The following is a 50,047-nucleotide window of genomic DNA, read 5'->3' on the forward strand; positions in this document are numbered from 1 at the left end:
CGCCCCCGGCCCGCCCCCCCCCCCCCCCCCGCCGGGGGGGGGGGCGGGGGGGGGGGGGGCGGGCCCGCGGGGGGGGGGGGGCCCCCCCCCCCGGCGCCCCCCCCCCCCCCCCCGCCGTGTTCCGCGGTACGCCCGGCGCCGCGCTACCGGGCCAGCAGCGCCGTGAGCGCACCGAGCAGCAGGAACGGGCCCACCGGGACGTCGAGTCCGCGCACCGGGCGCCGGCGGACCAGGGCGGCGGCGGCCCGCAGCACCGCCCACAGGCCGGCCAGCATCGCCGCGGCGAACAGTCCGCCGAACGCCACCGACCAGCCGTACCAGCCGAGCAACCCGCCCAGGGCGAGCCCGAGCGGGGAGTCCCCGGGCCCCAACGCCCTGACCCAGACGGCCAGTTCGAGCACCGCGCCGACCGCGAGCGCCACCAGCAGGCAGCGCAGCAGGGCGTCGGGCCTCCCCTCCGCCAGCGCCGCCACCACCAGCAGCGCGGCCACCCCGCCGAGCAGCGGCAGGGTCAGCCGGTACGGCAGCCGGCGCACCCGGGCGTCGACGAAGCCGAGTGCCACCCCGAACGCGGCGGCCCAGGCCAGCGCCGCGGTCACCGGCCCGTCCGCCGCGTACGCCACCGCGACGGCCACCGCCGCCGCGACCGTCTCGACCGACCACGCGCCCGCGCCCAGCCGCTCCCGGCAGCCCGGGCAGCGTCCGGTCGGCGGCAGCACGCGCACCTCGCGCGCGCACGACGGGCAGGCCCCGCACCACGGCTCGCCCTCCGGCACGGCGAACCGGGCGACCAGCCCGCGCAGCGGCGGAGCCGCCAGGAGACCGACCAGCACCGCCGCGACCACGACCGGCACCACCGGCGCACCCCCTCCTCGATCGACGAACCGGCCACATCCTCCCGCGCCGGGCCGGGCGCTGTCCGGCGTCCGACGACCGGCGGACGCGCCCCCGGGCGCGGCGCCCGATGTGCCGTCCGTCTCGTTCCGCGCCGCACCCCGCCCGCACCCCTCGCATACGGGACCATTCCGGACAGTGCGCCCCCTCTTCGGAAGGTCCGCCGTTGCCCCCGCCTGCCGATCCAAGGAGGCCCCTCCGGGCCCTCCGGAGCACCTTCCCGGAGGACCACCGCCGGGGTCGTCCGTACCCCTAAAGTAGGCAGACATGCAGGTCATCCAGTCCAGCAAGCTCGCCAACGTCTGCTACGACATCCGCGGCCCGGTGCTCGACGAGGCGATGCGGCTGGAGGAACAGGGCCACCGCATCCTCAAGCTCAACACCGGCAACCCGGCCACGTTCGGCTTCGAGGCACCCCCGGAGATCCTCCAGGACATCCTGCGCAACCTCTCGAACGCGCACGGGTACGGCGACTCCAAGGGCCTGCTCTCCGCCCGCCGCGCGGTGGTCATGCACTACGAGGACCGCGGGCTGCACGGCCTCTCGGTCGACGACGTCTTCCTCGGCAACGGCGTCTCCGAGCTGATCCAGCTGGCCATGACCGCCCTGCTGGACGACGGCGACGAGGTGCTCGTCCCGGCGCCGGACTACCCGCTGTGGACCGCCTCGGTCTCGCTGGCCGGCGGCACCGCGGTGCACTACCGCTGCGACGAGCAGTCCGAGTGGTACCCGGACCTCGCCGACATCGAGGCCAAGGTCACCGACCGGACCAGGGCCATCGTGGTGATCAACCCGAACAACCCGACCGGCGCGGTCTACCCCCGCGAGGTGCTGGAGGGCATCGTCGAGATCGCCCGCCGGCACGACCTGGTGGTCTACGCGGACGAGATCTACGACAAGATCCTCTACGACGACGCCGAGCACGTCCCGCTCGCCACCCTGGCCCCGGACCTCTTCTGCGTCACCTTCAACGGCCTGTCCAAGGCGTACCGCGTCGCGGGCTTCCGCTCCGGCTGGATGGTGCTCTCCGGCGACCGGACCCGGGCCCGCAGCTACATCGAGGGCCTCACCGTGCTCGCCTCGATGCGGTTGTGCGCCAACATGCCCGCCCAGCACGCGGTGGCCGCCGCGCTCGGCGGCCGGCAGTCCATCCGCGACCTGGTGCTCCCCGGCGGGCGCCTGCTCGCTTCGCGCGACGCCGCGTACGAGCTGCTGAACCAGATCCCCGGGGTCAGCTGCGTCAAGCCCAAGGGCGCCCTGTACGCGTTCCCGCGGCTGGACCCGAAGGTCCACAAGATCAAGGACGACGCCCGGATGGTCCTCGACCTGCTGCGCTCCCAGCGCATCCTGCTGGTCCAGGGCACCGGCTTCAACTGGCCCGAGCCGGACCACTTCCGGCTGGTCACGCTGCCGCGGGCGGAGGAGATCACCGACGCGGTGACCCGGATCGGCGACTTCCTCGGCGGCTATACCCAGCCTTGACCAATCCTTTGACCGAGGTTCACCGGCAGGGCCGTAGGATTCCCGCGCGTCGGCGGCCCGGGTTCCTCTCCGGGCCGTAGGGGGGACGAGCCGGTCGGCAGTGCGCCGCAGCTCGGGCCGACGCGGACACCGCGGCGCTCCACCGCCCGGACGGCTCCGCTCCCCTGCCCCCACTCCTCTGCAAGGGACCGGTCCGCCTTGACCATCCGCATTCCGCTCACCCGCGCCCGCGTCGCCGCGGCCGTCTCGGTCGCCGCCATCGCGCTGACCACCGCCCTGCCGGCCACGCCCGCCTCCGCCTCCACCGGCGGTTTCCGCATCCCGACGTCGAGCACCGTCGTGAACGCCAACTCCGGCAAGTGCCTGGAGATCGCCGACTGGAGCACCGACAACGGCGCCCCGGCCCGCCAGTGGGACTGCACCGGCGGCGCCAACCAGCGCTGGGACTACGTGCCCGACAGCGGCGGCTTCCGCCTGGTGAACCGCAACTCCGGCAAGTGCCTGGAGATCGCCGACTGGAGCCGCGACAACGGCGCCCCGGCCCGCCAGTGGGACTGCACCGGCGGCTGGAACCAGCACTGGAACTACGCCGGCTCCATCGGCTCGCGCAACGAGCTCGGCCTGGTCAACCTCAACTCCGCCTTCCTCCTGGAGATCGCCGACTGGCGCACCGACAACGGCGCCCCGGCCCGCCAGTGGCAGAGCTCCACGACGGGTGTCTGCCAGGGCAACCAGGCCTGGATCACCGCGATCACCCGCCTCTGACACCGCCCGCCCGCAGCACCCGGCACCGGGCGCTGCGGGCACCGCGGCGGTCACCGCGACGGTCACCGCGGCGGGCGGTGCCCGGGGCGCGGAAAAACACTACGGCCGGAGTCCCGGTCCGGACGATCTCCTTGGTCGGGGAAAGATCGTCCGGCGGAACTCCGGCCGTCCTGTCGCATCGGCGGGGCGCTCGGTTCGTGCCGCGCGACCGCCTCTCGCTCGGTTGAGGCTCAGGCTCAGCCGAGGCGCGCGACGAGGCTCCGGTACTCGTCCCACAGCTCCTTCGGGGTGTGGTCGCCGAAGGTCTCCAGGTGGGCCGGCACGAGCGCGGCCTCCTGGCGCCAGAGGTCGGCGTCCACGGTGAAGAGCAGGTCGAGGTCCTCCTGGGTCAGCTTCAGGTCACCGAGGTCGAAGCCCTCGACGGTCGGCAGCACGCCGATCGGGGTCTCGACGCCCTCGCCGGTGCCCTCCAGCCGCTCGACGATCCACTTGAGCACGCGGCTGTTCTCGCCGTAGCCGGGCCAGACGAACTTGCCCTCGGCGTTCTTGCGGAACCAGTTGACGTAGTAGATCTTCGGCAGCTTGCCGGCGTCCGCCTGGGCGCCGACCTTCAGCCAGTGGGCGAAGTAGTCGCCCATGTTGTAGCCGCAGAACGGCAGCATGGCGAACGGGTCGCGACGCAGCTCGCCGACGGTGCCCTCGGCGGCGGCGGTCTTCTCGGAGGCGATGTTGGCGCCGAGGAAGACGCCGTGCTGCCAGTCGAAGGACTCGGTCACCAGCGGGACGGCGGTGGCGCGGCGGCCGCCGAACAGGATCGCCGAGATCGGCACGCCCGCCGGGTCCTCCCACTCCGGGGCGATGGTCGGGCACTGCGCGGCCGGGACGGCGAAGCGGGCGTTCGGGTGGGCGGCCGGGGTGCCGGACTCGGGGGTCCAGTCGCTGCCGCGCCAGTCGGTCAGGTGCGCCGGGGGCTCCTCGGTGAGGCCCTCCCACCACACGTCGCCGTCGTCGGTGAGGGCGACGTTGGTGAAGACGGTGTTGCCCCAGAGGGTGTCGATGGCGTTGGCGTTGGTGTCCACGCCGGTGCCGGGGGCGACGCCGAAGAAGCCGGCCTCGGGGTTGATGGCGTACAGGCGGCCGTCGGCGCCGAAGCGCATCCAGGCGATGTCGTCGCCGATCGTCTCGACCTTCCAGCCCGGGACGGTCGGCTGGAGCATGGCCAGGTTGGTCTTGCCACAGGCCGAGGGGAAGGCGGCCGCGACGTACTTGGCCTCGCCGCTCGGCGGGGTGAGCTTCAGGATGAGCATGTGCTCGGCCAGCCAGCCCTCGTCGCGGGCCATGGTCGAGGCGATGCGCAGCGCGTAGCACTTCTTGCCGAGCAGGGCGTTGCCGCCGTAGCCCGAGCCGAAGGACCAGATCTCCTTGGTCTCCGGGAAGTGCGAGATGTACTTGGTGCTGTTGCACGGCCACGCCACGTCCGCCTCGCCCTCCGCGAGCGGGGCGCCGACGGTGTGCACGGCCTTGACGAAGTCGCCGTCCTCGCCCAGCTGGTCCAGCACGGCCCGGCCCATGCGGGTCATCACGCGCATCGACACGGCGACGTAGGCGGAGTCGGTGATCTCGACGCCGTACGCGGCCAGCGGGGAGCCGACCGGGCCCATCGAGAAGGGCACGACGTACATCGTGCGGCCCTTCATCGCGCCGCGGAAGAGGCCCTGCTCGCCCTGGAAGACCTCGCGCATCTCGGCGGGGGCCTTCCAGTTGTTGGTCGGTCCGGCGTCCTTCTCCTGCTCGGAGCAGATGTAGGTGCGGTCCTCCACGCGCGCCACGTCCGTCGGGTCCGAGGCGGCGTAGTAGGAGTTGGGGCGCTTGTCCTCGTCGAGCTTCTTGAAGGTGCCCTGAGCCACCAGCAGGTCCGCGAGGCGCTGGTACTCCTCGTCGGAGCCGTCGCACCACTCGATGCGGTCCGGCTGGGTGAGCTCGGCGATCTCGCTCACCCAAGCGAGCAGCTGCTTGTGGCGGGTGGGCGCGGATGCGCTGAGAGCAGAGATCTCGTACGACACGATCGCTCCGTTTCACGCCATCTCGGCGAAGAGACGGCGTTGCGGGGGTCTGAGGGTGCTTGCAGCGTAGCTCCGGGCTCAAGGCCTGAACGCCCCGTGGCGTCGAAATTGACGCATCTTTTACTACAGTAAGTATGATTACTCGCGGGTAACAGGTCGCTCACGTCCCGGACGGAGTGGGCGAGGCCACACTCCAAATACTCCAAAACGTCTAAGAGTGACGATCGCCACTTCCTACGCGCCAGTAACCTACGGATCCGTAGGTAGCCGGTAGCATGCTGCGCATGACTGCTGCTGCGCTCGCTGAGAGCCTCGCGGAGGGCCCCGTCGAGAACGGGGAGAGCAAGCCGAAGTGGCGCGGCTGGCTGCACGCCGCGATGTTCCCCGCCACGGTGGCCGCCGGGATCGTGCTGATCTGCCTGGCCGACTCCACGCCCGCCAAGATCGCGTGCGCGATCTACTCGGTCAGCGCCTGGCTGCTGTTCGGGGTCAGCGCGGTGTACCACCGCTTCGACTGGGGCCCGCGCGGCGACGCGGTGCTCCGCCGGCTGGACCACGCGAACATCTTCCTGATCATCGCGGGCACCTACACGCCGTTCACGATCCTGTTGCTCAAGGGCGCGAACCAGCAGCTGCTGCTCTGGGCGGTCTGGGGCGGCGCGCTCGCCGGGATCGCCTTCCGGGTGTTCTGGGTCGGCGCGCCGCGCTGGCTGTACACACCGGTGTACCTCGCACTGGGCTGGGCCGCCGCGTTCTTCCTGCCGGACTTCCTGCGCACCGGCGGAGTCGCCGTCCTGGTGCTGATGATCGTCGGCGGGGTGCTCTACAGCATCGGCGGCGTGGTGTACGGGCTCAAGCGGCCCAACCCCTCACCGCGCTGGTTCGGCTTCCACGAGGTGTTCCACGCCTTCACCCTCGGCGCGTTCATCGTGCAGTACGTCGGCGTCTCACTGGTGGCGTACAGCGCGGCCCGCTGAACCCGGCGCACCACGACGGGCGGTCGAACGGTCCACGGACCGGGCGGCCGCCCGTTCGGCCGTCCAGGGCCGCTCGTACGGCGCCCGGGCCTGCGGGCGGCGCAGGTACGGCAGGTGGTCGGCGGCGCCGGGCTCCGGCTGCGCGGCCGGCTCCGGGTGCTCGCGGTGTGCCCGGTCCTCGTGGTGTGCCTGGCCCTCGTGCTGCTCCGGGTGTTCGTGGTGGTCCGGGTGCTCGTGCTGCTCCTGGCCGGCCCGGCGCTCGTCGCGCTCGTGCTGCTCCCGGTCGGCCGGGCGCCCCGCGGAGGAGCGGGGCGCCGACGGCGCGGACGGCTCCGGGCGCACTGCGCGGGTGCGGGTGCGGGCCTGCCGGGCGTCCAGCGCCTCCCGGGCCCGGCGGCAGCGCTCGCAGTGCGCGGCGTCCGGGCTCCCGCGGCGCGGACGGTGCCCGGCCGGGGACGGACGGCTGTGCAGGGCGCGCCAGCGGCGGCCGACGTAGACCATGAGCAGCAGGGTCTCGACCCCGGCGACCGCGAGGACCAGCAGGGCGCCGTTGATCAGATAGGCCGTGACCACGGCCAGCGCGGAAGCCACCACCGCCGCCGCGCCCCACACCTGGGCACTCGCCTGCTTGTCATCCGTGTCGGCCACTTCGGCTCCCCTTTCCCCGGTGCCGGGCTTGTGGTCGGCTCCTGCCGCCCCACCCCTTCTCCGCTCTCGGCACGCGTCGGCCAGCACTGACCGATTGCCACATGGTATCTACCGACAGTCACTCCCCACTGCCCTCGGGCGGCGAACGACAGATCAACGTTGCGTCAATTCCTTGTGCGGAAGCAGCACTTCCAGGACACATCACGCAGCGTGATGAGCCTATGACAACACCACCATGTTGACGGTGACCATCTTTTGAGAGTTACTTTCATTTGAGAGAAACTTCCAGAAGAGGTTCCCGGAGGTCGCCGTGCCCGCCGCCCCGCCCACTCCCACCACCACCGCCCCGGCCGTCGCCACCGCCGACCCGCGTCGGTGGCTCGCCCTGGTCGCCGTCGCCCTGAGCGTCCTGGTGATCAGCTTCGACATGACGATCCTGAACGTCGCCCTGCCCACGCTCGCCTCACAGCTGCAGGCCACCACCGGTCAGCAGCAGTGGATCGTCGACGCCTACACCGTGGTCTTCGCCGCCGCGATGCTCCCGGCCGGGCTGTTCGGCGACCGCTTCGGCCGCCGCCGCACGCTCACCGTCGGCCTGGCGCTGTTCGGCCTCGCCTCCGCCGTCGGGATGCTCACCGACTCCCCGGCCACCCTGATCGCCGCCCGCGCCGGGATGGGCCTGGCCGGCGCCCTGGTCATGCCGATGTCCATGGCGGTGATCCCCGGCCTCTTCCCGCCCGCCGAACAGCGCCGGGCCACCGCGATCCTGGCCGCCGCACTCTCCGCCGGCGCCCCGCTCGGACCGCTGATCGGCGGCTTCCTGCTGCAGCACTTCTGGTGGGGGTCGGTCTTCGCCGTCAACGTCCCGCTGACCGCGGTCGGCGTCGTCGCCTGCGTCCTGCTGCTGCCCGAGAGCCGCAACCCCGCGGCGCCCCGGATCGACCTGCTCGCCACCGTGCTCGCCGCCGGCGGCCTGGCCGCGCTCACCTACGGCATCATCGAGGGCACCGAACGCGGCTGGACCGACCCGCTGGTGACCGGCACGCTGACCGGCTCCTTGCTCGCACTCGCCGCCCTGGTGCTGCGCAGCCGGCGGCAGCGCGAGCCGATGCTCGACCTCTCCCTGCTCGCCGACCGCACCTTCCGCTGGTCCTCCGTCGCGGCCACCCTGATCTCGTTCGTCCTGTTCGGCGCCTTCTTCGTGCTGCCCCTCTACTTCCAGAGCGTGCTCGGCACCGATGCCCTCGGCAGCGGGCTGCGGCTGATGCCGATGATGCTCGGGCTGATCGTGGCCGCCAAGCTCACCGACCCGCTGGTCGACCGCCTCGGCGCCCGTACGGTGATCGCCCTCGGCCTGGCGCTGCTCGCCGCCGCCCTGCTCTTCGGCAGCCGCACCGGCACCGCGGACGGCTACGGGCGGGCCGCGATCTGGCTCAGCGTGCTCGGGATCGGCATGGGCCTGTCGCTGATCACCGCCCAGGCGTCCGCCCTGGTCACGCTGCCGGCGGCGCGGGCCGGAGTCGGCTCCGGACTGCTGCAGACACTGCGCCAGGTCGGCGGCGCGCTCGGCATCGCCGTCCTCGGCAGCCTGCTGTCCGGGGCGTACCGGGGCGCGCTGGACACCGGCGGGCTGTCGGCCGCGGCGGCGCACCGGGCCGGGGAGTCGGTGGTCGCCGCCGACGCCGTCGCCCGCGCCGGCGGCGGTCCGGCGCTCAGTGCCTCCGCGCACGCGGCGTACGTGCACGGGATGGGGGTGGTGCTGCTGGTCGCCGGGCTGGTCGCGGTGGCCTCGGCGGTGCTGGTCGCGGCGCGGATGCCCGGCGGCGACCCGGCCCCGACCCCCGGTTCCGGCGACTCCGGCCGCGCGGACGCCCCTGCCGTCACCGGAGATCACGGATAATCGGACACATGACTCCCCAGCAGCCGACCGCGGCCCTCCCGGACGCCCCGACCGACCCGGTCCAGGCGATGCTGGAGGCGCCGCTGTCGCTGCGCGAGCGCAAGAAGCTCAAGACCCGTCAGACCATCCGCCGCGAGGCGTACCGGCTGATCGCCGAGCAGGGCTACGAGAACACCACGGTGGAGCAGATCGCCGCCGCCGCCGAAGTCTCGCCGTCCACCTTCTTCCGGTACTTCGCCACCAAGGAGGACCTGGTCCTCTCCGACGAGTACGACCCGGCGATGATCGCCGCCCTGCTGGCGCGGCCCGCCGACGAGCCCTTCCTCACCTCCTGCCGGGAGGCCATCCGCAGCCTGCTCCGCCAGCTCCTCCGGCACGATCGCGAGGAGCTGTACACCCGGATGCGGCTGGTCACCGAGGTCTCCGCGCTGCGCGCCGGTGTGGCGCGCAGCAGCAGCAACCCGCAGCGGCTGTTCCTCACCGCGCTCACCCGGCGGGCCGGCGTCGAGGAGCCCACGTACGAGATGCGCGTCACCGCCGCCGCCATCGCGGCCGCCACCACCGAAGCCCTCCTGCAGTGGGCCGCGGCCGACGGCCGGGAGGACATCGCGGACTTGATCGACCACACCTTCGCCCTGCTGGAGAGCGGCTTCGCCGGGGTGTGAGCCCGGCCGTCCGCCGTCCCGCCGCGCCGGGAGGCGCAGCAGGACAAGAAAGAGGGGACAGGCAGCGGGGCCCGGTCCGCTCGGCCCGGGCCCCGCTCCCCCTCACCCGCGGCGGACGCCCGTCCTCCGCCGCAGGACGGCGCCCGCGCCCACCAGCGCGGTGGCGCCCAGGGCCGCGGCCGCCGTCACGGCCGCCGGCATCGAACCACCGGCCGCCGCCGGCTCCGGCGCGGCCACGGGCTGCTCGGCGGCATCCGCCGGGTAGCCGCCGCCCCGGCCCGCCCGGTCGTACGCCGAGCCGGGCAGCTTGTCGCCGTACCGCCGGTGCACCAACTGCTGGTACGCGGTCAGCGTCACCCCGTCCGCGCCCACCGAACGCCGGGCCTCGTCGTCCAGCGGCAGCACCCGGCCGTCGCGCAGCACGTACCAGGCGTCGACCTGCGGCTCGCGGAAGGCGGTTCCACCGCCGCTGCCCGCCGCCTTCGCCGCGTAGTCGCTCTCGTCACCGCCCGAGGCGATGTTCACCACCCGCCAGGACTCGCCCTGCCGGACCGTCCAGACCGAAGCGGTCTGCCCGTCCGCGGCGACCACCTTGCTGGCGGTGAACTCGGCCTTCGCCACCGGCGCGCCCGGGGTGCCGGCCACGAAGCCGGCGTCCAGGACGTACACCGGCACGGTGTCGCCGGCCAGCCGCGGCGCGGACGCGCTCGCCGCCCGCGCCTCCTCGGCGGCACCGATGGTCAGCTGCCGGGTCGGCGGGACGCCCTGGCGGGCGAAGAAGTGGCCGACCCGGTCGAGGACGGCCGGGTCCTGGACCGCACCGCGGGCCTGGGCCAGCTCTGCGGCGGGCACCGGCGCGGGGGCCTCGGCCGCCGGTTCGGGGGCTGCGGCGTGCGCGGCCGGGGCGAACGCCGCCACGAGGACGGCGGTGAGCAGGGCGCCCGCGGCGGCCCGACGGAGGTCACGGTTCTCGGTCATGGCCGCCCTCACGCGCCGATCCGGTACAGGGAGTGGGTCCACGAGAACGTGCCGTTGTTCACGTAGTACCAGTAGTCCGCCCAGTTGTAGCGGTAGTCGGACGGCCACGGGTCGCCCCAGTAGACCCAGTTGTTCCCGGTGTCGTAGCCGTAGAGGACGTGCATGTGACCGCCGCCCGAGCTCCACTGGATGCGGGTCTCGACCGGCCGGTCGGCGTCCACCTCGGCCTGCACGGTGCTGTAGCGCAGGTAGCCGGTGACGTACGAGCCCGGGTTGATGCCCACCCGGTCCAGCCCGTTCTGCACGTCGCCCAGCGTGGCCTGGCTGTTGGGGCAGGCGGAGCCGGTCGCCCGGCCGAACGCGGCGTTGCAGAACTGGTTCTGGCTGTAGTCGTAGCCGAACCAGGTGGCGATGGTGTTCCCGCTCGCCGCCCAGCACCAGTTGGTCTGCTGTTGCTGCTGCATGGTGATGTTGAGCTTCTTGAACGTGCCGGCCTGGTCGGCCGTACTGCCCGGCGCGGCGGCCCGGCGGACCTGGTGCGGGGCCCGGTCCTGCCCGGGAGCGACGGCCGTGGGGGCGACCGCAGTGGGGGCGACGACCGTGGGGGCGGTGGTCGCGGGCGCGGCGATCGCGGGGGCGGCGACCGCGGCGGTGAACGCCGGGCCCAGCACGCCGAGGGCGATCAGCGAGACGGCACGGCGCAGCCGTATCCGTGGAACTGGCATGGGGGGATGCCTCCTTGCGCGAGTGGAGCGAGGTGCTGTGTGGGGGCGCGGTCCGGATCGCGCCCCGAGCATCGCGCCTGGCCACAGGCGGGTCAACGGCCCCGGGAGGCGCCCGGGCCGGGGTGTGAACGGCCGGGCGCGGGTGTGAACGCCGCCGGGGAAACCCCCGCGCAGCAGGCCCGGACCGGTGACAAACCGCCGTACCGATGTGAATATTCACGGTCAAAAGCCGGTCCGTCCGCACCTCAGGAGGCCGTCATCCACCGGAGCGACCCAGCCGATCTCGCCGCCGCCCTGCGCACCGGCCCGTTCCACCTCGCCCTGCGCACCGCCATCGCCGCCCGGGGCCTCGCGCTGCACCGGATCCGCCGCCGCCTCGCGCTGCGCGGCGTGAACATCGGTGTCACCAGCCTCAGTTACTGGCAGCAGGGCCGCCGTCGGCCCGAACGCCCGGAGTCGCTGCGCGCCGTCGCCGCCCTGGAGGACGTCCTCGACCTGCCCGAGCACTCCCTCACCCGGCTGCTCGGCCCCCGCCGCGCCGCCGGAACCGCGCCCGCCGGCCCGCCCGTACGGCCCTACCGCGACCTCATCTCCCCCGCCACCGCCGTCGACGACCTGCTCAGCACCCTCGCCGGGCCGCGCGACACCGGCCTGCACACCGTCACCCACATCGAGCGCATCCGGGTCGGCCCCGACCGCCAACTCGCGCGCCGCGACTCCCAGCACGCGCTGCGCGCCCACCGCGACGGCATCGACCGCTACCTCGCGATCTACCAGGGGGACCCGGGCAGCGACATCACCCGCGTCGGCGTCCGGGCCGAGGAGAACTGCCGCCCCGGCCGCGTCCGCCGCGACCGGACCCACCACCTGCTCGCCGCCGAACTGCTCCTCGACCGCCGGTTACGGGCCGGCGACACCCACCTGCTCGGCTACGGCTTCGACGACGCGCCCTCCCCGGAGCCGAGCTGCGAGTACGTCCGCGGCTTCAACTCCGGCGCCGGCCAGTACGTCCTGCAGGTCACCTTCCACCCCGCCGCCCTGCCCGTGCGCTGCCACCGCTTCGCCCTCCACTCCCCGGGCGAGGCCCCGTACGAGACCGAGGAGCTGACCCTCGACGGCCACCGCTGCGTCCACCTCTTCGCTACCGCGCTGCGGCCGTGCATCCTGGGGATCCGCTGGGACTGGGAGTGACGGGCGGCGGCGGCCGCCGGGGCATCGGCGGGCAACTCCCCTAGGCCGCCCGGAAGTCGAGGACCAGGCAGTCCTCCACCGGCAGGTACCCGATCTGCTGGTAGACGGAGTTGCTGGTCGGGTTCGCCAGGTCCGTGTACAGCAGCACCTCGGCGGCCCCGAGGGCCAGCACATGGGCCGAGGCGGCGGCCGTGACGGCGCTGCCGTAGCCGCGGCCGCGGTGCTCGACGGGCGTGTAGACCGGGCCGATGCGGGACATCCCGGCGAGCACCGGGCTGGTGCCGGCCAGCGCGACCGGCTCGCCGCCGTCCTCCCACAGGTGGAGGCCGCCGGCCGCGGTCCGGTCGTCCACCGCCCGCGGCACGTCCGGCAGATGGACCCCCGCCTCGGCCCCGAGCTCCTCGTACCAGCGGATCGCCAGCTCGCGGTCGGCCGGCCCGGCCGGCCGGTGCCGGCCCGCGGGCGGGCGCGGCGGACCGGTCAGCCGGCCGAGCCGGTAGAGCCGTTCCTCGACCCGGACGGACTGCTCGGTCCCGGTGACCGCCGTCCACGCCGCGGCGAAGGCGCGGGCCGCTCCGGCGCCCCCGGCGATCCCGTTCACTGTCGTGAACCCGCTCCCCACGGCGGCCAGTTCGACCGCCAGCTCGGCGGCCGCGGCCTCCGGCATGGCGGAGAGTCTGAGGTCGAACGGCGGCGTCTGCAGGAAGGCGCCCGCGACCGGGCCGCCGTCCTCGGCCCGCCACCAGCCGAAGACCGGTGGGCCGCCGAACACGTCCAGCCCGGACTCGGCCAGCCGGTGCGCGATGGTGAGCAGGACGGTGTTCTCGGCGGGGCTGGCCGCGAGGACGGCACCCGCCCGGGCCCGGAAGTCATCGAGGGAGGTGCTGAAGGTCCAGGTCATGGCCCATGTTCGCCCCGACCCGACCGATCCTGCCAACGATTATCCGGGCCCCTGCCGGACGGCCGCCGGCCCCCGCTAGTCGACCGTGGCGCCCAGTCGCTCCGCCAGCACCGCCGGATCGGTGGTCGGCGCGTCGCAGGCGAAGTGCCGGCAGACGTACGCCGCGGGCGCCCCGCCGACCAGCGGCCGGTCCGTCAGCAGCGGCACCTCGGTCTCCCCCGGCTCGCCCACCGCGACCACCGCGCCCGGCGCCGTCCCGAGCAGCGCCGCCCGCCGCAGCGCGGCCGTGGCCCCGTCCCCGGCCGGGCCGACCACCGCGACCTCGCGCGGCCCGTCCAGCAGCGCCTCCGCCACCGCCAGGCCCCAGCCGATGAACCGCGGCGCCCGGCCGGCGAGCGCGCCGACCACGCCGAGGGCGCGCTCGGCGGCCGTGCGGTGCCGGTCGGATCCGGTGTACGCGGCGTAGGTGAGCAGGGCGCCGGCGGCGGCCGTCCAGCCGGAGGGGGTGGCGTTGTCGGTGGGGTCCTGCGGGCGGCGGATCAGTTCCTCGGCGTCGTCGGCGGTGTCGTAGAGCGCGCCGGAGGCCTCGTCGGTGAAGTGCTTGAGGACGGTGTCGAGCAGACCGCCGGCCAGTTGCAGCCACTCCGCCTCGCCGGTGACGGCGTACAGCGCGAGGAAGCCCTCGGCGGTGTCCGCGTAGTCCTCCAGCACGCCCGCGTTGGCGCCGGGCCGGCCGTCCCGGGAGGTGCGCAGCAGCCGGCCGTCGGGGGTGAGGTGGACGGCGAGCAGCAGGTCGGCGGCGCGCTCGGCGGCCTCGACCAGGTCGGGCCGCTCCAGCAGTGCGCCGGTCTCGGCGAGCGCGGCGACGGCGAGGCCGTTCCAGGCGGCGACCACCTTGTCGTCCCGGGCCGGTGCGGGCCGGGCCGAACGCGCTTCGAGCATCCGGGCGCGGATCGCCTCGTACTCGGCGGAGTCCTCGGGCTCGGCGAGGAGTTGGAGGACGGAGGTGCCGTGCTCGAAGGTGCCGTCGGCGGTGACGGTGAACAGCCGGGCGGCGGTGGCCGCGTCGGCGGGGCCGAGCAGGTCGACCAACTGGCCGGGCTCCCACACGTAGTAGGCGCCCTCGGCGGACTGCCCGGTCTCCTCGTCCAGGCTGTCGGCGTCCAGCGCGGAGGCGAACGCGCCCTCGGGGGTGCGGAGTTCGCGCAGCAGGAAGTCCGCCGTGGTCAGCGCGGTCCGCCGCGCGAGCGCGGAGCCGGTGGCCCGCCACAGGTGCAGGTAGGCGCGCAGCAGCAGGGCGTTGTCGTAGAGCATCTTCTCGAAGTGCGGCACCACCCAGCCGGCGTCCACCGCGTACCGGGCGAAGCCGCCGCCGAGCTGGTCGTGGATTCCGCCGCGGGCCATCGCCTCGCCGGTGCGCACGGCCATCTCCAGCGCCGCCTCCGAGCCGGTGCGCGCGTGGTGGCGCAGCAGGAACTCGACGACCATGGCCGGCGGGAACTTGGGGGCGCCGCCGAAGCCGCCGCGCGCCTGGTCGAACTCCCGGCTGAGGGTCACCAGTGCCTGGTGCAGGTCCGCCTCGCCGGGCGGGTTGTGGGCGCCGGCCGAGTAGACGGCGGCCCGCTGGGCCAGGTCGGCCCGGATCCGTCCGGCGACCTCGCCGACCTCCTGCCGCCGGTCCCGCCAGGCGGCGTCCACGCCCTCCAGCACCTGCCGGAACGAGGGCATCCCGTGCCGGGGCTCCGGCGGGAAGTAGGTGCCGAAGTAGAACGGCTCCTTGTCGGGCGTGAGGAAGACCGTCATCGGCCAGCCGCCCTGCCCGGTCGCGGCCTGCACCGCCTCCATGTAGACGGCGTCGACGTCCGGGCGCTCCTCCCGGTCCACCTTGACCGCGACGAACCGCTCGTTCAGGTACCCGGCGAGCCCGGCGTCCTCGAAGCTCTCGTGCGCCATCACGTGGCACCAGTGACAGGCGGCGTACCCGACCGACAGCAGGACCGGCACCCCGCGCCGCGCCGCCTCCTCGAAGGCCCCGGGGGACCACTCCCACCAGTCGACCGGGTTCTCGGCATGCTGCTGCAGGTACGGCGAGGTCGCGTCCGCGAGACGGTTCGGCATGCCCCCATCCTTCCGCATCGGCGGCCGGCGGGGGCCGGGGACTCACTCCTTCGGAGCCTCCGGCTCCTCCGCGAAGTCGACCTTCTTGAACTGGCGGTTCATGGACTTGGCCAGGAACCAGGTCGCCACGCCGAGGGCGGCGAAGACGACGAAGCCGAGGAGGCCGGGGGTGACCTTGGCGTCGTCGACGGCGAGGTCAGCGGCGAGGTGGAGGAGGTTCACGGGGGCGCTCATATCTCTATGGTGGCCCGGCTCACGGGGAGCCGGGCCATCGGGGGGTGCTTCAGTCGCGCGTGTCGGCGGCCTCGGCCGCCAGGGTGGGGGTGCGCAGGCCGGCGAACAGGTCGTCCTCCGGCAGGTCCACGTCGACCAGGGTACGGGCGAGCTCGTAGTCCTCGGTGGGCCAGACCTCGCGCTGGACCTCCAGCGGGACGCGGAACCACGGGCCGTCCGGGTCGATCTGGGTGGCGTGCGCGATCAGCGCCCGGTCACGGGTCTCGAACCAGTCGTCGCAGCGGACCCGCGTGGTGATCTCGCGCTCCTTGCGGCCGCTCTTCTCCCAGCCCGCGATCCACTCGCCGTACGGCGAGTCGTGGCCGTGCTCGGTGAGGTACTGGTGCAGGGCGCGGATGCGGCCCATCGGGAAGCCGTGGTTGTAGTAGACCTTCAGCGGCTGCCAGGGCTCGCCGGCCTCGGGGTAGGCGTCCGGGTCGCCCGCGGCGTCGAAGGCCAGCATGGTGATCTTGTGGGTCATGATGTGGTCCGGGTGCGGGTACCCGCCGTTCTCGTCGTAGGTCGTGATGACCTGCGGCTTGAACTCGCGGATCAGCCGGACCAGCGGCTCGGCCGCCTCCTTGACGTCCTGCAGGGCGAAGCAGCCCTCGGGCAGCGGGGGCAGCGGGTCCCCCTCGGGCAGGCCGGAGTCCACGAAGCCCAGCCAGGCCTGCTTGACGCCGAGGATCGCCCGCGCCTCGTCCATCTCCTTGCGCCGCACCTCGTGGATGTTCTCCTCGATGTACGGGTCCCCCTGGAGCTTGGGGTTGAGAACCGACCCGCGCTCGCCCCCCGTGCAGGTGGCCACGAGTACGTCCACACCCTGCTCGACGTACATGGCCATGGTGGCCGCGCCCTTGCTGGACTCGTCGTCCGGGTGGGCGTGCACCGCCATCAGTCGCAACTGCTCAGTCAACGCCTTGCGTTCCTTCCACATCATCGGGCGTTCCGCGAAGTCCGGGTCTGCCCACCGTACGAACCGCTCACTCCGGGACCGCGTCGCCGCGGGGCCGGCCGCGGAAGTCGCCGACACGGCCGAGCCCTGCCCCCGCCGGACCGGCCGCGGGCGAGCCCCTCCTATAGTGACGGACTGGAGGAGCGTCGCATTCCCCCGCACCACCCGCGCGGCCCCTCCCCCAGGAGAGGACAGGGTCCGATGACTGCAGAGACCACCGCCGCCCGGCTGCCCGAGGGGCGCTACGGACGCGGCGGCGACCGCGAGGCGGACCGCCGCCTGAAGGTGGTCGGCGCGGTCTGCGGCGTGCTGGGCCTGGGTCTGATCGCCTGGCTGGGCGGCTCCTACCTGCTGCGCGAGACGAAGATCAACGGCTCGGTGCCGACCTTCCAGGTGGTCTCCGACTCCGAGGTCCAGCTGCACCTCACCGTGCGCAAGAGCGAGGGCCAGGCCGGCACCTGCACGGTCCGCTCCCAGGGCGACGACCACGGGGTGGTCGGGGTGGCCGACTTCCCGGTCCCGGCGGCCGGCGACAGCTACGACGCGGTGGTCACCCTGCGCACCACGGCCCGCGGCACCACCGCCGAACTGCTGGGCTGCACGCCCGCCAAGTAGGGCGCATATTCGATCCGGGGAGCGGGCATCCGTAAAAGGTCCCGCTCTCCGTCCTGTACACCGCGGCGTAACGCCACCGTCAATGCCGCGCCAACGCCTCTCCCGCTTGTCGGCAGGACTTGTTAGGCTCGTGGTTTCGCCCCTTCCGCACCGGATGGTACGGGAGCGGGCGTTGCTTTGTAGTTGAGACCGATATCACCACCAACCCCGGCTGACGACTCACACCCTCAGCACAGCCCCAGCACCTACGAGGAGCACCCGTGACCCAGACCAGCGAGAACGTGACCTGGCTCACTCAGGCCGGCTACGACCAGCTCAAGGCCGAGCTGGATCATCTGACCGGGCCCTGGCGCATCGAGATCGCCCAGAAGATCGAGGCGGCGCGCGAGGAGGGCGACCTCAAGGAGAACGCCGGTTACCACGCGGCGAAGGAGGAGCAGGGCAAGTACGAGCTGCGCATCCGCCAGCTGACCCAGCTCCTGGAGCGTGCCAAGGTCGGCGAGGCCCCGGCCGACTCGGGCGTGGTGGCCCCGGGCATGGTCGTCACGGTCGCCTTCGACGGCGACGAGGACGACCTCATGGAGTTCCTGCTCGCCTCCCGCGAGGTGGCCGGCTCCGACAACCTGGACGTCTACTCGCCGCAGTCGCCGCTGGGGCGCGCGATCGACGGCAAGCAGATCGGCGACGAGGCCACCTACGAGCTGCCGAACGGCAAGCCGGCCATGGTGAAGATCGTCAAGGTCGTGCCGCACGCCGGCTGATCCGGCCCGCGACAGCGCGAGGGCGGCCGTGGAGTCGGGGACTCCACGGCCGCCCTTTCCGTGTGCCGGGCGGCACCCGGGGCCCGGCGCGCCCGCTCAGGCGGTGGCCGAGCGGTACTTGCGCACCGACAGCCACGAGAACACCGCCGTGATCAGGACCGACCACATCACCGACACCAGGGCGGCGTGCTGCATCGGCCAGGCGCCGTCCACCGGCCCGACCTGGTTGCCGAACAGCTCCCGGCAGGCCTGCACGGTGGCGCTGAACGGGTTCCAGTACGCGATCTGCTGCAGCCAGTCCGGCATCGAGCTGACCGGCACGAAGGCGTTGGACACGAAGGTCAGCGGGAACAGCCAGATCAGCCCGGCCGAGGTGGCCGCCTCGGGGCTGCGCACCGACAGGCCGATCAGCGCGCCGATCCACGAGAAGGCGTAGCCGAACAGGAGCAGCAGGCCGAAGGCGGCGAGCGCGTTGAGCACGCCGTCGTGGATCCGCCAGCCGACCAGCAGCGCCACCAGGCCCAGCACGATCACGATGAAGCCGGTCTGGACGAGATCCGCCAGCGTGCGGCCGACCAGCACCGCCGAGCGGGCCATCGGCAGCGAGCGGAAGCGGTCCACCAGGCCCTTGGTCATGTCCTCCGCGATGCCGGCCGAGGCGCCGGCGGTGGCGAAGGTGACGGTCTGGGCGAAGATGCCGGCCATCAGGAACTGGATGTACGTGTGGGAGCTGGAATCCGTCCCGGGGATCTTGATCGCCCCGCCCATGACGTACGAGAACAGCAGGACGAACATCACCGGCTGCATCAGGCCGAAGACGACGATCTCCGGGATGCGGGTCATCCGGCGCAGGTTGCGCTTGGCGACCACCCAGGAGTCGTGCAGGGTGGCGGACAGCCCCCGGCGCTGTCTGGGCACGGCCGCGCCGATGGCGTGCTCGGTGGCGGTGCTCATCTCAGTGCTCCTTCCCGGCCGCGACGGCCTGCTTGTCCGGTCCCCGGTCCCCGCTGTCGGCCGCGTCGGCGGTTCTGCCCCTGCTCCGGCCGCCGCGGCCGCGCGCCTTGGGGTCGGCGCCGCCCTCCTCGGCCTCCTGCTCGGCGACGTGGCCGGTCAGGGTGAGGAAGACGTCGTCCAGGGTCGGGCGGCGCAGCCCGATGTCGTCGATCTCGATCCCGCGGGCGTCCAGTTCGCGGATGGCGTCGGCGAGCACCCGGGCACCGCCGCTGATCGGCAGGGTGATCCGGCGGGTGTTCCGCTCCACCGTCGGCTCGCTGAGCGCGTAGCCGGACAGCGCCGCGACCGCGTCGGCGACGACCCCGGGCTCGTGCACCACGACCTCGATCCGCTCGCCGCCGATCTGGGCCTTGAGCTGGTCGGCGGTGCCCCGGGCGATCACCCGGCCGCGGTCGACCACCGCGATGTCGTGGGCGAGCCGGTCCGCCTCCTCCAGGTACTGGGTGGTGAGCAGCAGCGTGGTGCCCTGCTCGACCAGGGTCTCGATGACCTCCCAGAGCGCGAGCCGGTTGCGCGGGTCGAGACCGGTGGTCGGCTCGTCCAGGAACATCACCGGCGGGCGGACGACCAGCGCGGCGGCGAGGTCCAGGCGGCGGCGCATACCGCCGGAGTAGGTCTTGGCGGTGCGGTCCTTGGCGTCGGTCAGGTTGAACCACTCCAGCAGCTCCAGCGCCCGGGCCTTCGCGTCGCGGACGCTCATCTGGTAGAGCTCGCCGACCATGGTGAGGTTCTCGAAGCCGGTCAGGTACTCGTCGACCGCCGCGTACTGACCGGACAGGCCGATCAGACTGCGCACCCGGTTGGGGTTCTTGAGCACGTCGACCCCGGCGACCACCGCGCGGCCGGAGTCGGGGCGGAGCAGGGTGGTGAGGACCCGCACGGTGGTGGTCTTCCCGGCGCCGTTCGGGCCGAGCAGCCCGAGCACCGTGCCCTCGGGGACGTCGAGGCTGACGCCGTCCAGGGCTCGTACGTCGCCGAAGGTCTTCACCAGGTTCTCGGCTTGGATGGCTGGCGCCATGGCCTGCCTCATCTCCTCGGACGTATGGGGCGATCTGTCCCACTCTGCCCCGCTTTCGGGCACGCGGTCGACTCGATTTTCGACATGCGGGACTCGAACACGATGTATCGCGAGTCTCCCAGTACGCGATATATCGCGTCAAGGGATACGGCTCCGCCATCGTTCCAGGGAGGAGCCGCGGCACACCGCAGCAACGACCGGCAATCGGGGCCCGAACCACCGGCAACTGGGAGCCCGATGGACGCTCCCGCCCCACCCGCCCCGCCGGAACGCCCGCCGGCTAGCTAGTCGGAGACGACGTACCCCGAGTCCCGCAGCTCGCCGACCACCGCCGCGCAGTGCTCCGGCCCCTTGGTCTCCAGGTGCATGTCCACCTCGACCTCCGCCAACCCCAGCCGCGGGTCGATCCGCACGTGCGCCACGTCCAGCACATTGGCGTCCAGCCTGGTCAGCACGCCCAGCAGGTCCGCCAGCGAGCCCGGCTTGTCCGCCAGCCGCACCCGCAGCGACAGGTAGCGCCCGGCCGCCGCCAGCCCGTGCCGCAGCACCCGCTGCATCAGCTGCGGGTCGATGTTGCCGCCGGACAGCACCGCCACCACCGGGCCCTCGAAGGAGTACGGCCGCTCCAGCAGCGCCGCGATCGGGGCCGCCCCGGCCGGCTCGACCACCAGCTTCAGCCGCTCCAGGCCGAGCAGCAGCGCCCGCGACAGCGAGTCCTCGGAGACCGTGTGGATGCCGTCCGCCAGCGTGTTGACCACCTCGAAGGGGATGTCCCCCGGGCGCCCGACCATGATCCCGTCGGCCATGGTGGCGAAGTGCTCCAGCGACACCGGCCGCCCGGCCGCCATCGAGGGCGGGTACGCGGCGGCGCCGGCCGCCTGCACCCCGACCACCCGGACGTCCGGCCGCAGCGGCTTGACCGCCGCCGCGATCCCCGCCAGCAGCCCGCCGCCGCCCACCCCGACCAGGATGGTGCGCACCTCGGGGCACTGCTCCAGGATCTCCAGCCCGACGGTCGCCTGGCCGGTGACCACGTCCCAGTGGTCGAAGGGGTGGATGAACACCGCGCCGGTCGCCTCCGAGTACCGCTGGGCGGCCCGCAGCGCCTCGTCCACGTTGGCGCCGTGCAGCCGCACGTCGGCGCCGTACTCGCGGGTGGCCGCGACCTTCGGCAGCGGCGCGGCGACCGGCATGAACACCGTCGACTGCACCCCCAGCAGCGCGGCCGCCAGCGCCACCCCCTGGGCGTGGTTCCCGGCGCTCGCCGCCACCACCCCGCCGGCCCGCTGCACCGGCGAGAGTCCCGCGATCCGCACGTACGCCCCGCGCAGTTTGAAGGAGCCGGTGCGCTGCAGGTTCTCGCACTTCAGGTGGACCGGCGCGCCGATCAGCCCGGAGAGGTGCCGGCTGCCCTCCATCGGGGTCACCCGGGCGATCCCGACGAGCATCTTCTGGGCGCCGCGGACGTCGTCGAGGGTGATCGGCCAGTTGTGCATGCTGCCAAGGTTAGAGGTCCGGACGACGGCAATCCGGGACGCCGGGCCTGTTCCCGGGCCCGCCGAGCCCGCGTACGCTGCTGGTTCTGAGCCTCCCTCACCGCACGACGATCGTGAGCCGCGATGACGACGACCTCGCCCCAGGCCACCGACCGCACCGACCCCGTGCACACCCAACTGCAGTACCAGCTCGCGGTGTTCGCACGCCGCATGGAACAGGTCCGCACCTCCAGCGGCGGGGTCGGAGCGCTGGACCGGGCCGCCTACCTACTGCTCGACCGGCTGGAGCGGCACGGCCCCGCCAACGTCAAGGCGCTGGCCGAATCGCTGGGCGTGGACTCCTCCACGGTGACCCGCCAGGTCGCCCCGCTGGTCGCGGCCGGGCTGGTCGGCCGGGTGCAGGACCCGGCCGACCGCCGCGCCGTACGGCTCGCGCTGACCTCCCGCGGCTCCGGCCGACTCGACGAAGTCCGGGACGGGCGGGCCGAGTTGACCCGCCGCCTGGTGGCCGACTGGCCGCCGGAGGAGCAGCACGCGTTCTGCGCCCTGCTGGCCCGCTTCAACCACGCGATGGAGTCGTACACGGCGGACCAGCAGGGGCAGTGAACCCCGGGGGCCTCAGCCGAGCGCCTGCTTGAGGTCGGCCAGCAGGTCGTCGATCGACTCGATGCCGACCGAGACGCGCACCAGGTCGGACGGCACCTCCAGCGCCGAGCCCACCACCGAGGCGTGGGTCATCCGGCCCGGGTGCTCGATCAGCGACTCGACGCCACCGAGGGACTCACCGAGGGTGAACAGCTGCGCGCGGTTGCAGACCTCGACGGCCGCCTCCTCGCCGCCCGCGACGCGGAACGAGACCATGCCGCCGAAGGCCTTCATCTGCTTGGCGGCGATGTCGTGGCCGGGGTGCTCGGGCAGGCCCGGGTAGAGCACCTGGCTGACCTTGGGGTGGCTCGCCAGCAGCTCGGCGACCTTCTCCGCGTTGGCGCTGTGCCGGTCCATCCGGACGCCCAGCGTCTTGATGCCGCGCAGCACCAGCCAGGCGTCGAACGGGCCGGAGACCGCGCCCATCGCGTTCTGGTGGTAGGCGACCTCCTCGCCGAGGGCCGCGTCGGCCAGCACCAGCGCACCGCCGACCACGTCCGAGTGGCCGCCCATGTACTTGGTGGTGGAGTGCACGACCGCGTCCGCGCCGAGCGCGATCGGCTGCTGCAGGTACGGGCTGGCGAAGGTGTTGTCGACCACCAGCAGCGCGCCGGCGCCGTGCGCGATCTCGGCGAGCGCGGCCAGGTCGGTGATGCCCAGCAGCGGGTTGGACGGGGTCTCCACCCACACCGCGCGGGTGTTGGGACGCATCGCGTCGCGGACGGTGGCCAGGTCCTGGGTGTTGGCCACGGAGAACTCGACGCCCCAGCGGGTCAGCACCTTGGCGAAGAGCCGGAAGGTGCCGCCGTAGGCGTCGTTGGGGATCACGATGTGGTCGCCCGGCTTGAGGATGGTGCGCAGCAGGGTGTCCTCGGCCGCCAGGCCGGAGGCGAAGGCGAGGCCGCGGGCGCCGCCCTCCAGCGCCGCGAGGCACTCCTCCAGCGCGGTGCGGGTCGGGTTGGCGCTGCGGCTGTACTCGTAGCCGCCCCGCAGGCCGCCCACCCCGTCCTGCTTGTAGGTGGACACCTGGTAGATCGGCGTGACGACGGCCCCGGTCTGGGGGTCTGCTTCCTGCCCCGCGTGGATGGCGCGGGTCTCGAAGCCCTGGGGAAGCTGGTGCTCGGTCATGACTCCGAGCCTAATGGCCGCACGTCGACGCGCTCGCCGGAACCCGGAGCACTGGCGGAAACCATCGCCACCGCGGGCCTCCGCCGTCCGGAAGCACCGCTCCCGGAATCCGGGGGCGGCCGTTCGCGTTGCAGAGTGAGCCACGTTTCCCGACCCGCTGGAGCAGGCCGTGTTGTTCAACCGCCACAAGACCTCGCTCGTCCCCGCCGACCAGGCGCTGCCCGGTCGGCCGACCGCGGCCTTCGAGCTGCGCGACCCGCACACCGTGCTCGGCCACCCGCTGACCGGTCCGTACCCGGAGGGCCTGGAGGTGGCCGACTTCGGGCTGGGCTGCTTCTGGGGCGCCGAGCGCACGTTCTGGCGCCTGCCCGGCGTCTGGACGACGCTGGTCGGCTACCAGGGCGGCTACACCCCCAACCCGACGTACGACGAGGTGTGCAGCGGTCTGACCGGGCACACCGAGGCGGTCCGGGTGGTGTACGACCCGGCCGTGGTCTCCTACGAGCGGCTGCTGAAGACGTTCTGGGAGGCGCACGACCCGACCCAGGGCAACCGCCAGGGCAACGACGTGGGCACCCAGTACCGCTCCGCGGTCTACACCCACTCCCCCGCCCAGGCCGAGGCCGCGGCGGCCTCCCGGGAGGCCTTCCAGCCGGCCCTCACCGCGCTCGGCTACGGGCCGATCACCACGGAGATCGCCCCGGCCGGTCCGTTCTTCCCGGCCGAGCCGTACCACCAGCAGTACCTGTCGGAGGCCAAGAACCCCAACGGCTACTGCGGCCTCGGCGGCACCGGCGCCTCCTGCCCGATCGGCGTGGCCCGCACCCGGGGCTGACCGGGCGTCGACGACTCCGCGTGTGCCCTTCCCGCTGTGACCCCCTCCCGTTCGGGGCGCAGACTGGAAGGGCCAGCAGGGGCCGCCCGGCCGCCCGTCGGCGGCCGGGCCCCCTCGTGGAGAGGAGTGGTGCGCCATGTCCGGTCTGGTCCGCAAGAGCTTCGACGATCCCGAGGAAGTCCGTCCCTTCGAGGAGGGCAAGGGCGAGCTGCGGCTGGTCAACCTGGATTCCGGCCCGGTCGGCAGGGCCGTGTTCGAGCCGGGGTGGCAGTGGTCCAAGCACGTGAAGCCGATCGCCAAGACCGACAGCTGCCAGGCGGCCCACATGGGGTACGTGATCTCCGGCCGGATGAAGATCGTCATGGACGACGGCCAGGAGGCCGAGTTCGGCCCCGGCGACTACATGATCTGCCCGCCCGGACACGACGCCTGGATCCTCGGCGACGAGCAGTGCGTCGTCGTCGACTGGCAGGGGTTCGCGGACTACGCCAAGCGCTGAGGCCGGGCGCGGCTCACAGCTCGCCGGGCGGCTGCTCGCCGCTGCCGTCCGGCCCGTGACCGGGCAAGCCGGTCGCGGGCCGGACGGGGCAGCCCGGCTGCGGGTGGATCAGACGGCGCTGCCGGCCTTCCAGTCGGCCCAGCCCATGTTCCAGCCGTTCAGGCCGTTGTCCGGGGCGACGGTCTTGTCGCCGGAGTTCACGACCTCGACCACGTCGCCGACCATCGAGGACTTGTAGAACTTGTAGCCGTCCGTGCCGGCGTCCTGCGCGCCCTTGGCGTCCTGCAGGCCGACGCAGCCGTGGCTGGTGTTCTGGCTGCCGAAGATCGACGTCGACGACCAGTAGTTGCCGTGGATGAAGGTGCCCGAGGTGGTGAGGCGCTGGGCGTGCGGCACGTCCGCGATGTCGTACTCGCTGCCCAGGTTGACGGTCTGCGAGTTCATCCGGGTCTGCGTGTACTGCTCGGAGATGACCATCTTGCCGCCCCAGGTGGTGTGCTCGGGCGAGCCGCCGGAGATCTTGTACACGGCGCTGACCTGGCCGTCGGTGGTGACGGTGAGCTTCTTGGTGGCGAGGTCGGCGACGCTGGTCTGGGCGCGGCCGACGGTGAAGCGGACGTCCTTGGACTGGGTGCCGTACACGCCCTTGGCGCCCTCGACGTCCTTGAGCCGGAGCTTGAGGGTGACCTGGGTGCCCTTGGCCCAGTACTCCTGCGGCCGGAAGTCGAGGCGGGTGCTGGAGAACCAGTGGCCGACGATCTCGACGCCCGGCTCGGCGGTCACGGTGATCGCCTGCTGGACGGCCTTCTTGTCGGTGATCGGCTTGCTGAAGTTGATCGAGACGGGCATGCCGACGCCGACCGTCGAGCCGTCCTCGGGGGTGAAGTAGCCGACGAAGGTGTTGGCCGGGGTCGCCGTGGTGAAGACGGCGTTGGAGTCCGCCTCCAGCTTGTCCTTGTCCTGGGCGACGGCGGCGACGGTGTACTTGGTACCGCTGGCCGGGGCGGCGGCCGAGGTCCAGCCGGCGTTGTCGGCGGAGAGCTGGCCGGCCAGTTCCTTGCCGGTGGAGTCCGTGACCTTGACGCTGGTCAGGGTGCCGTTGGTGACGGTGACCTTGACCGGCTCGCTGAAGCTGGCGGCGGTGGCCCCGTCGGCGGGGGTGACGGTGATCACGGCGGCCGAGGTCTTCGGGGCGCTGCTGCTGCCGCCGCCATTGCCCGGGGCGCCGCTCGCGCTGCCGCCGGAGCCGGAACCGCTGCCGGAACCGCTGCCGCTGTTACCGCTGTTGTCGTTGCAGGCCGCAAGGAGTAGGACCGGCGCCCCGATCAGTCCCGCGAGAACACCGCGTCGGCTCCAGCTTCCACCGGCCGCCCGCCCCTGACCGTCCCGTGCCGTCACGTCGCGTCTCCCTGCTGATCATCCCGGGCATTTACGGATACAGAAACGCAATCCGCCCGTTCACGGTTCCACCATCGAAGGGTAAGCGATCGTATGAGATGACCAAACTTGCCATCGAACAAGGACAAAACGCCCGGCCTGCCGTGGCAGACCGGGCGTTTCCGAGCGCGTGACGGCGCACCGCCACTACTCGGCGGACTCCTCCACCGCGTACTCGTCCCACTCCTCGCTGTCCGGGTCGAACTCGGTCTGCGCCGACTCCCAGGTCGCCGAGGCGAGCTCCACCCCGGGGACGTCGCCGAGCAGCGCGACGGGGTCGATGAAGTGGGCGAGCGAACCCGACGGGTCCACCTCGATGGCCTCGACGGACTGGGCGCGCTCCTCGTCGTCGAGGTACTCGTCCTCGGTCACCGCCTGCAGGGCCGCCGCCTTCAGCGCGCCCTCGTCGGTGATCTCCGCGATGAGCTCGATCTTGACCCGGACGTAGCGCGGGGCGTCCTGGTCGGTCGTTTCAGTGCTGGTCATGCGTGCGAGCGTACGGGAACGACGTGCCGCCCGGCGCACCGCGCACGGCCGCGACGGCGGACCGGGCCCGGACAGGCGGCGGGGCCGGCCCCTCGAAGAAGGACCGGCCCCACCGTCTCCCCCCTCGGCTCCCCCACCCGGGAGCCGCGGGGACGCGCCGTACGGCGCGGTGCGGCCGCGGAAGCCGCCACACCCTGTCGACCGGCCGGAGCCGGGCAGGGGCGGGACGACGGCGCCTCCCGCGGAGGTAGGACACAGCGGTCGGGTCAGGACCGTCCGTTGTGTCCGGAGTCGACCGCGGTCGCCGGGGAGCCGCTCCCGGACGCTTGCCGTCGCCTCGTTCGGCGTCGTGCCGTTGACCACAACGATGCCGGACCGTTGTTAACCCCGTGATGCGGGCAGATGACGCCGGTGTACCACTTCGCCCGTGGACGAATCCTCCGGATCCGCCCACGGGCGCTCGGTGGTGACCGCGCGTCAGTGCGCGGCGCGGCCGGTCAGGAAGCCCAGCAGGTCCTGGCGGCTGACGATGCCCTGCGGCTTGCCCTCGACCAGCACGACGGCCGCGTCGGCCTTCTCCAGCACGGTCATCAGGTTGGTGACGGTCTCGCCCGAGCCGACCACCGGCAGCGGCTTGGACATCACCTTGTCCAGCGTGTCGGTCAGCTCGATCTCCTTGGCGAAGATGCCCTCCAGCAGCAGCTTCTCCACCACCGAGCCGATCACCTCGCCGGCCATGATGTCCGGGTGCCCGGCACCGGGGGAGACCACCGGCATCTGCGAGACGCCGTACTCGCGCAGCACCCGGACCGCCTCGGCGACCGTCTCGTTGGGGTGCATGTGGACGAACTGCGGGACGCCGCCCTGCTCGATGGACTCCTTGCGGGCCAGCACCTCGCCGATGTGCGCCTCGTCGGTGGACGAGGGCAGGAAGCCGTAGTCGGCCATCCAGTCGTCGTTGAAGATCTTCGACAGGTAGCCGCGGCCGCCGTCCGGCAGCAGCACCACCACGACGTCGTCCGGCCCGAGCTTGCGGGCGACCTCCAGCGCGGCCACCACGGCCATGCCGCAGGAGCCGCCGACCAGCAGGCCCTCCTCCTTGGCCAGGCGGCGGGTCATCTGGAACGAGTCCTTGTCGGAGACGGCGACGATCTCGTCCGCGACGTTGCGGTCGTAGGCGGTCGGCCAGAAGTCCTCACCGACGCCCTCGACCAGGTACGGCCGGCCGGTGCCGCCCGAGTAGACCGAGCCCTCCGGGTCGGCGCCGATCACCTTGACCTTGCCGCCCGACGCCTCCTTCAGGTAGTTGCCGGTGCCGGAGATGGTGCCGCCGGTGCCGACGCCCGCCACGAAGTGGGTGATCTTCCCGTCGGTCTGCTCCCACAGCTCCGGGCCGGTGGAGTAGTAGTGCGAGGCCGGGTTGTCCGGGTTGGAGTACTGGTCCGGCTTCCAGGCGTTCGGGGTCTCCCGGACCAGGCGGTCGGAGACGTTGTAGTAGGAGTCCGGGTGCTCAGGGGCGACGGCGGTCGGACAGACGACCACCTCGGCGCCGTACGCACGGAGGGTGTTGATCTTGTCGGTCGAGACCTTGTCCGGGCAGACGAAGATGCACTTGTAGCCCTTCTGCTGGGCCACGATCGCCAGACCGACACCGGTGTTGCCGGAGGTCGGCTCGACGATGGTGCCGCCCGGCTTGAGGGCGCCCGAGGCCTCGGCGGCCTCGATCATGCGCATCGCGATGCGGTCCTTCACGGAGCCACCGGGGTTGAAGTACTCGACCTTCGCCAGCACTGTCGCGCTGATGCCCTCGGTGACCTTGTTCAGCTTGACCAGCGGCGTGTTGCCGACCAGGTCGATGATCGAGTTGTGGTACCGCACGGGGGTCCTCCCGGTCTATGGGCATGCGAGTGCTTTCGGTACTGCAAAGCCTAGGGCGTGGCACGCGCCCCAGCGCCCCCTCTCGTCCACGTCCTCCGGGGCCCGCCCCGGCAGCCCCGCGCGACGACCCGCCGCCCCTCCCCGACGGCCCGCCCCGCCCGGCGCTCCCGCGGCCGCGGCGCCGGCGCCTCCCCCAATGGCCCACCCGCACCGGTACTCCCGCCCCCGGCGCGGGTAGGAGGGGTGTACGACCCCGCTGGGGGCGGCACGAGGACGTGAAGGGGGTCCGGATGCCAGGCGCACACGACTCGCGGGCCCGGGTGGCCCGGCGGATCGCCACCGCGGCGGCGTACGGCGGCGGCGGGCTCGGACTGCTCGGGGTCGGCATGGTCGGCCTGCTGCTGACCGAGAGCAAGCTCGCCATCCAGGCCATCGGCGTCCTGGGGACCCTCCCGCCCAAGGCCGACGGCGTCTACGGCGAGGCCTTCGCCGACCGCTCCGCCGCCCCGCAGCCGCCGCTCGTGCTGGCCGTCCTCGGCGACTCCACCGGCGCCGGCCTCGGGGTGGCACGGGGCCGGGAGACCCCGGGCGCCCTGCTCGCCGCCGGGCTGGCCTCGGTGGCCGAACGCCCGGTCCGGCTGGTCAACGCGGCCCGCTCCGGCGGCCGCTCGGCCGACCTCTCCGGCCAGCTGGAGCAGGTGCTGCAGCACCACCCGGACGTCGCGGTGATCATGGTCGGCGCCAACGACGTGACCCGGCACAGTCCGGCCCAGCTCGCCGTCCGCCAGCTCGGCGAGGCCGTCGCCGCACTGCGCGCCAACGGCTGCGAGGTGGTCGTCGGGACCTGCCCGGACCTCGGCACGATCAAGCCGGTGCGCCCGCCGCTGCGCTGGGTGGCCCGACGGCTGAGCCGGCAGCTGGCCGCCGCACAGACCATCGCGGTGGTCGAGGCGGGCGGCCGGACGGTCTCGCTGGGCTCGCTGCTGGGCCCGGAGTTCGCCGCCCGCCCGGAGATGTTCGCCGCCGACCGCTACCACCCCTCGGCCCAGGGGTACGCGACGGCCGCGATGACCCTGCTGCCCTCGGTCTGCGCCGTGCTCGGCCTGTGGCCGGAGGAGGAGCGCCCGACCGCGCCGGTGCCGGGCGAGACGGTGCTGCCGGTCGCGGTGGCCGCCGCCGCGGCGGCCGGGCGGGCAGGCACCGAGGTGGCGGCCGTCGAGACGGAGGGCGCGGGCCACCGCTGGGCGCTGCTGCGCCGGCGCCTGCGGATCGGCCTGCCCGGGTCGGGCGTGGCGGCTCACCTGCACCCCGTCCAGGACGACCCGCCGGGCCCCGGGAATACGTCGGCCAGCTCACACGCTGGGGCGGGTGACGCCTGATCTACCAGGCGGTAACTTTCCTCCCGGACGTCAGGTCCGCAGTCACCCAGCGAGGAGCCCGTCATGCCCGAAGCCGTCATCGTCAGCGCCGCCCGTTCGCCGATCGGCCGGGCGTTCAAGGGCTCCCTGAAGGACGTCCGCCCGGACGACCTGACCGCGCACATCATCCAGGCCGCGCTGGCCAAGGTGCCGCAGCTCGACCCGCGCGAGATCGACGACCTGATGCTGGGCTGCGGCCTGCCCGGCGGCGAGCAGGGCCACAACCTGGCCCGCATCGTGGCCGTCCAGATGGGCATGGACTACCTGCCCGGCGCCACCATCACCCGCTACTGCTCCTCCTCGCTGCAGACGACCCGGATGGCGCTCCACGCGATCAAGGCCGGCGAGGGCGACGTCTTCATCTCGGCCGGTGTGGAGACCGTCTCGCGCAGCATCCACGGCACCTCGGACGGCATGCCGGGCACCATGAACCCGCTCTTCGACGAGGCGCAGGCCCGCACCGCCAAGCGGGCTGCAGAAGGCGGCGGCGAGTGGCACGACCCGCGCGCGGACGGGCTGGTGCCGGACGCCTACATCGCGATGGGTCAGACCGCCGAGAACCTCGCCGCGCTCAAGGGCATCACCCGCGCCGAGCAGGACGAGTTCGGCGTCCGCTCGCAGAACCTCGCCGAGGCTGCCATCAAGGCCGGCTTCTGGCAGCGCGAGATCACCCCGGTGACGCTCCCGGACGGCACCGTGGTCAGCACGGACGACGGCCCGCGCGCCGGCGTCACCGTGGAGGGCGTCTCGGGCCTGAAGCCGGTGTTCCGCCCCGACGGCACCGTGACCGCCGGTAACTGCTGCCCGCTGAACGACGGTGCGGCCGCGCTGGTCATCATGTCCGACACCAAGGCCCGCGAGCTCGGCATCACCCCGCTCGCCCGGGTGGTCTCCACCGGCGTCAGCGCACTCTCGCCCGAGATCATGGGCTACGGCCCGGTCGAGGCCTCCAAGCAGGCGCTCAAGCGGGCCGGCCTGAGCATCGGCGACATCGACCTGGTCGAGATGAACGAGGCCTTCGCGGCCCAGGTGATCCCGTCCTACCGCGACCTCGGCGTGGACCTGGACAGGCTGAACGTCAACGGCGGCGCCATCGCGGTCGGCCACCCCTTCGGCATGACCGGCGCCCGGATCACCACCACGCTGATCAACTCCCTGCAGTGGCACGACAAGCAGTTCGGTCTGGAGACCATGTGCGTCGGCGGCGGCCAGGGCATGGCGATGGTCATCGAGCGCCTCAGCTGACCCTCCCCCGTACGCTCCGAAGGGTCTGGACCACCCATTTGGAGTGACAGTGCGTAATTGAGGGCCGGATCACACCGCGAGGTCGATCCGGCCCTCTTTCCGTTCGTTTTCGGCTCGGAAATCGACACTGCGGAGCGGATCAACTGCACTGCGTAGAACGGTGTTACCTAACAATTTGGGGACAAGAGCGAAAGTCCGGGACGAATTAGACATTCGCCACTGCGGTAACACCCCCGGATGCGGCAGTGTGGACACGTAACCCCGTTCCGCTCCTCGCTAGGAGTACGTTCCGTGAGCGCCGTCTACACCATCCTGCTGCTGATCCTGATCACCGTGTCGACCGCCGTGCTGCTCCGTCTCCGCGGAATCTCCCGCCGACTGGACGCTCAGGCCGCCGCCCCGGCCGTGCCCGCACCGGTGGACGAGGCCGCGATACGCCGGGCCGTCACCGAGGCGCTCGCCGCCGACCGCGAGCGGGAGATCACCGAGGCCCGAGCGTTCTGGGCCGAGCAGGAGGCCCGCGCGGCCGAGGACGCGCCGCTGTTCGACTCCCCCTTCAACGGCGTGTTCTCCGGCACCGACGAGTGGCCGCTCTTCTTCCCCCGCCCCACCGGCCCGCAGGACGCCGCCGACAACGCCGGGACGATGGACCCGGAGTTCGGCGAGGCGCTGCGCTCCGCGCTGGAGGACCTGATCAACGACGGCGGCACCGGCACCGGCCCGGCCGAGCCCGGCACCGACGGCGGCGCGCCGCTGCGCCCCGGCCACCCGGTGGGCGAGACCGCGAAGGACGCCCGGGCCCGCCGCGAGGCCGACCTGCTGGCCACCGGCCTGGAGGCCGGGCTGCTGGACGCCGACCAGGCCGTCGAGGAGGCGCCGGTCGCCGCGCCCGACCCGCGCCGCCACCCCTCGCACCCCGACTTCGTGCCGAGCCAGGCGCCGTCCCGCGAGTGGACGGACACCCGGCTGGCCACCCTCGCCGAGGAGGCCGTCGCACTGATCGACGTCCGCCCGGGCCCGCTGGGCACCCTGGACGTGTACGCCTTCGCCGACGGCACCACGCTCTGCGTGGCCCCGGGCGACCGGGAGGCCGCGTACCGGCTGATCGACGCGGTCCGTGCCGGGGAGCACGTCCGACTGCTCGGCGGCTCGCGCTTCTCCGGCTCGTACTCGCTGACCTTCTCCACCGACGAGGAGGCCGTCTACGTGCTCGCCGACCGGGTGGTCGCCAGCATCTGACGCCCGCTCACGGGCCGGACTCCGCGCGCCCGCCCACGGGCTCGACGAGCTGCACGCCGAAGGCCGGCCGGGTCAAGGGGTTACCGACCCGGCCGGCCTTCGGCGTGTCCGGCCGCACCCGGCCTCAGGCGCAGAGCGCCGCCGTGCCGCGCACCGCCGCCACCGCCCCGGCCAGCACCTGGCCCACCGCGGCGGGCCCCTCCGGCAGCGTCACCCGCGCGTCCTCGGGCAGCGCCGCGAGCGCGGCCGCCAGGTCGTGCCCGGCGACGGCCAGTTGGTCCCCCACCGCGAAGGCCCCGGCGTCCGGGAAGTCCCGCTCGGGCCCGCCCTCCGCCGCCAGCGCCAGCGCGGCCAGCCGCCGGGCGAGGTCCAGCGCGGCCGCCGCCCGCGAGGCGTGCCCGGGCACGGCGCCCAGCAGCTTGCTCTGCGGCAGCGAGCGGAAACGATCCGCCAGGGACTCGACGGCTTCGACCAGGGGCCGTACGTCCAGGAGCTGTACGTCATGCATGGCAGCGAGCCTAGGCGAAAAGCCGCCGGGCCCCGGAGCGGGTGGCTCCGGGGCCCGGCGGCAGTGGTTCACGGCGACCGACGGTGTCAGTCGTCGCCGCGGAGGCTGGCGATCAGGCGCAGCATCTCGAAGTAGATCCAGACCAGCGAGAAGGTGAGCCCGAAGGCGGCCCGCCAGGACTCCTCCTGCCGGGCACCCCCGGCGATGGCCTGCTCGATCTCGGCGAAGTCCAGCGTCAGGTAGAACGCGCCGAGGGCGACGCCGATCAGGCCGATGCCGACGCCCAGCGGGCCGGACCAGGTGTTGAGACCGCCGCCGAAGGCCCACGCGATGCAGTTGATCAGCAGCAGGCCCGAGAAGCCCAGGCCGATCGCGATGCCGATGCGGGTGTACTTCGGGCTCACCCGGAGCCGACCGCTCTTGTAGACGTAGAGCGTCGCCCCGAAGACCGCCGCCGTGCCCAGCACCGCCTGGATGGCGATGCCCGGCCAGATGGTGTTGAGGACGTGGGTGACCGCGCCCAGAGCGAAGCCCTGGAACGCCGCGTAGGCCAGGACCAGCGGCGGGCTGATCTTCTGTCGGAACTGGACGACCAGGCCGACGATCATGGCGACCAGCGAGGCGCCGACGGCGAAGCCGAAGTTCTTGAACGGCAGCGTGAACCAGGACACCGCACCGGCGGCGACCACGGTCAGCAGCGTCATGGCCGTGCGGGCCAGCACGTCGTCGAGCGTCATCCGCCCGGTGGCCCCGGGGCCGGCGGACGGCCCGTTGTACATCTCGAAGAGCTGCTCGTCCGTCAGCGGTCCCTGCGCCGACGGCTGCTGGGCGTACTGGGTGCCCGCGTACGGGTTGTGGCCGTACGGGCTCCCGGCCTGCGCACTCGTTCCGAACCCCGCGTAACCGGAGTCGCGGGTGAAGGATCCCTCCCGCGAGAAGACCGGGTTGCTGCTTCTCATTGCTCATTCCCTCCGTGGCGGCACTGCACCGCCCACGCACAAGGGTAATGGCTTGGCAAAAATTCCGGGATACGCCGCGAGGAGGATCCGGTGAACGACGCCCGGCGGGGGCGCCGTCGGCGCCTCCGCCGGGTCGACCGACCTGTGCCCGGAGCCGGACTCGAACCGGCACGGCCTCGCGGCCAAGCAGTTTTAAGCTGCCCGTGTCTGCGTTCCACCATCCGGGCGTCCTGCGAAACCACCCCTGAGCCTAGTCGCCCGGCTCACCCTTTCGCATGTTCCCAGCCCCGGAAGTTGTCATGTTTCCTTGCCATCTGACGAACTGTTCGGAATTCGGCCACGAAGGATAGCGGTTCCGGCCACGAGCCGGACGTCGACCCTCCCTCAGGGTTCCCGTCATACCGCAGGAGGACGGGCCGCCCCTCCCGTACGCCCAGCGGTGGTCGGGCCAACCGTCCGGCGGAGCGACGCCAGACCATGATCACGTCGCGGAGCATGGAGGTACAAGCCCACGAGCACAAGGAGCCCCCCGTGACCACGTCGACCGCAACCGCCGTCCGCACCGGCCTGGCGGCCGCCCGCGCCACCGGCCTGAACAAGGTCTACGGGGAGGGGGAGACCCGCGTCGTCGCCCTCGACAACGTCAGCGTGACCTTCCCCCAGGGCGAGTTCACCGCCATCATGGGCCCCTCCGGCTCCGGCAAGTCCACCCTCATGCACTGCATGGCCGGCCTCGACACCGTCACCTCCGGCTCCTCCACCATCGGCGACACCGAACTCGTCGGCCTCAAGGACAAGCAGCTCACCCAACTGCGCCGCGACCACATCGGCTTCATCTTCCAGGCCTTCAACCTCCTCCCCACCCTGACCGCCCTGGAGAACATCACCCTGCCGATGGACATCGCCGGCCGCAAGGTCGACAAGGCCTGGCTCGACCGCGTCGTCGACACCGTCGGCCTCTCCGGCCGCCTCAGCCACCGACCCTCCCAGCTCTCCGGCGGCCAGCAGCAACGCGTCGCCTGCGCCCGCGCCCTCGCCGGCAAGCCCGACATCATCTTCGCCGACGAACCCACCGGCAACCTCGACTCCCGCTCCGGCGCCGAGATCCTCTCCTTCCTGCGCAACTCCGTCCGCGAACTCGGCCAGACCGTCGTCATGGTCACCCACGACCCCGTCGCCGCCGCCTACGCCGACCGCGTCGTCTTCCTCGCCGACGGCCGCATCGTCGACGAACTCCACCACCCCACCGCCGACACCGTCCTGGACCGCATGCGCCGCTTCGACGCCAAGGGCCGCACCAGCTAGAGCACACCCCCTCACGGCCCGCCGCCCCGCAGCCAGCCCACCGACCCTTCCCAGGACACCCCATGTATCGCACCGCACTGCGCAACGTGCTGGCCCACAAGGGCCGACTGCTCATGACGGCGCTGGCCGTCATGCTCGGCACCGCCTTCGTGGCGGGCACCATGGTCTTCTCCGACACCTTCGGCAAGGCCATGCGGGACAGCAACTCCAAGAGCTACTCGGACGTCTCGGTCCAGGTGGTCGACCAGGCGGCCGGCTCCGCCGCGAGCGCCAAGCAGAAGAGCGAGAGCGGCTCCGCCGCGCTCACCGACGCCACCCTCCAGCAGCTGGCCGCCCTGCCGGGCACCGCGAACGCGCGCGGCGTGGTGAGCGGCTTCACCGGCGTGGCCGACCACAAGGGCAACCTGATCGGCCAGTTCTGGGCCGCCAAGGGCGCCAACTTCGCCCCCGGCCAGGACGGCCGGGACCCGCGCTACCCGATGGCCGAGGGCCAGGGCCCGAAGAACGCCAAGGAGATCGCACTCGACCGCAAGACCGCCGACAAGGCGGGCTACAAGGTCGGCGACACGGTGCGGGTGGCCGCCAACGGCCCGGTGATCGAGGCGAAGCTCACCGGTGTCTTCACCACCGACGACCCGGTGGTGAACACCGGCGGCACGCTCACCCTGTTCGACAAGGCCACCGCCCAGCAGCTGCTGCTGGAGCCCGGCCGCTACAGCGGTGTCGTGCTCACCGCCAAGCCCGGCACCACCGAGGACGCGCTGCTCGCCCAGGTGCAACCCAAGGTGCCGTCCGGCAGCCAGTTCGACGTCGAGACCGGCGCCAAGCTCAAGGCCGACGAGCAGAGCATGATCACCAAGGGCACCGACAACATGCGCACGATGCTGCTGGTGTTCGCCGGCATCTCGCTCTTCGTCGGCATCTTCATCATCGCCAACACCTTCACCATGCTGGTCGCCCAGCGCACCAAGGAGCTCGCGCTGCTGCGGGCCATCGGCGCCAGCCGCAAGCAGGTCACCCGCTCGGTGCTGGTCGAGGCCCTGGTGATCGGCACCGTCTCGGCGCTGGCCGGTCTGGCCGCGGGCGTCGGGATCGGCGCGGGGATGCAGTCCCTGATCGTCGGTCTGAACGAGAACATGCCGAGCGGCGCCCTGGTGATCAAGCCGGTCACCGTCGCGGTGACCCTCGTGGTCGGCGTCGTGGTGACGGTGCTGTCCGCGCTGCTGCCGGCCCTGCGCGCCGCCCGGATCGCCCCGGTGGCCGCGATGAGCAGCGGCGACCAGCCGGCCTCCCAGAAGAGCCTGGTGGTCCGCAACACCATCGGCTCGCTGCTCGCCGCCGGCGGCCTGGCCCTGATCGGCTACGGCGCCTCCACCGGCAGCACCGACGGCCGGGTCCCGGTCGGCCTGGGCGCGTTCCTGGCCCTGATCGGCGTGTTCGTCCTGCTGCCGCTGCTCTCCCGCCCGGTGGTGGCCCTGCTCGGCCCGCTGCTGCGCGGCCTCGGCGGGACGCCCGGCAAGCTGGCCCAGCAGAACGCGGTGCGCAACCCGCGCCGGACGGCGGCGACGGCCGCGGCGCTCACCATCGGCCTGACCCTGGTCAGCGGCCTCACCGTGATCGGCGCCTCGGTGTCGGACGTGGTGGACCGGGCCGTCACCAGCTCGATGAAGGCCGACTACATCGTCTCGACCGCCAACGGCATGAACCTCTCCGAGCAGGTGCCCGCGCAGATCGCCAAGGCCCCCGGGGTGGCGGCCTCCTCGCCGATGACCACGGCGTACTGGGAGCTCGACGGCACCGGCAAGTCGATCTCCGGTCTGGACACGGCGACCTTCGACCAGCTGGTCGACATCGACCTGACCAGCGGGTCCGCCGCCGCGCTCGGCAAGGGCCAGCTGCTGGTGGACGAGGACGTCGCCAAGAAGTTCAACGTCACCACCGGCTCGACCATGACCGTCTCCTACCCGGACGACACCAAGGGGCAGCTCACCGTCGGCGGCGTGTACAGGACGGGCGGCATGCTCGGCCCGGCCCTGCTGGCCAACAGCGAGATCGCCAAGCACGACCCGAAGCCGTACGTCTCCGACGTCCTCGTCAAGGGCAAGGACGGCGCCACCGACACGCTCAAGCAGTCGCTCAAGGACGCCACCGGCGCCAACCCGGTGATCGAGGTGAAGTCCAAGCAGGACGTCCGCGACGGCTTCAGCCAGACCATCACCTTCGCGCTGAACCTGATGTACGGCCTGCTGGGCATGGCGGTCCTGATCGCGATCCTGGGCGTGATCAACACGCTGGCGATGTCGGTCTTCGAGCGCAAGCGCGAGATCGGGATGCTGCGGGCGATCGGCCTGGACCGCCGGGGCATCAAGCGGATGGTCCGTCTGGAGTCCGTGGTGATCTCGCTGTTCGGCGCCGGCATCGGCCTGGCCCTCGGGTGCTTCATCGCCTGGGCGATCAACGGCACCCTGAAGTCCAGCCTGGCCGGGCTGACCACCGTCCTGCCGTACGGCCAGCTGGCGCTGTTCCTGGCGCTCGCCGGAGTGGTGGGCCTGGTGGCCGCGATCTGGCCGGCCCGCCGGGCGGCCGGGCTGGACATCCTGTCGAGCATCAAGACCGACTGACCCGGGACGCGCGGAGAGCCCCTGCCGATCCCGGCAGGGGCTCTCCTACTGCTGTACTCCGCCCGGTCACAGGGCCGGCTGAGCACCACGGAGGTCGTGGTCCGGCAACGCTGCCGGGCGGAGGGCCTCCGACTCATACCCCGGTGCTCCCACACCGGGGTCTCAGTCGCTTACTTGCTCGCGAGTTCCTTGTCGGCGGCCGGCTTGGCGGCCTCGACGGGCTTGGTGGGCGGGGTGACCTCCTGGATCGGAAGCTGCGGCTTCTCCATCTGGGAGAGGCCGACCATCTCGCGCTTCAGGAACATCGCGAGGGTCCAGTCGGTGAAGACGCGGACCTTGCGGTTGAAGGTCGGCACCATCGCGCCGTGGTACAGGCGGTGGAACCACCAGGCCGGACGGCCCTTCAGCTTGTACTTGCCGAAGAGGATCGCGACGCCCTTGTGCAGGCCGAGACCGGCGACCGCACCGAGGTTCTTGTGCTTGTACTCCGCCTGCGGGAAGCCGCGCATGCCGGAGATCACGTTGTCGCCGAGGACGACGGCCTGACGGCAGGCGTGCTGCGCGTTCGGCGGGCACCAGGCGCCCTCGCCGGCGGCGAGGTCCGGGACCTGGGCGTTGTCGCCGGCGGCCCAGACGTAGTCGAAGCCCTGGACCTGGAGGGTCGGCGCGGTGTCGACGTGGCCGCGCGGGCCCAGCGGCAGACCGAACTCGGACAGCACCGGGTTCGGCTTCACGCCGGCCGTCCACACGATGGTGGAGGCGTCCATCTCCATGCCGTTCTTCAGCATGACGTGGCCGTCGACGCAGGAGTCCATCGAGGTCTCGATGTAGACCTCGATGTTGCGCTCTTCGAGCTTCTCCTTGGTCCACAGACCGAGGTCCGGGCCCATCTCGGGGAGGATGCGGTTGGCGGCCTCGACCACGACGAAGCGCATGTCGTCGCGGCTGACGGTCCGGTACAGCTTGGACGCGTCGCGCGCCATGTCCTCGATCTCGGCGATCGTCTCGATGCCGGCGAAGCCACCGCCGATGACGACGAAGGTCAGGGCCTTGCGGCGGACCTCCTCGTCCGTGGTGGACTCGGCCTTGTCGAGCTGGGCCATGACGTGGTTGCGGAGGCCGATGGCCTCCTCGACCGTCTTCATGCCGATGCCGTTCTCCGCCAGACCCGGGATCGGGAAGGTGCGGGAGACCGAGCCGGTCGCGACGACCAGGTACTCGAAGGGCAGCTCGTAGCTGTCGCCGGCCGCGGGCTGGACGGTGGCGACCTTGCGGGCGTGGTCGATGCCGGTGACGGACCCGGTCAGCACCTCCGCCTGCTTGAGGGCGCTGCGCAGCGGCGCGACGAGGTTGCGGGGCGCGACGTTGCCGCCGGCCGCCTCGGGGAGGAAGGGCAGGTACGTCATGTACGACCGCGGGTCCACGACCGTGACGGTCGCTTCGCCGTAGCGCATCTTCTTGAGGATGCGCATCGCGGCATACAGGCCGACGTAACCACCGCCGACAATGAGGATGCGAGGACGCTCCGTGGTGCTCATATCCGAAAGTATCCAGCACCGTCCGGAGCAGCCTTCGTGAGCCCGGTCACAAGCTCATGGACCCCCCGTGCTACACTGCGCGGCCACAAAACCGGCACGGGCGCGCAACCTCACGGCCCTTCACGCCCCCTCGTGAACATGCGCCGGAGCACCACCCTGCTGAGCAGCAACGATCCGTACAGGGCTCGGGTTCCCGCGCGTGGTTTTGATATTCAAACCCCGAACGAGCCCTGACCTGCGATCCAAGGGTCGTCACTACCGGGAGGCCTTCGGTCCCACAATTCGGACGTAGCGGGCGAGCCGGTGCGACGAATGGCCCGATCGTCATGTGAAGAAATTCACGAACCTTTTCGCACGGGCCCGGGCGCGTCCCGGCCCCGGCCCTCCGAAAGGGGTGCCGGGGCCGGTCGGGTAAGCCCTGCCGGGGGTCAGGAGGCGATACCCCAGGCGATCCCGTCCAGGATGTCGTGCTCGCTCACGACCACCTCGGCGGCGCCGGTGCGCTCCATGATCTCCAGCAGCTCCAGCGCGCCGGCCGCGATCACGTCCACCCGGCCCGGGTGCATCGACGGGATGGCCGCGCGCTCGGCGTGGGTCGCGGCCAGCAGCTCGCGGGCGATCTCGGCGACCCGCTCCCGGCCGATCCGCGAGTGGTGGATCGCGGCGGAGTCGTAGTCCGGCAGGCCCTGGGCGATCGCGGACACCGTGGTGACCGTCCCGGCCAGGCCCACCAGGGTGGCCGCGCCGGTCAGCGGGACGACCTCCTCGGCCTTGTCCAGCTCGGCCCGCACGTGCGCCCGGGCCTCGGCGACCTGCTCCGCGGAGGGCAGCTCGGCGCCGCCGAAGTGCCGCTCGGTGAGCCGCACGCAGCCGATGTCCACCGAGCGCGCCGCCTGCACGTCCTCCGCGCCGAGCACGAACTCGGTCGAGCCGCCGCCGAGGTCGAACACCAGGTAGGGGGCGGGGAACTGACCTCCGGTCAGCTCCTTGGTGGCGCCCAGGAAGGACAGTCGCGCCTCCTCCTCGCCGCTCACCACCTCGGGCTCGACGCCCAGGACGTCGCGCACGCCCTTGACGTACTCGTCGCTGTTCTCGGCGTCCCGGGAGGCGCTGGTGGCGACGAAGCGCACCCGCTCCGGGCCGACCCCGAAACCGGAGATGATCTCCTGGTACTCCCGGCAGGCCGCGAAGGTGCGGGCCAGCGCGTCCGGGTGCAGCCGGCCGGTCTGGTCCACGCCCTGGCCCAGCCGGTTGACGATCATCCGGCGGTCGAGGTCGGTGATCTCCCCGGTCTCCGGGTCCAGGTCGGCGACCAGCAGCCGGATCGAGTTGGTGCCGCAGTCGATCGCGGCGACTCGGGTCATGGTCACTGCGACTCCTGCTGCCCGCCGGTGTCCCCGGCCGACCCGCCCGGGGCCGCCGCGTCCTGCGCCGCGTCCTCGGCCGGCTCCTGCGCGGCACGCTTCTTGGCGGCGCGCTCGGCGGTCTTCTGCTGCTTGGCGGCGATCACGGCGTCGTGGTCCTGGTCCTTGGCGCGGTTGCGGGCGACCCGCTCACCGGCCGCCTGGACCTCGGCCGGGGAGACGCACGGGCCCTTCGCCCACCAATCCTCCAGCATGCCGATCGCCTCGTCGCCGAGCGGGTTGACGCCCTCGCCGGCCGCCAGCGAGTGGCCGACCAGCACGTGCAGGCACTTCACCCGGTCCGGCATGCCGCCGGCGCTCGGGAAGCCCTCCAGCACCTCGATGGCGTCGCGCCGGGCGATGTAGTCCTCGTGCGCCTCCTGGTAGGCGGCGGCCAGCTCCGGGTCCTCGGCGAGCCGGGCCGTCTGGTCCTTCATGACGCCTTCCGCCTCCAGGGTGCCGATCAGCGAGGCGGCCTTGGGGCAGGTCAGGTAGTAGAGCGTCGGGAACGGCGTGCCGTCGGGCAGGCGGGGAGCCGTCTCCACGACGTCCGGGTTGCCGCACGGGCAGCGGTGGGCCACGCCGCGCAGGCCGCGCGGCACCCGGCCGAGCTGGGCGGCGATGGCCGCGACGTCGGCGTCGGAGACGGCGGGGTGGTTCTCAGTGGTCATGGGGGGAGGTGTCTCCAACGGGGGACGGTGGGAGCGAAAGGGGGGTGCCGGGGGCCGGCGCGGCGGTGTCGGCGGCGTCGACCGAGTCCCAGATGCTGGTGTACCAGGGCTTGGCGGCCGTCGCCTGACCGGCGGCCACCCCGGCGGCGGGGGCGCCGGCGGCGGACGAGGAGGGCTTGGCGGAGGCCTGGCCGGCCGGATCCACCGCGATGTACGGGGTCTCCCCCGGCACCGCGTAGTGCAGCCGGGCGCGCGCCTGCGCCTTGACGTACTCCGGGTCCTGCCAGCGGGCCCGGTCCCGGCGCAGCTGCTCGACCTGCCGGCGCACCTGGTCGGCCTTCGCCCGCTGGGCGGAGATCTCGGCGCGCTGGGAGATGAACTGCCGCGTCGGGTAGGCGAGGATCGCCACCAGCGAGCACAGCACCAGGACGAGGACGGTCGCCCGGCTCGTGAACCGAGGCCGGGCCGCCAAGCCCGGGATCCTCCAGCCTGCCATCTCCCGTATCCCCTCCTGGTCGCGACGGTGCCCCGCCGTCCACCCTACGGGGTGAACGGCGGGGCACCGGTCAGGCTTGCGCTACCGGGAGCGCTCGGCCCTCGTGACCTCGCGGTCTCAGCCCTCGTGCTTGAAGCGCGGGAAGGCGCCGCGGCCGGCGTACTCGGCGGCGTCGTCGAGGATCTCCTCGATGCGCAGCAGCTGGTTGTACTTGGCGACGCGCTCGGAGCGGGCCGGGGCACCGGTCTTGATCTGGCCGCAGTTGGTGGCGACGGCCAGGTCGGCGATGGTGACGTCCTCGGTCTCGCCGGAGCGGTGCGACATCATGCAGCGGTAGCCGTTGCGCTGGGCCAGCTCGACGGCGTCCAGGGTCTCGGTCAGCGAGCCGATCTGGTTCACCTTCACCAGCAGCGCGTTGGCGGTGCCGGTCTCGATGCCCTTGCTCAGGCGGGCCGGGTTGGTGACGAACAGGTCGTCGCCGACCAGCTGGACCTTGTCGCCCAGCTTGACGGTCATGGCCTTCCAGCCGTCCCAGTCCGACTCGTCCAGCGGGTCCTCGATGGAGACCAGCGGGTAGGCGGCGACCAGCTCGGCGTAGTACTCGATGAGCTCGGCAGCCGAGAGGGCCTTGCCCTCGAACTGGTAGGCGCCGTCCTGGTAGAACTCGGAGGCGGCGACGTCCAGGGCCAGCGCGACGTCACGGCCGGGCACGTAGCCGGCCTTCTGGATGGCCTCGGTGATCAGGTCCAGGGCCTCGCGGTTGCTGTCCAGGTTCGGCGCGAAGCCGCCCTCGTCGCCCAGGCCGGTGGACAGCCCGCGCTCCTTCAGCACGCCCTTGAGGGTGTGGTAGACCTCGACGCCCCAGCGGACGGCCTCGGAGAAGGACTCCGCGCCGATCGGGGCGATCATGAACTCCTGGATGTCGACGTTGGAGTCCGCGTGCGAGCCGCCGTTGAGGATGTTCATCATCGGGACCGGCAGGACGTGCGCGTTCGGGCCGCCCAGGTAGCGGAACAGCGGCAGGTCGCTGGCCTCGGAGGCGGCGTGCGCGACAGCCAGCGAGACGCCCAGGATGGCGTTGGCGCCGAGCGAGGACTTGTCCGGGGTGGCGTCCAGGTCCAGCATGGCCTGGTCGATCAGGCGCTGCTCGGTGGCGTCGTAGCCGACCAGCTCCGGGCCGATCTGCTCGATGACGGCGAGGACGGCCTTCTCCACGCCCTTGCCGAAGTAGCGGTTCTTGTCGCCGTCGCGCAGCTCCAGGGCCTCGAAGGCACCGGTCGAGGCACCCGACGGGACAGCGGCACGACCCGTGCTGCCGTCGTCGAGGCCGACCTCGACCTCGACCGTGGGGTTGCCGCGGGAGTCGAGGATCTCACGGGCTACGACGACATCGATGGACGGCACGAGGCATCTCCTTGCGGAAGCAGGGTCCCACTGACGGTGGCGCTGTCGGCGGGACGATTGCGGAGTCGTTACGGACCAGAGCCTAACCGCCCGGGCTCTCCAGGCCACGTCGGCCTCGGTCCCGTCTCAGCGTGTGGCCCCGCTACCCACCGGTAGTTCACCTGCTTGTCCCAGCTTGTCCCACCGGAGCGGGCGAATGCGGACGAAGGGGGCCGGCCGGACCGACCCCCCGTCACGCGTGTCGCCGGTGCCGCCAGGGACACGTCGGCTCAGCCGAGGTGCAGCACCTGGCCGGGCAGGATCAGGTCCGGGTCGCCGCCGACGGTGGAGCGGTTCTGCTCGTACAGCGCGTGCCAGCCGCCGGACACGCCCTGGGTGGCGGCGATGGTCGACAGCGTGTCACCGGCGTGGACGGTGTAGTCGTGGCCGGTCTGCGCGGCCGGGGCCGGCTGCGCGGGGCGCGGGGCCGCGTGCTTGGGGACGTACTGCTGCGCCGACTGGTCGACGGGCTTCTCGGCCTGCACGGGGGCGGCGTGCTTCGGGGCCTGCTTCTGGACGGGCTTCGCGGCCGGCTTCTCGGCGGGCTTCTGGACCGGCTTCTCGGCCGGCTTCTGGGCCTGCCGCTTGGGCGTCTGCTGCTGCGGGGCCGACTGCGGCTTGGAGTCCGAGGAGGTGTCGACGGACGCCGGGGCACCGCCCTTGGTCAGGCCGGCCTTGACGGAGCAGACCGGCCAGGCGCCGGGGCCCTGCGAGGCGAGCACCTTCTCGGCGATCGAGATCTGCTGCGCCTTGCTGGCCTGGTTGGCCTGCGCCGCGTACGAGGTGCCGCCGTACGCCTTCCAGGTGCTGGAGGTGAACTGCAGGCCGCCGTAGTAGCCGTTGCCGGTGTTGATGCTCCAGTTGCCGCCGCTCTCGCACTGGGCGACGGCGTCCCAGGTGGAGACCGGGGCGGCGGAGGCGCCGGTCGCGGTGAGGAGCGGCATCGCGAGTCCGACGCCGGCCACACCGGCGACGGCGATGGCCTTCTCGGTCTGGGTGCGACGACGGTGACGGCCGGTTCCAACGAACAGCATGAAGAGGTCCCTCTCCGCACGCCTGCGAGGTGAGCTGTCGGGTTCGGACCGGGAGGTGGCCCGGCCGCCGTACGCGGAAACGATTCCGCTCGGGCGGCTTCACCCCAAGCCGTGGGGACGGCAACAAACCTGGTTCCCCCGCCCCTGCCCAGGGTTCTGGTCGGTTTCCCGTGACGCGGCGGGCAGGATTCGGCGTTCCGCGCACGAGGTCCGCAGCTGCGAACTCCAGGGAGAGTAGACAGATCTTCAGACCGATCACAAGCTCATATCCCGGACATCACACAGAAATTACGGCACGTGTCCGATCGCCTACCAACGGCGCCACTATGTCGGCATTGATGGGTTTTCACACCCCGCCGGGAGCCCGCCGGGCGACGTTCCATCAGCACGCCGCCCGGCGTTCCGCCACCTCGCGTCAGTTCGCCGGGGGCGCGGAAGGAGCGTGCGGCGGCGTATGCGGGGAGCGGCTCTCCGGAGTGAATTCGACCGGGAGTTCCCGCAGGCCACGCATGATCAGACCGCCCCGCCAGCGCAGATTCTCCGGGCTTTCCGCGAGCTGCAGATCGGGCAGCCGGGAAAGCAGCGTGGCCAGTGCGGCACGCCCCTCCAAACGGGCCAGCGGAGCACCGATGCAGTAGTGGATGCCGTGCCCGAACCCCAGGTGCGGATTGTCCGTCCGGGCCAGGTCCAGGGTGTTCTCGTCCGCGAACCGGGCCGGATCGCGGTCCGCGGCGGCCAGCACCACCAGCACCGGATCGCCGACCGGGATGTCCACCCCGCCGATGGTCACCGGACGCGTCGCGAACCGCCAGGTCGCCAGCTCCACCGGCCCGTCGTAGCGCAGGAGTTCCTCGATGCCCGTCTCCAGCAGCGCGCTCTCCCCGCGCGCCACCGACTCCTGCAGCAGCCGGCGCTGGCCCGGGTTGCGCAGCAGCGCGTACGTCCCGTTGCCGATCAGGTTCACGGTCGTCTCGAAACCCGCGAAGAGGAGGATGAAGGCCATCGCCGCGGCCTCGTTCTCGGTCAGGTGCTCACCGTGGTCGCTCGCGCGGATCAGGCCCGAGATCAGGTCGTCCCCGAGGTCCGCCCGCTTGCGGTGGATCAGCTCCAGCAGGTACGCCCGCATCCGCTTCACCGCCCGCCCCACGCCGCCGCGTTGGCCGCCGCCGTGCCGGATCATCATCCCGGCCCAGTCGCGGAAGTCGTCCTGGTCCTCGGCTGGCACGCCCAGCATGTCGCAGATCGCGTAGATGGGGAGCGGGAAGGCGAACTCGTGGATCAGGTCCGCCGAGCCGCGCTGCGCGAAGCCGTCGATCAGCCGGTCGGTGAGCTGCTGCACCCGCGGCTCGAACTCGGCCACCCGGCGCGGGGTGAACGCCTTCGACACCAGGCGGCGCAGCCGGGTGTGGTCCGGCGGGTCGATGTTCAGCAGGTGCGTCATCAGGTCCGCCTGCCGCTCCCCCGGAATGCCCACCCGGCCGGTGCGGTGCGCCTGCTCGCTGTGGTGCGCCGGGTTCTTCGACAGCCGGGCGTCCGCGAGCGCCTGCCGGGCGTCCGCGTACCTGGTCACCAGCCAGGCCTCGACACCGCTCGGCAGCTTGGTGCGGTGCACCGGGGCGTGCTCGCGCAGCCAGGCGTAGGCGGGGTACGGATCGGCGGCGAACTCCCAGGTGAACAGCTGCGGAGCGGCGGCGTCGGGCTGCGGCGCGGTGGCCTCGGGCTGCGGAACCTCGGCCTCGGGCTGCGGAGCGGCGGCGTCCGACGGGGTCGCTGCGGGCCGGGCGGGATCTGCGGGCGGGGTGGCGTCGGACGGGGTGGCTGCGGGCCGGGCGGGGTCGGGCTGAGCTGGCATGGGTCGACCGTATCCGCTGGGTGCGCTCCCCCCTCCGCCGACGGCTCGCGACCCCCGTGACAACGGCGTACGACGGGCGCCCCAACACTCCGTGGACGACCCGTGGACGGTCCGTGGACAGCTCTTGGACAGCTCTTGGCCGGACGGCGGGCGTGAGCCTGGTCACCTGAGGGGTAATCCCTGTTGCGGAGGGTCAGGTCGTGCCTACGATCCTCCGCAGTACGCGTGGGCGCCGGTGCGGTGTCGCCCACAGGGAGGAGCAGACCATGCGGGTCAGCGGGTCAGTCGTCGTCATCGCGGTACTCGACGGCGGGTCGGGCGCCGACCTCGCCCGCCGGTTCTCCGCGGCCGGCGCCGCCGGAATGCTGATCGCCGACCAGCACGTCGGCATCGCCGAGGACCTCGCCGCCGAACTCGACCGGCCGGGCTGCCCCGTCGTCGGCGTCTCCGGCGACATCCGCCGCCCCAGCGACGTCGCCGCCCTCGTCGACACCGCGGAGAAGCACCTCGGGCCGATCGACCTGTTCGCCGTCGCCGGCCCGGACGGCGAGCGGATCGTCTCCCTCGCCGAACTGCCCGACCACCTCGACCTGGAACGCCTCGCCGAACTCGTCGTCCTCGTCGGCGAAGCCATCGGCGAACTCGTCCCGCCGCAGCGGCGCCCGGTGGAGAGCACCGCCACGGCGGCCTGAGCGCCTACTCCCCGTCCGGCTTGAGGCCCTCGGCCGCGCGCACCGCTTCCCGGTAACCGCGCGCGGCCGAGCGCAGCGCCGCGTCCACGTCCACCCCTGCGTCGTGCGCCCGCTGCGCCACCGCGAGCAGCAGCCGGCCCGCCGACTCCGCGGTCAGCTCGGCCGGCAGCTCGTACGGCTCGTCCGGCACCCCGGAGAAGCCCGACCGGCGCACCCGCGACACCAGCTTCGCCGCGTACGCCAGCGAGGGCAGCCCGGCCGGCACGCCGTCCAGCACCGACTCGCGGTCCGCCTTCTCCGCGGCCTTCAGCTGCTCCCAGTTCGCCTCCACCTCGGCGGCGCCCCCGGCCTCGACGTCCCCGAACACGTGCGGGTGCCGGTACATCAGCTTCTCGACGATGTCCCCCGCCACGTCGTCGATCGAGAAGGCCCCGGTCGGGTGCTCCTCGGCGATCCGGGAGTGGAAGAACACCTGGAGCAGGACGTCCCCCAGCTCCTCGCGCAGCGTGTCGCGGTCCCCCTCCTCGATCGCCTCGACCAGCTCGTACGCCTCCTCGACCAGGTACTTCACCAGGCTCTCGTGCGTCTGCTCGGCGTCCCACGGACAGCCGCCCGGCGAGCGGAGCCGGTCCATCACCGTCACCAGGTCCAGCAGCCGCGCCCCCGGCAGGTCGTACGAACCCGGCAGCACCTCGATCTCCGGCACCTCACCGGCCCGCTCCACCGCGAGCCGCGCGAGCGCGTCCGTCAGCCCCGGATCCCCGTCCGGACTGCCCAGCCATACCGTCGCCCCGGCCCCGGCGGGCTGCTCGGTCAACAACCGCGCCAACGCGGGCGCCGAACCGGGCGCCACCACCTCCACCGCGACCCCGGCCTGCCGGACCGCCGCCACCTGCGGATGCCCCTCGTCCGCCACCAGCACCCGCCCCGCCGCCCGCAACGCCTCCCACGCCGGCCACGCCAGCAACCCGGGGGCCACCCGGTGGGTCGTGGTCAGCAGAATCAACTTGGCACCGGGAACATTCGTCGTCACACCCCGAACCTACCCGCCCACCGCGGCCACCTGCGGCCCTCGCCCCACCCACCCCACCCCTCCCGGCGACCCGGGTAGGCGCGGGGCGACACACCCCGCCCACCGGAGTCGACCAGCCCGACGGTCGAACGGCGGAGCCGGGCCCCCGTGCTCCCCCCTCCCTGGCAACGACACCCCGAGGCGGCCCCGCGCAGCCCGACAACGGAACCCAGCCCACCGGACTCCCACCCCCAGGCGTACCGCCGGAGCAGGCGCACGCAGCGCCCTACGGGACGCGGCACCCACCGGTCGGAACCGAGACCGCCGGCCACAAGGCGGGCTCGGGGTTGGCAAGGCGGGAGTCCGGACGACCCCGGTGGACACGATCGGCTCGTGGACGAGAGGTGCCCGGCGGGATGCGGGCACCGCCCACCCTCGCACGAGAAGTCGGCCCCGCCGACTTCCTGCGCACGGCCAATGGCGGCGAGCACCTGCCAGGACCGCACACCACACGCCGCCACGGACTCCGCCGGAAGTCGCCTCATCCCCCACGCAGCCTCGGCGGTCGTGAATGCGGGACGGTCGAAGCTGTCCGCAGCGAGAGGCCCCTGCGCCAGAGGTCAGCCCCGCCGACTTCCCCCTCCGGCCGGCCGGCGACGTGGAGCGGGATCGGCGGAGGCAGCACACGAGCGGGACAACGAAGTCCCCGCACCGCATCAGAGATCGGCCCAGCCGACTCCCACTTCCGATCAGCGACGCCAGGCGGCAGGAGAGCAGGGAAGAGGCCCATAGGAAGTCGGCCCCGCCGACTTCCCACTCCCCGCCCGCGGTCGCAGGCCAGGAGTGGGGTGAGGGTTGAGGGCGGAGAAGAATCACCCCACCGACCTCCTACGCCCCGCCCGCAGGGGCCATGGGGTGAGGCGGGGGGGGTCGAGAGGTGAACGGGATCGGCAGGGACAGCGATGAGGCCAGGACGCCGACCCCCATAGGGCCCCACCGGAAGTCGGCCCCGCCGACTTCCCACTCCCCGCCCGCGATCGGGCACCAGGGGATGAGGTGGGGGTGGAGAAGCGAGCGGTCCGCGAGGCCGCGAGGGCCAAGACTCCGAGCCCCATAGGGGCGCCACAGGAAGTCGGTCCCGCCGACTTCCCACTCCCGGCCTCGGTCGCAGGCCAAGGGATGCTCCGGTTGCGGTCGGGGGCCACGGGGTGAGGGTGGGGGAGTGTCATGAATCAGGTGGACACCCTGATCAAGGGAGACACTGATGAGCTCGCTGACGGATCACCAGATCGGGTCGGTTCCTGATGGAACGGTTTCGTCGGAGTCCGCAGACGCCGATGCCTTGGACATGGGTCCGAGGAAGAACACCGGCGGGTCGGATGTGGTGGCGTCGGTCGCCGAGCTGGCGGCCGAGCAGGCCAGAGCCGGCGGGATGCAGCTGCTCGGTGAGGGCGGGCTGCTGCAGCAACTGACCCGGCACCTGCTCCAGGAAGCCCTGGAAGCCGAGATGGGCGAGCACCTGGCCTCGACCGCGGAGCCGGGCCGCTCGGCCCGCAAGGGTGGCAACGCGCGCAACGGCTACCGGATGAAGACCGTGATGACCGAGGCCGGGCCGGTCACGCTCGAAGTGCCCAGGGACCGGGCCGGCACGTTCGAACCGAAGGTCGTGCCCCGGCACGCGCGCCGCACCGAGGGTCTGGACAACCTCGTGATCTCGTTGACCGCGAAGGGCCTGACGTCCGGGGAGATCGTCGCGCACCTGGCCGAGGTCTACGGCATGACGACCAGCAAGGAGACCGTCTCCACCATCACCGACCGGGTCCTGGAGGGCATGGCCGAGTGGCGCACGCGCCCCCTCGACGCGGTCTACCCGGTCCTGTTCGTGGACGCTGTGAACATCAAGGTCCGCGACGGCCAGGTCGCCAACCGGCCCGTCTACGTGGTCCTGGGCGTCACCGCCGACGGCTACCGCGACATCCTGGGCCTGTGGACCTCCAGCGGCGGCGAGGGCGCGAAGTACTGGCAGTCGGTCCTGACCGAGATCAAGAACCGCGGCGTGAAGGACTGCCTGATCCTCATCTGCGACGGCCTGGCGGGCCTGCCCGACGCGGTCGCCCAGATCTGGCCGCAGACCGTGGTCCAGACGTGCATCGTCCACCTGTTGCGCAACTCCTTCCGCTACACCTCCAAGCGGGACTGGGCGGCCGTGGCCCGGGATCTCAAGCCCGTCTACACCGCACCGAACGAGACCGCGGCACTTGAGC

43 protein-coding genes, 1 tRNA gene, 1 pseudogene and 1 riboswitch are annotated in these 50,047 nt (G+C 72.5%); of the genes and pseudogenes, 18 read left to right on the forward strand and 27 right to left on the reverse strand.

All coding sequences use genetic code 11. From position 1 onward, the window contains the following. Positions 1-143: 143 nt before the first annotated feature. Positions 144-857, reverse strand: coding sequence for a prepilin peptidase (locus ACIRST_RS39590; RefSeq protein WP_350522211.1), 714 nt, complete (start codon positions 855-857; stop codon positions 144-146). Positions 858-1,161: 304 nt separating this feature from the next. Between ACIRST_RS39590 and ACIRST_RS39595 the strand changes: the two genes are divergently transcribed. Continuing rightward, positions 1,162-2,376 carry a pyridoxal phosphate-dependent aminotransferase gene (locus ACIRST_RS39595; protein WP_350522212.1) on the forward strand — a complete coding sequence of 405 codons (1,215 nt, stop codon included), beginning with the start codon at positions 1,162-1,164 and terminating at the stop codon, positions 2,374-2,376. 198 nt (positions 2,377-2,574) lie between these two features. Beyond that, positions 2,575-3,141: an RICIN domain-containing protein gene (locus ACIRST_RS39600; RefSeq protein WP_350522213.1), complete on the forward strand. Its 567-nt coding sequence runs from the start codon at positions 2,575-2,577 to the stop codon at positions 3,139-3,141. A gap of 236 nt (positions 3,142-3,377) precedes the next feature. Here ACIRST_RS39600 and ACIRST_RS39605 read toward each other — a convergent pair whose 3' ends face one another. Beyond that, positions 3,378-5,204, reverse strand: a complete 1,827-nt coding sequence (locus ACIRST_RS39605) for a phosphoenolpyruvate carboxykinase (GTP) (RefSeq protein WP_402809108.1) — start codon at positions 5,202-5,204, stop codon at positions 3,378-3,380. A 284-nt stretch (positions 5,205-5,488) separates the two neighbouring features. Between ACIRST_RS39605 and ACIRST_RS39610 the strand changes: the two genes are divergently transcribed. Beyond that, the gene (locus tag ACIRST_RS39610) at positions 5,489-6,181 is read left to right on the forward strand and encodes a hemolysin III family protein (RefSeq protein WP_402809111.1); all 693 of its coding nucleotides are present in this window, start codon (positions 5,489-5,491) and stop codon (positions 6,179-6,181) included. Here the strand turns inward: ACIRST_RS39610 and ACIRST_RS39615 are convergent. Then, on the reverse strand, positions 6,152-6,829 hold the full coding sequence (locus ACIRST_RS39615; RefSeq protein WP_402809114.1) for a hypothetical protein: 678 nt from the start codon (positions 6,827-6,829) through the stop codon (positions 6,152-6,154). The two genes, ACIRST_RS39610 and ACIRST_RS39615, sit on opposite strands and share 30 nt — an antisense overlap. 310 nt (positions 6,830-7,139) lie before the next feature. Between ACIRST_RS39615 and ACIRST_RS39620 the strand changes: the two genes are divergently transcribed. Together ACIRST_RS39620 and ACIRST_RS39625 are read left to right on the forward strand one after the other, a co-directional pair. Next, a complete protein-coding gene (locus ACIRST_RS39620) occupies positions 7,140-8,729 on the forward strand; it encodes an MFS transporter (RefSeq protein ID WP_402809117.1) in 1,590 nt (529 codons plus the stop codon). Between the two features lie 8 nt (positions 8,730-8,737). Next, positions 8,738-9,394: a TetR family transcriptional regulator gene (locus ACIRST_RS39625; RefSeq protein ID WP_350522218.1), complete on the forward strand. Its 657-nt coding sequence runs from the start codon at positions 8,738-8,740 to the stop codon at positions 9,392-9,394. Between the two features lie 102 nt (positions 9,395-9,496). On the opposite strand, the gene ACIRST_RS39630 is transcribed toward ACIRST_RS39625, so the two are convergent. Continuing rightward, positions 9,497-10,372 (reverse strand): hypothetical protein, encoded by an 876-nt coding sequence (locus tag ACIRST_RS39630; RefSeq protein ID WP_396544683.1) that lies wholly within the window; start codon positions 10,370-10,372, stop codon positions 9,497-9,499. 8 nt (positions 10,373-10,380) lie between these two features. Further along, the gene (locus tag ACIRST_RS39635) at positions 10,381-11,097 is read right to left on the reverse strand and encodes a papain-like cysteine protease family protein (protein ID WP_402809120.1); all 717 of its coding nucleotides are present in this window, start codon (positions 11,095-11,097) and stop codon (positions 10,381-10,383) included. Positions 11,098-11,355: 258 nt separating this feature from the next. Here ACIRST_RS39635 and ACIRST_RS39640 point away from each other — a divergent pair, with 258 nt between their 5' ends. Then, on the forward strand, positions 11,356-12,288 hold the full coding sequence (locus tag ACIRST_RS39640; protein WP_402809159.1) for a hypothetical protein: 933 nt from the start codon (positions 11,356-11,358) through the stop codon (positions 12,286-12,288). 40 nt (positions 12,289-12,328) lie between these two features. Here ACIRST_RS39640 and ACIRST_RS39645 read toward each other — a convergent pair whose 3' ends face one another. The 4 genes from ACIRST_RS39645 to mca form a co-directional block, all read right to left on the reverse strand. Beyond that, positions 12,329-13,189 carry a GNAT family N-acetyltransferase gene (locus ACIRST_RS39645; protein ID WP_402809123.1) on the reverse strand — a complete coding sequence of 287 codons (861 nt, stop codon included), beginning with the start codon at positions 13,187-13,189 and terminating at the stop codon, positions 12,329-12,331. 75 nt (positions 13,190-13,264) lie between these two features. Next, complete coding sequence (locus tag ACIRST_RS39650) at positions 13,265-15,307, reverse strand: thioredoxin domain-containing protein (protein WP_402809126.1); 2,043 nt, start codon at positions 15,305-15,307, stop codon at positions 13,265-13,267. Between the two features lie 42 nt (positions 15,308-15,349). Continuing rightward, positions 15,350-15,541 carry a hypothetical protein gene (locus ACIRST_RS39655; RefSeq protein WP_350522223.1) on the reverse strand — a complete coding sequence of 64 codons (192 nt, stop codon included), beginning with the start codon at positions 15,539-15,541 and terminating at the stop codon, positions 15,350-15,352. A 49-nt stretch (positions 15,542-15,590) separates the two neighbouring features. Next, positions 15,591-16,496: a mycothiol conjugate amidase Mca gene (mca, locus tag ACIRST_RS39660; RefSeq protein ID WP_350522224.1), complete on the reverse strand. Its 906-nt coding sequence runs from the start codon at positions 16,494-16,496 to the stop codon at positions 15,591-15,593. Positions 16,497-16,736: 240 nt separating this feature from the next. On the opposite strand from mca, the gene ACIRST_RS39665 reads away from it, so the two are divergent. Together ACIRST_RS39665 and greA are read left to right on the forward strand one after the other, a co-directional pair. Continuing rightward, positions 16,737-17,150, forward strand: a complete 414-nt coding sequence (locus ACIRST_RS39665; protein WP_350522225.1) for a DUF4307 domain-containing protein — start codon at positions 16,737-16,739, stop codon at positions 17,148-17,150. A gap of 260 nt (positions 17,151-17,410) precedes the next feature. Continuing rightward, entirely contained in the window at positions 17,411-17,911 is a 501-nt protein-coding gene (greA, locus tag ACIRST_RS39670; protein ID WP_350522226.1) for a transcription elongation factor GreA, read from the forward strand. Positions 17,912-18,007: 96 nt separating this feature from the next. Here the strand turns inward: greA and ACIRST_RS39675 are convergent, their stop codons facing one another. The 3 genes from ACIRST_RS39675 to ilvA form a co-directional block, all read right to left on the reverse strand. Next, positions 18,008-18,865, reverse strand: a complete 858-nt coding sequence (locus ACIRST_RS39675) for an ABC transporter permease (protein ID WP_350522227.1) — start codon at positions 18,863-18,865, stop codon at positions 18,008-18,010. Position 18,866: 1 nt separating this feature from the next. After that, entirely contained in the window at positions 18,867-19,943 is a 1,077-nt protein-coding gene (locus tag ACIRST_RS39680; protein ID WP_350522228.1) for an ATP-binding cassette domain-containing protein, read from the reverse strand. Positions 19,944-20,227: 284 nt separating this feature from the next. Beyond that, positions 20,228-21,439, reverse strand: coding sequence for a threonine ammonia-lyase (ilvA, locus tag ACIRST_RS39685; protein WP_350522229.1), 1,212 nt, complete (start codon positions 21,437-21,439; stop codon positions 20,228-20,230). Between the two features lie 123 nt (positions 21,440-21,562). Here ilvA and ACIRST_RS39690 point away from each other — a divergent pair, with 123 nt between their 5' ends. Next, entirely contained in the window at positions 21,563-22,045 is a 483-nt protein-coding gene (locus ACIRST_RS39690) for a MarR family winged helix-turn-helix transcriptional regulator (RefSeq protein WP_402809131.1), read from the forward strand. A gap of 12 nt (positions 22,046-22,057) precedes the next feature. On the opposite strand, the gene ACIRST_RS39695 is transcribed toward ACIRST_RS39690, so the two are convergent. Continuing rightward, complete coding sequence (locus ACIRST_RS39695; RefSeq protein ID WP_402809133.1) at positions 22,058-23,212, reverse strand: cystathionine gamma-synthase; 1,155 nt, start codon at positions 23,210-23,212, stop codon at positions 22,058-22,060. A 169-nt stretch (positions 23,213-23,381) separates the two neighbouring features. Here ACIRST_RS39695 and msrA point away from each other — a divergent pair, with 169 nt between their 5' ends. Continuing rightward, positions 23,382-24,047: a peptide-methionine (S)-S-oxide reductase MsrA gene (msrA, locus tag ACIRST_RS39700; RefSeq protein WP_350522234.1), complete on the forward strand. Its 666-nt coding sequence runs from the start codon at positions 23,382-23,384 to the stop codon at positions 24,045-24,047. A 136-nt stretch (positions 24,048-24,183) separates the two neighbouring features. Further along, positions 24,184-24,546, forward strand: a complete 363-nt coding sequence (locus ACIRST_RS39705) for a cupin domain-containing protein (protein ID WP_350522235.1) — start codon at positions 24,184-24,186, stop codon at positions 24,544-24,546. Positions 24,547-24,654: 108 nt separating this feature from the next. Here the strand turns inward: ACIRST_RS39705 and ACIRST_RS39710 are convergent, their stop codons facing one another. From ACIRST_RS39710 to ACIRST_RS39720, 3 genes are all read right to left on the reverse strand, one after another. Then, positions 24,655-25,944 (reverse strand): Ig-like domain-containing protein, encoded by a 1,290-nt coding sequence (locus tag ACIRST_RS39710; RefSeq protein WP_350522236.1) that lies wholly within the window; start codon positions 25,942-25,944, stop codon positions 24,655-24,657. Positions 25,945-26,130: 186 nt separating this feature from the next. Beyond that, on the reverse strand, positions 26,131-26,469 hold the full coding sequence (locus ACIRST_RS39715) for a hypothetical protein (protein ID WP_350522237.1): 339 nt from the start codon (positions 26,467-26,469) through the stop codon (positions 26,131-26,133). A gap of 477 nt (positions 26,470-26,946) precedes the next feature. After that, the gene (locus ACIRST_RS39720) at positions 26,947-28,347 is read right to left on the reverse strand and encodes a cystathionine beta-synthase (RefSeq protein ID WP_350522238.1); all 1,401 of its coding nucleotides are present in this window, start codon (positions 28,345-28,347) and stop codon (positions 26,947-26,949) included. Between the two features lie 290 nt (positions 28,348-28,637). On the opposite strand from ACIRST_RS39720, the gene ACIRST_RS39725 reads away from it, so the two are divergent. The 3 genes from ACIRST_RS39725 to ACIRST_RS39735 all read left to right on the forward strand — a co-directional run bounded on the left by ACIRST_RS39725 (position 28,638) and on the right by ACIRST_RS39735 (position 32,249). Further along, positions 28,638-29,726, forward strand: a complete 1,089-nt coding sequence (locus ACIRST_RS39725) for an SGNH/GDSL hydrolase family protein (RefSeq protein ID WP_350522239.1) — start codon at positions 28,638-28,640, stop codon at positions 29,724-29,726. A gap of 63 nt (positions 29,727-29,789) precedes the next feature. Continuing rightward, positions 29,790-31,010 carry an acetyl-CoA C-acetyltransferase gene (locus ACIRST_RS39730; RefSeq protein WP_350522240.1) on the forward strand — a complete coding sequence of 407 codons (1,221 nt, stop codon included), beginning with the start codon at positions 29,790-29,792 and terminating at the stop codon, positions 31,008-31,010. A 291-nt stretch (positions 31,011-31,301) separates the two neighbouring features. Continuing rightward, positions 31,302-32,249: a hypothetical protein gene (locus ACIRST_RS39735; RefSeq protein ID WP_350522241.1), complete on the forward strand. Its 948-nt coding sequence runs from the start codon at positions 31,302-31,304 to the stop codon at positions 32,247-32,249. Between the two features lie 124 nt (positions 32,250-32,373). Here the strand turns inward: ACIRST_RS39735 and ACIRST_RS39740 are convergent, their stop codons facing one another. The 3 genes from ACIRST_RS39740 to ACIRST_RS39750 form a co-directional block, all read right to left on the reverse strand. Then, a complete protein-coding gene (locus tag ACIRST_RS39740; protein WP_402809138.1) occupies positions 32,374-32,757 on the reverse strand; it encodes a hypothetical protein in 384 nt (127 codons plus the stop codon). Between the two features lie 86 nt (positions 32,758-32,843). Continuing rightward, positions 32,844-33,716, reverse strand: a complete 873-nt coding sequence (locus ACIRST_RS39745) for a Bax inhibitor-1/YccA family protein (protein WP_396544716.1) — start codon at positions 33,714-33,716, stop codon at positions 32,844-32,846. Positions 33,717-33,861: 145 nt separating this feature from the next. Next, positions 33,862-33,943, reverse strand: a tRNA-Leu gene (locus ACIRST_RS39750). Positions 33,944-34,211: 268 nt separating this feature from the next. Between ACIRST_RS39750 and ACIRST_RS39755 the strand changes: the two genes are divergently transcribed. Beyond that, entirely contained in the window at positions 34,212-35,021 is an 810-nt protein-coding gene (locus ACIRST_RS39755) for an ABC transporter ATP-binding protein (RefSeq protein ID WP_402809141.1), read from the forward strand. Positions 35,022-35,083: 62 nt separating this feature from the next. Next, a complete protein-coding gene (locus tag ACIRST_RS39760) occupies positions 35,084-37,642 on the forward strand; it encodes an FtsX-like permease family protein (protein WP_350526161.1) in 2,559 nt (852 codons plus the stop codon). A gap of 170 nt (positions 37,643-37,812) precedes the next feature. Here the strand turns inward: ACIRST_RS39760 and ACIRST_RS39765 are convergent, their stop codons facing one another. The 7 genes and pseudogenes from ACIRST_RS39765 to ACIRST_RS39795 all read right to left on the reverse strand — a co-directional run bounded on the left by ACIRST_RS39765 (position 37,813) and on the right by ACIRST_RS39795 (position 46,079). Beyond that, a complete protein-coding gene (locus ACIRST_RS39765) occupies positions 37,813-39,180 on the reverse strand; it encodes an NAD(P)/FAD-dependent oxidoreductase (protein ID WP_350526160.1) in 1,368 nt (455 codons plus the stop codon). 428 nt (positions 39,181-39,608) lie between these two features. Then, on the reverse strand, positions 39,609-40,544 hold the full coding sequence (locus ACIRST_RS39770) for a Ppx/GppA phosphatase family protein (RefSeq protein WP_350526165.1): 936 nt from the start codon (positions 40,542-40,544) through the stop codon (positions 39,609-39,611). Between the two features lie 206 nt (positions 40,545-40,750). Then, positions 40,751-41,272 (reverse strand): annotated as a pseudogene (locus ACIRST_RS39775) (DUF501 domain-containing protein); the annotation flags it as partial. Beyond that, positions 41,244-41,726: a septum formation initiator family protein gene (locus tag ACIRST_RS39780; RefSeq protein WP_350526159.1), complete on the reverse strand. Its 483-nt coding sequence runs from the start codon at positions 41,724-41,726 to the stop codon at positions 41,244-41,246. The gene ACIRST_RS39780 and the pseudogene ACIRST_RS39775, both read right to left, overlap by 29 nt. 141 nt (positions 41,727-41,867) lie before the next feature. Further along, a complete protein-coding gene (gene eno, locus ACIRST_RS39785) occupies positions 41,868-43,154 on the reverse strand; it encodes a phosphopyruvate hydratase (protein WP_402809146.1) in 1,287 nt (428 codons plus the stop codon). Between the two features lie 269 nt (positions 43,155-43,423). Beyond that, positions 43,424-44,227 carry a transglycosylase family protein gene (locus tag ACIRST_RS39790; protein ID WP_350526157.1) on the reverse strand — a complete coding sequence of 268 codons (804 nt, stop codon included), beginning with the start codon at positions 44,225-44,227 and terminating at the stop codon, positions 43,424-43,426. A 5-nt stretch (positions 44,228-44,232) separates the two neighbouring features. Next, a riboswitch (cyclic di-AMP (ydaO/yuaA leader) is annotated at positions 44,233-44,399 on the reverse strand. Positions 44,400-44,642: 243 nt separating this feature from the next. Next, on the reverse strand, positions 44,643-46,079 hold the full coding sequence (locus ACIRST_RS39795; RefSeq protein ID WP_402809150.1) for a cytochrome P450: 1,437 nt from the start codon (positions 46,077-46,079) through the stop codon (positions 44,643-44,645). Positions 46,080-46,345: 266 nt separating this feature from the next. Between ACIRST_RS39795 and ACIRST_RS39800 the strand changes: the two genes are divergently transcribed. Further along, a complete protein-coding gene (locus tag ACIRST_RS39800) occupies positions 46,346-46,771 on the forward strand; it encodes an SDR family NAD(P)-dependent oxidoreductase (protein WP_350526155.1) in 426 nt (141 codons plus the stop codon). 4 nt (positions 46,772-46,775) lie between these two features. Here the strand turns inward: ACIRST_RS39800 and ACIRST_RS39805 are convergent, their stop codons facing one another. Then, positions 46,776-47,804 (reverse strand): MazG family protein, encoded by a 1,029-nt coding sequence (locus ACIRST_RS39805; RefSeq protein WP_402809153.1) that lies wholly within the window; start codon positions 47,802-47,804, stop codon positions 46,776-46,778. A gap of 1,327 nt (positions 47,805-49,131) precedes the next feature. Here ACIRST_RS39805 and ACIRST_RS39810 point away from each other — a divergent pair. Continuing rightward, positions 49,132-50,047: IS256 family transposase (locus tag ACIRST_RS39810; RefSeq protein ID WP_402809156.1), on the forward strand; the 916-nt coding region annotated here is incomplete at its 3' end.

This window comes from Kitasatospora sp. NPDC101447 (assembly GCF_044767225.1).
Lineage (GTDB): Bacteria > Actinomycetota > Actinomycetes > Streptomycetales > Streptomycetaceae > Kitasatospora.

What these genes read in the sequence shown, in the direction of transcription:
- ACIRST_RS39650 (WP_402809126.1), bottom strand. Translation starts at nt 15,307, where the DNA reads ATGCCGAACCGTCTCGCGGACGCGACCTCGCCGTACCTGCAGCAGCAT.
- ACIRST_RS39795 (WP_402809150.1), bottom strand. Translation starts at nt 46,079, where the DNA reads ATGCCAGCTCAGCCCGACCCCGCCCGGCCCGCAGCCACCCCGTCCGAC.
- ACIRST_RS39635 (WP_402809120.1), bottom strand. Translation starts at nt 11,097, where the DNA reads ATGCCAGTTCCACGGATACGGCTGCGCCGTGCCGTCTCGCTGATCGCC.
- ACIRST_RS39705 (WP_350522235.1), top strand. Translation starts at nt 24,184, where the DNA reads ATGTCCGGTCTGGTCCGCAAGAGCTTCGACGATCCCGAGGAAGTCCGT.
- ACIRST_RS39715 (WP_350522237.1), bottom strand. Translation starts at nt 26,469, where the DNA reads ATGACCAGCACTGAAACGACCGACCAGGACGCCCCGCGCTACGTCCGG.
- ACIRST_RS39645 (WP_402809123.1), bottom strand. Translation starts at nt 13,189, where the DNA reads ATGACCTGGACCTTCAGCACCTCCCTCGATGACTTCCGGGCCCGGGCG.
- ACIRST_RS39695 (WP_402809133.1), bottom strand. Translation starts at nt 23,212, where the DNA reads ATGACCGAGCACCAGCTTCCCCAGGGCTTCGAGACCCGCGCCATCCAC.
- ACIRST_RS39595 (WP_350522212.1), top strand. Translation starts at nt 1,162, where the DNA reads ATGCAGGTCATCCAGTCCAGCAAGCTCGCCAACGTCTGCTACGACATC.
- ACIRST_RS39745 (WP_396544716.1), bottom strand. Translation starts at nt 33,716, where the DNA reads ATGAGAAGCAGCAACCCGGTCTTCTCGCGGGAGGGATCCTTCACCCGC.
- ACIRST_RS39675 (WP_350522227.1), bottom strand. Translation starts at nt 18,865, where the DNA reads ATGAGCACCGCCACCGAGCACGCCATCGGCGCGGCCGTGCCCAGACAG.
- ACIRST_RS39760 (WP_350526161.1), top strand. Translation starts at nt 35,084, where the DNA reads ATGTATCGCACCGCACTGCGCAACGTGCTGGCCCACAAGGGCCGACTG.
- ACIRST_RS39665 (WP_350522225.1), top strand. Translation starts at nt 16,737, where the DNA reads ATGACTGCAGAGACCACCGCCGCCCGGCTGCCCGAGGGGCGCTACGGA.
- ACIRST_RS39610 (WP_402809111.1), top strand. Translation starts at nt 5,489, where the DNA reads ATGACTGCTGCTGCGCTCGCTGAGAGCCTCGCGGAGGGCCCCGTCGAG.
- ACIRST_RS39680 (WP_350522228.1), bottom strand. Translation starts at nt 19,943, where the DNA reads ATGGCGCCAGCCATCCAAGCCGAGAACCTGGTGAAGACCTTCGGCGAC.
- ACIRST_RS39790 (WP_350526157.1), bottom strand. Translation starts at nt 44,227, where the DNA reads ATGCTGTTCGTTGGAACCGGCCGTCACCGTCGTCGCACCCAGACCGAG.
- ACIRST_RS39655 (WP_350522223.1), bottom strand. Translation starts at nt 15,541, where the DNA reads ATGAGCGCCCCCGTGAACCTCCTCCACCTCGCCGCTGACCTCGCCGTC.
- ilvA (WP_350522229.1), bottom strand. Translation starts at nt 21,439, where the DNA reads ATGCACAACTGGCCGATCACCCTCGACGACGTCCGCGGCGCCCAGAAG.
- ACIRST_RS39725 (WP_350522239.1), top strand. Translation starts at nt 28,638, where the DNA reads ATGCCAGGCGCACACGACTCGCGGGCCCGGGTGGCCCGGCGGATCGCC.
- ACIRST_RS39765 (WP_350526160.1), bottom strand. Translation starts at nt 39,180, where the DNA reads ATGAGCACCACGGAGCGTCCTCGCATCCTCATTGTCGGCGGTGGTTAC.
- ACIRST_RS39730 (WP_350522240.1), top strand. Translation starts at nt 29,790, where the DNA reads ATGCCCGAAGCCGTCATCGTCAGCGCCGCCCGTTCGCCGATCGGCCGG.
- ACIRST_RS39800 (WP_350526155.1), top strand. Translation starts at nt 46,346, where the DNA reads ATGCGGGTCAGCGGGTCAGTCGTCGTCATCGCGGTACTCGACGGCGGG.
- ACIRST_RS39740 (WP_402809138.1), bottom strand. Translation starts at nt 32,757, where the DNA reads ATGCATGACGTACAGCTCCTGGACGTACGGCCCCTGGTCGAAGCCGTC.
- ACIRST_RS39625 (WP_350522218.1), top strand. Translation starts at nt 8,738, where the DNA reads ATGACTCCCCAGCAGCCGACCGCGGCCCTCCCGGACGCCCCGACCGAC.
- ACIRST_RS39770 (WP_350526165.1), bottom strand. Translation starts at nt 40,544, where the DNA reads ATGACCCGAGTCGCCGCGATCGACTGCGGCACCAACTCGATCCGGCTG.
- ACIRST_RS39630 (WP_396544683.1), bottom strand. Translation starts at nt 10,372, where the DNA reads ATGACCGAGAACCGTGACCTCCGTCGGGCCGCCGCGGGCGCCCTGCTC.
- ACIRST_RS39690 (WP_402809131.1), top strand. Translation starts at nt 21,563, where the DNA reads ATGACGACGACCTCGCCCCAGGCCACCGACCGCACCGACCCCGTGCAC.
- ACIRST_RS39755 (WP_402809141.1), top strand. Translation starts at nt 34,212, where the DNA reads ATGGAGGTACAAGCCCACGAGCACAAGGAGCCCCCCGTGACCACGTCG.